The 55,363-nt window shown below is 72.2% G+C and carries 52 protein-coding genes, 2 tRNA genes and 1 riboswitch (2 of these 55 running past the window's edge); of the genes, 24 read left to right on the top strand and 30 right to left on the bottom strand.

Translation table 11 applies throughout. The annotated features are described in order from the left end of the window. Window positions 1-244, top strand: partial view of a WhiB family transcriptional regulator gene (locus AC067U_RS31165; protein ID WP_003953983.1) — the 3' portion only. It extends 14 nt beyond the left edge of the window; the window shows 244 of its 258 coding nt (coding positions 15-258); its start codon lies off the left edge, out of view; it ends in the stop codon at window positions 242-244. A 215-nt stretch (window positions 245-459) separates the two neighbouring features. Here the strand turns inward: AC067U_RS31165 and AC067U_RS31160 are convergent, their stop codons facing one another. Together AC067U_RS31160 and AC067U_RS31155 are read right to left on the bottom strand one after the other, a co-directional pair. Then, window positions 460-1,944: a sensor histidine kinase gene (locus tag AC067U_RS31160; RefSeq protein WP_478833186.1), complete on the bottom strand. Its 1,485-nt coding sequence runs from the start codon at window positions 1,942-1,944 to the stop codon at window positions 460-462. A gap of 352 nt (window positions 1,945-2,296) precedes the next feature. Beyond that, window positions 2,297-2,890, bottom strand: a complete 594-nt coding sequence (locus AC067U_RS31155) for a TetR/AcrR family transcriptional regulator (protein ID WP_478833160.1) — start codon at window positions 2,888-2,890, stop codon at window positions 2,297-2,299. A gap of 86 nt (window positions 2,891-2,976) precedes the next feature. On the opposite strand from AC067U_RS31155, the gene AC067U_RS31150 reads away from it, so the two are divergent. Both AC067U_RS31150 and nagB read left to right on the top strand, forming a co-directional pair. Continuing rightward, window positions 2,977-3,738 carry an SDR family oxidoreductase gene (locus tag AC067U_RS31150; RefSeq protein WP_478833159.1) on the top strand — a complete coding sequence of 254 codons (762 nt, stop codon included), beginning with the start codon at window positions 2,977-2,979 and terminating at the stop codon, window positions 3,736-3,738. Between the two features lie 232 nt (window positions 3,739-3,970). Continuing rightward, entirely contained in the window at window positions 3,971-4,756 is a 786-nt protein-coding gene (nagB, locus tag AC067U_RS31145; protein ID WP_478833158.1) for a glucosamine-6-phosphate deaminase, read from the top strand. A gap of 32 nt (window positions 4,757-4,788) precedes the next feature. On the opposite strand, the gene AC067U_RS31140 is transcribed toward nagB, so the two are convergent. Beyond that, window positions 4,789-5,931: an FHA domain-containing protein gene (locus tag AC067U_RS31140; RefSeq protein WP_478833157.1), complete on the bottom strand. Its 1,143-nt coding sequence runs from the start codon at window positions 5,929-5,931 to the stop codon at window positions 4,789-4,791. A 73-nt stretch (window positions 5,932-6,004) separates the two neighbouring features. Here AC067U_RS31140 and AC067U_RS31135 point away from each other — a divergent pair, with 73 nt between their 5' ends. After that, window positions 6,005-7,867, top strand: coding sequence for a serine/threonine-protein kinase (locus tag AC067U_RS31135; RefSeq protein ID WP_478833156.1), 1,863 nt, complete (start codon window positions 6,005-6,007; stop codon window positions 7,865-7,867). A 184-nt stretch (window positions 7,868-8,051) separates the two neighbouring features. On the opposite strand, the gene AC067U_RS31130 is transcribed toward AC067U_RS31135, so the two are convergent. The 4 genes from AC067U_RS31130 to AC067U_RS31115 all read right to left on the bottom strand — a co-directional run bounded on the left by AC067U_RS31130 (window position 8,052) and on the right by AC067U_RS31115 (window position 12,864). Continuing rightward, entirely contained in the window at window positions 8,052-9,554 is a 1,503-nt protein-coding gene (locus AC067U_RS31130) for a glycoside hydrolase family 3 protein (RefSeq protein WP_478833155.1), read from the bottom strand. A gap of 5 nt (window positions 9,555-9,559) precedes the next feature. Further along, complete coding sequence (locus AC067U_RS31125; protein ID WP_478833185.1) at window positions 9,560-10,336, bottom strand: carbohydrate ABC transporter permease; 777 nt, start codon at window positions 10,334-10,336, stop codon at window positions 9,560-9,562. A 92-nt stretch (window positions 10,337-10,428) separates the two neighbouring features. Next, window positions 10,429-11,454 (bottom strand): carbohydrate ABC transporter permease, encoded by a 1,026-nt coding sequence (locus AC067U_RS31120; RefSeq protein WP_478833154.1) that lies wholly within the window; start codon window positions 11,452-11,454, stop codon window positions 10,429-10,431. Between the two features lie 126 nt (window positions 11,455-11,580). Beyond that, entirely contained in the window at window positions 11,581-12,864 is a 1,284-nt protein-coding gene (locus tag AC067U_RS31115) for an extracellular solute-binding protein (RefSeq protein WP_478833153.1), read from the bottom strand. Between the two features lie 292 nt (window positions 12,865-13,156). On the opposite strand from AC067U_RS31115, the gene AC067U_RS31110 reads away from it, so the two are divergent. The 3 genes from AC067U_RS31110 to AC067U_RS31100 all read left to right on the top strand — a co-directional run bounded on the left by AC067U_RS31110 (window position 13,157) and on the right by AC067U_RS31100 (window position 16,464). Then, the gene (locus tag AC067U_RS31110; RefSeq protein ID WP_478833152.1) at window positions 13,157-13,921 is read left to right on the top strand and encodes a GntR family transcriptional regulator; all 765 of its coding nucleotides are present in this window, start codon (window positions 13,157-13,159) and stop codon (window positions 13,919-13,921) included. A gap of 183 nt (window positions 13,922-14,104) precedes the next feature. Further along, complete coding sequence (locus AC067U_RS31105; protein WP_478833151.1) at window positions 14,105-16,258, top strand: carbon starvation CstA family protein; 2,154 nt, start codon at window positions 14,105-14,107, stop codon at window positions 16,256-16,258. Continuing rightward, window positions 16,255-16,464 (top strand): YbdD/YjiX family protein, encoded by a 210-nt coding sequence (locus tag AC067U_RS31100; RefSeq protein WP_478833150.1) that lies wholly within the window; start codon window positions 16,255-16,257, stop codon window positions 16,462-16,464. The genes AC067U_RS31105 and AC067U_RS31100 overlap by 4 nt, the downstream gene beginning before the upstream one ends. 60 nt (window positions 16,465-16,524) lie before the next feature. On the opposite strand, the gene AC067U_RS31095 is transcribed toward AC067U_RS31100, so the two are convergent. Further along, on the bottom strand, window positions 16,525-17,109 hold the full coding sequence (locus AC067U_RS31095) for a Uma2 family endonuclease (RefSeq protein ID WP_478833184.1): 585 nt from the start codon (window positions 17,107-17,109) through the stop codon (window positions 16,525-16,527). A gap of 78 nt (window positions 17,110-17,187) precedes the next feature. Here AC067U_RS31095 and AC067U_RS31090 point away from each other — a divergent pair, with 78 nt between their 5' ends. The 3 genes from AC067U_RS31090 (at window position 17,188) to AC067U_RS31080 (ending at window position 21,444) form a co-directional block, all read left to right on the top strand. Then, a complete protein-coding gene (locus AC067U_RS31090) occupies window positions 17,188-17,703 on the top strand; it encodes a GNAT family N-acetyltransferase (protein WP_478833149.1) in 516 nt (171 codons plus the stop codon). 75 nt (window positions 17,704-17,778) lie between these two features. Continuing rightward, window positions 17,779-17,855: riboswitch (adenosylcobalamin-variant (AdoCbl-variant) riboswitch) on the top strand. Window positions 17,856-18,022: 167 nt separating this feature from the next. Continuing rightward, the gene (locus AC067U_RS31085) at window positions 18,023-20,431 is read left to right on the top strand and encodes a ribonucleoside-diphosphate reductase subunit alpha (RefSeq protein ID WP_478833148.1); all 2,409 of its coding nucleotides are present in this window, start codon (window positions 18,023-18,025) and stop codon (window positions 20,429-20,431) included. Next, a complete protein-coding gene (locus AC067U_RS31080) occupies window positions 20,431-21,444 on the top strand; it encodes a ribonucleotide-diphosphate reductase subunit beta (RefSeq protein ID WP_478833147.1) in 1,014 nt (337 codons plus the stop codon). The genes AC067U_RS31085 and AC067U_RS31080 overlap by 1 nt, the downstream gene beginning before the upstream one ends. Here AC067U_RS31080 and AC067U_RS31075 read toward each other — a convergent pair. Beyond that, entirely contained in the window at window positions 21,399-21,620 is a 222-nt protein-coding gene (locus tag AC067U_RS31075) for a hypothetical protein (RefSeq protein WP_478833146.1), read from the bottom strand. The genes AC067U_RS31080 and AC067U_RS31075 overlap by 46 nt on opposite strands. Before the next feature lie 81 nt (window positions 21,621-21,701). Here AC067U_RS31075 and AC067U_RS31070 point away from each other — a divergent pair, with 81 nt between their 5' ends. Further along, entirely contained in the window at window positions 21,702-22,667 is a 966-nt protein-coding gene (locus AC067U_RS31070; RefSeq protein WP_478833145.1) for a helix-turn-helix domain-containing protein, read from the top strand. A gap of 103 nt (window positions 22,668-22,770) precedes the next feature. Next, window positions 22,771-22,944 (top strand): hypothetical protein, encoded by a 174-nt coding sequence (locus AC067U_RS31065; RefSeq protein ID WP_478833144.1) that lies wholly within the window; start codon window positions 22,771-22,773, stop codon window positions 22,942-22,944. Between the two features lie 76 nt (window positions 22,945-23,020). Here AC067U_RS31065 and def read toward each other — a convergent pair whose 3' ends face one another. The 8 genes from def to AC067U_RS31025 all read right to left on the bottom strand — a co-directional run bounded on the left by def (window position 23,021) and on the right by AC067U_RS31025 (window position 30,685). Beyond that, a complete protein-coding gene (gene def / locus AC067U_RS31060; protein WP_478833143.1) occupies window positions 23,021-23,656 on the bottom strand; it encodes a peptide deformylase in 636 nt (211 codons plus the stop codon). A 58-nt stretch (window positions 23,657-23,714) separates the two neighbouring features. After that, window positions 23,715-24,710: a tetratricopeptide repeat protein gene (locus AC067U_RS31055; RefSeq protein ID WP_478833142.1), complete on the bottom strand. Its 996-nt coding sequence runs from the start codon at window positions 24,708-24,710 to the stop codon at window positions 23,715-23,717. Beyond that, window positions 24,707-26,149 (bottom strand): HD-GYP domain-containing protein, encoded by a 1,443-nt coding sequence (locus AC067U_RS31050; RefSeq protein ID WP_478833141.1) that lies wholly within the window; start codon window positions 26,147-26,149, stop codon window positions 24,707-24,709. Before AC067U_RS31050 ends, AC067U_RS31055 begins: the two co-directional genes overlap by 4 nt. Beyond that, a complete protein-coding gene (locus tag AC067U_RS31045; protein WP_478833140.1) occupies window positions 26,146-27,651 on the bottom strand; it encodes an HD-GYP domain-containing protein in 1,506 nt (501 codons plus the stop codon). The genes AC067U_RS31050 and AC067U_RS31045 overlap by 4 nt, the downstream gene beginning before the upstream one ends. 280 nt (window positions 27,652-27,931) lie before the next feature. Next, complete coding sequence (gene rsrA / locus AC067U_RS31040; RefSeq protein WP_393579957.1) at window positions 27,932-28,249, bottom strand: mycothiol system anti-sigma-R factor; 318 nt, start codon at window positions 28,247-28,249, stop codon at window positions 27,932-27,934. After that, on the bottom strand, window positions 28,246-28,890 hold the full coding sequence (locus AC067U_RS31035) for a sigma-70 family RNA polymerase sigma factor (protein ID WP_393580019.1): 645 nt from the start codon (window positions 28,888-28,890) through the stop codon (window positions 28,246-28,248). Before AC067U_RS31035 ends, rsrA begins: the two co-directional genes overlap by 4 nt. A 326-nt stretch (window positions 28,891-29,216) precedes the next feature. Beyond that, on the bottom strand, window positions 29,217-29,867 hold the full coding sequence (locus AC067U_RS31030) for an alpha/beta hydrolase family protein (protein ID WP_478833139.1): 651 nt from the start codon (window positions 29,865-29,867) through the stop codon (window positions 29,217-29,219). Then, the gene (locus AC067U_RS31025; RefSeq protein WP_478833138.1) at window positions 29,867-30,685 is read right to left on the bottom strand and encodes an SOS response-associated peptidase; all 819 of its coding nucleotides are present in this window, start codon (window positions 30,683-30,685) and stop codon (window positions 29,867-29,869) included. The genes AC067U_RS31030 and AC067U_RS31025 overlap by 1 nt, the downstream gene beginning before the upstream one ends. An 82-nt stretch (window positions 30,686-30,767) precedes the next feature. Between AC067U_RS31025 and AC067U_RS31020 the strand changes: the two genes are divergently transcribed. From AC067U_RS31020 to AC067U_RS31005, 4 genes are all read left to right on the top strand, one after another. Continuing rightward, entirely contained in the window at window positions 30,768-31,520 is a 753-nt protein-coding gene (locus AC067U_RS31020) for a M50 family metallopeptidase (RefSeq protein ID WP_478833137.1), read from the top strand. A 54-nt stretch (window positions 31,521-31,574) separates the two neighbouring features. Next, on the top strand, window positions 31,575-32,915 hold the full coding sequence (aroA, locus tag AC067U_RS31015) for a 3-phosphoshikimate 1-carboxyvinyltransferase (RefSeq protein ID WP_478833136.1): 1,341 nt from the start codon (window positions 31,575-31,577) through the stop codon (window positions 32,913-32,915). Between the two features lie 4 nt (window positions 32,916-32,919). Then, window positions 32,920-33,930 (top strand): ribosome small subunit-dependent GTPase A, encoded by a 1,011-nt coding sequence (rsgA, locus tag AC067U_RS31010; RefSeq protein WP_478833135.1) that lies wholly within the window; start codon window positions 32,920-32,922, stop codon window positions 33,928-33,930. Window positions 33,931-34,172: 242 nt separating this feature from the next. Then, window positions 34,173-34,496 carry a DMT family transporter gene (locus tag AC067U_RS31005; RefSeq protein ID WP_478833134.1) on the top strand — a complete coding sequence of 108 codons (324 nt, stop codon included), beginning with the start codon at window positions 34,173-34,175 and terminating at the stop codon, window positions 34,494-34,496. A gap of 147 nt (window positions 34,497-34,643) precedes the next feature. Here AC067U_RS31005 and AC067U_RS31000 read toward each other — a convergent pair whose 3' ends face one another. Next, entirely contained in the window at window positions 34,644-35,147 is a 504-nt protein-coding gene (locus AC067U_RS31000; RefSeq protein ID WP_478833133.1) for a TetR/AcrR family transcriptional regulator, read from the bottom strand. A 132-nt stretch (window positions 35,148-35,279) separates the two neighbouring features. On the opposite strand from AC067U_RS31000, the gene hisN reads away from it, so the two are divergent. The 3 genes from hisN (at window position 35,280) to AC067U_RS30985 (ending at window position 37,175) form a co-directional block, all read left to right on the top strand. Then, entirely contained in the window at window positions 35,280-36,083 is an 804-nt protein-coding gene (hisN, locus tag AC067U_RS30995) for a histidinol-phosphatase (protein WP_478833132.1), read from the top strand. Between the two features lie 181 nt (window positions 36,084-36,264). Further along, window positions 36,265-36,660 carry a CBS domain-containing protein gene (locus AC067U_RS30990; protein WP_478833131.1) on the top strand — a complete coding sequence of 132 codons (396 nt, stop codon included), beginning with the start codon at window positions 36,265-36,267 and terminating at the stop codon, window positions 36,658-36,660. A 98-nt stretch (window positions 36,661-36,758) separates the two neighbouring features. Continuing rightward, window positions 36,759-37,175 carry a Fur family transcriptional regulator gene (locus AC067U_RS30985; protein ID WP_478833130.1) on the top strand — a complete coding sequence of 139 codons (417 nt, stop codon included), beginning with the start codon at window positions 36,759-36,761 and terminating at the stop codon, window positions 37,173-37,175. A 114-nt stretch (window positions 37,176-37,289) separates the two neighbouring features. Here AC067U_RS30985 and AC067U_RS30980 read toward each other — a convergent pair. The 4 genes from AC067U_RS30980 to AC067U_RS30965 form a co-directional block, all read right to left on the bottom strand. Continuing rightward, window positions 37,290-37,363 (bottom strand) — tRNA-Met (locus tag AC067U_RS30980). 76 nt (window positions 37,364-37,439) lie between these two features. Continuing rightward, on the bottom strand, window positions 37,440-39,359 hold the full coding sequence (locus tag AC067U_RS30975; protein WP_478833129.1) for an SEL1-like repeat protein: 1,920 nt from the start codon (window positions 39,357-39,359) through the stop codon (window positions 37,440-37,442). Between the two features lie 212 nt (window positions 39,360-39,571). After that, window positions 39,572-39,645, bottom strand: a tRNA-Met gene (locus AC067U_RS30970). 75 nt (window positions 39,646-39,720) lie between these two features. Next, the gene (locus AC067U_RS30965; RefSeq protein WP_478833183.1) at window positions 39,721-42,621 is read right to left on the bottom strand and encodes a UPF0182 family membrane protein; all 2,901 of its coding nucleotides are present in this window, start codon (window positions 42,619-42,621) and stop codon (window positions 39,721-39,723) included. Between the two features lie 133 nt (window positions 42,622-42,754). Between AC067U_RS30965 and AC067U_RS30960 the strand changes: the two genes are divergently transcribed. Then, window positions 42,755-43,318 carry a PPA1309 family protein gene (locus tag AC067U_RS30960; protein ID WP_478833128.1) on the top strand — a complete coding sequence of 188 codons (564 nt, stop codon included), beginning with the start codon at window positions 42,755-42,757 and terminating at the stop codon, window positions 43,316-43,318. A 133-nt stretch (window positions 43,319-43,451) separates the two neighbouring features. On the opposite strand, the gene AC067U_RS30955 is transcribed toward AC067U_RS30960, so the two are convergent. From AC067U_RS30955 to AC067U_RS30940, 4 genes are all read right to left on the bottom strand, one after another. Then, entirely contained in the window at window positions 43,452-44,540 is a 1,089-nt protein-coding gene (locus tag AC067U_RS30955; RefSeq protein WP_478833127.1) for a YlbL family protein, read from the bottom strand. Between the two features lie 81 nt (window positions 44,541-44,621). Continuing rightward, window positions 44,622-44,837 (bottom strand): hypothetical protein, encoded by a 216-nt coding sequence (locus AC067U_RS30950; protein ID WP_478833126.1) that lies wholly within the window; start codon window positions 44,835-44,837, stop codon window positions 44,622-44,624. Between the two features lie 182 nt (window positions 44,838-45,019). Further along, complete coding sequence (locus tag AC067U_RS30945) at window positions 45,020-45,481, bottom strand: molybdenum cofactor biosynthesis protein MoaE (protein ID WP_478833125.1); 462 nt, start codon at window positions 45,479-45,481, stop codon at window positions 45,020-45,022. 451 nt (window positions 45,482-45,932) lie between these two features. After that, complete coding sequence (locus tag AC067U_RS30940) at window positions 45,933-47,117, bottom strand: SDR family oxidoreductase (RefSeq protein ID WP_478833124.1); 1,185 nt, start codon at window positions 47,115-47,117, stop codon at window positions 45,933-45,935. A gap of 193 nt (window positions 47,118-47,310) precedes the next feature. Between AC067U_RS30940 and AC067U_RS30935 the strand changes: the two genes are divergently transcribed. Together AC067U_RS30935 and AC067U_RS30930 are read left to right on the top strand one after the other, a co-directional pair. After that, the gene (locus AC067U_RS30935; RefSeq protein WP_478833123.1) at window positions 47,311-48,753 is read left to right on the top strand and encodes a zinc-dependent metalloprotease; all 1,443 of its coding nucleotides are present in this window, start codon (window positions 47,311-47,313) and stop codon (window positions 48,751-48,753) included. Continuing rightward, window positions 48,750-49,274 carry an NUDIX hydrolase gene (locus AC067U_RS30930; RefSeq protein WP_478833122.1) on the top strand — a complete coding sequence of 175 codons (525 nt, stop codon included), beginning with the start codon at window positions 48,750-48,752 and terminating at the stop codon, window positions 49,272-49,274. The genes AC067U_RS30935 and AC067U_RS30930 overlap by 4 nt, the downstream gene beginning before the upstream one ends. Window positions 49,275-49,403: 129 nt before the next feature. Here AC067U_RS30930 and AC067U_RS30925 read toward each other — a convergent pair whose 3' ends face one another. The 4 genes from AC067U_RS30925 to AC067U_RS30910 form a co-directional block, all read right to left on the bottom strand. After that, a complete protein-coding gene (locus AC067U_RS30925; RefSeq protein ID WP_478833121.1) occupies window positions 49,404-50,135 on the bottom strand; it encodes an AIM24 family protein in 732 nt (243 codons plus the stop codon). A gap of 18 nt (window positions 50,136-50,153) precedes the next feature. After that, complete coding sequence (locus AC067U_RS30920; protein WP_478833120.1) at window positions 50,154-50,831, bottom strand: AIM24 family protein; 678 nt, start codon at window positions 50,829-50,831, stop codon at window positions 50,154-50,156. 7 nt (window positions 50,832-50,838) lie between these two features. Next, window positions 50,839-52,386, bottom strand: a complete 1,548-nt coding sequence (locus AC067U_RS30915) for a TerD family protein (RefSeq protein WP_478833119.1) — start codon at window positions 52,384-52,386, stop codon at window positions 50,839-50,841. A gap of 94 nt (window positions 52,387-52,480) precedes the next feature. Continuing rightward, window positions 52,481-53,020 (bottom strand): M48 metallopeptidase family protein, encoded by a 540-nt coding sequence (locus tag AC067U_RS30910; protein ID WP_478833118.1) that lies wholly within the window; start codon window positions 53,018-53,020, stop codon window positions 52,481-52,483. Between the two features lie 171 nt (window positions 53,021-53,191). Here AC067U_RS30910 and AC067U_RS30905 point away from each other — a divergent pair, with 171 nt between their 5' ends. Beyond that, entirely contained in the window at window positions 53,192-54,316 is a 1,125-nt protein-coding gene (locus AC067U_RS30905) for a ThiF family adenylyltransferase (protein ID WP_478833117.1), read from the top strand. A 39-nt stretch (window positions 54,317-54,355) separates the two neighbouring features. After that, window positions 54,356-55,363, top strand: the 5' portion of a protein-coding gene (locus AC067U_RS30900) for an ABC1 kinase family protein (RefSeq protein ID WP_478833116.1). The gene runs 321 nt beyond the window's last position; only the first 1,008 of its 1,329 coding nucleotides appear in the window; it begins with the start codon at window positions 54,356-54,358; its stop codon lies beyond the right edge, outside the window.

Here is a 55,363-nt window from a genome sequence, read left to right as displayed (position 1 = left end):
CAACGCCGTTTGCCGCGAGGAAGACCCCGAGCTCTTCTTCCCCATCGGCAACACCGGTCCTGCGCTGCTGCAGATCGAGGAAGCCAAGGCCGTCTGCCGCCGTTGCCCCGTCATGGAGCAGTGCCTGCAGTGGGCGCTCGAGTCCGGCCAGGACTCCGGTGTCTGGGGCGGCCTGAGCGAGGACGAGCGCCGCGCCATGAAGCGCCGCGCCGCCCGCAACCGGGCGCGCAACGCCAGCGCCTGATCATCGACTTTCGAGCCTCGAGCCGCAGCGCGTAGAACCCCGTAGCGAACGGCAACGTGCTCTTGAGCCCCGGACCGGGAGCCCCCCGGTCCGGGGCTCAGTGCTTTGTCCACAGCGTTTCGCCCACGCGCCGGCCGCCCGGTTCGGCCCGTTCGGCTACGCGGAGTGATGCTCGTGCGGACACTCTCCGTGACGGAGGAGCCGTCTCCGGCGGGCTACTTCTGGGGGCTGGCCGGGACGTCGAGCACGACCTTGGTGCCACGGCCGTCACCCGGAACCATGTCGAAGCTGCCGCCGAGCTCCCCTTCGACCAGGGTCCGGACGATCTGCAGCCCGAGGTTGCCGGCCTTCTGGGGGTCGAAGCCCTCGGGCAGTCCGCGGCCGTCGTCGAGCACCGTGATCAGCAGGCGGGCGTCGTCGCGGCCGGTGCCGCTGCGGGTCGCCGACACCTCGACCGTGCCCCGCTCCCCCGGCGCGAAGGCGTGCTCCAGGGCGTTCTGCAGGATCTCGGTGAGGACCATCGACAGCGGCGTGGCCACCTCGGCGTCCAGGATCCCGAACCGGCCCAGGCGCCGGCAGTCGACCTTCCCGGGCGAGATCTCCGCGACCATCGCGATCACGCGGTCGGCGATGTCGTCGAACTCGACCCGCTCGTCCAGGTTCTGCGAGAGCGTCTCGTGCACGATCGCGATCGAACCGACGCGCCGCACCGCCTCGTTGAGGGCCTCCCGGGCACTGGTCCCGCCCGGGGCGGCCGTGTCCATGCGCCGGGCCTGCAGCCGCAGCAGCGCGGCCACCGTCTGCAGGTTGTTCTTCACCCGGTGGTGGATCTCCCGGATGGTGGCGTCCTTGGTGATCAGTTCACGTTCGCGACGGCGCAGTTCGGTGACGTCCCGGCAGAGCACCAGCGAGCCGATCCGGGTGCCCTTGGGCTTCAGCGGGATCGCGCGGAGCTGGATCACCCCGCCGTTGCCCTCGACCTCGGTCTCCCGCGGCGCCCAGCCGCTGGCCAGCTTGACCAGCGCTTCGTCCACCGGCCCACGGGACGGCGCGAGTTCGGCGGTGGCGGTGCCCAGGTGCTGGCCGACCAGGTCGGAGGCCAGGCCGAGCCGGTGGTAGGCGGAGAGCGCGTTCGGGGACGCGTACGTCACCACGCCGTCGGCGTCCAGCCGCATCAGGCCGTCGCCGACGCGCGGCGAGGCGTCCATGTCGACCTGCTGACCGGGGAACGGGAAGGCTCCCGCGGCGATCATCTGCGCGAGGTCGGAGGCGGACTGCAGATAGGTGAGCTCCAGCCGGCTCGGTGTACGCACAGTGAGCAGGTTGGTGTTCCGGGCGATGACTCCGAGTACCCGGCCCTCGCGGCGCACCGGGATGGACTCGACCCGGACCGGGACCTCCTCCCGCCACTCCGGGTCGCCCTCGCGCACGATCCGCCCCTCGTCGAGGGCGGCGTCCAGCAGTGGGCGGCGGCCGCGCGGCACCAGGTGGCCGACCATGTCGTCCTGGTAGGAGGTGGGACCGGTGTTGGGCCGCATCTGGGCGACCGAGACGTAACGGGTGCCGTCCAGGGTGGGAACCCACAGGACCAGGTCCGCGAACGACAGGTCGGAGAGCAGCTGCCACTCCGACACCAGCATGTGGAGCCACTCCAGGTCGGTGTCACTGAGAGCGGTGTGCTGGCGTACGAGGTCGTTCATGGAGGGCACGAGTGCGAGCGTACCCCGGGTTCCGGACAAGACTTTCCCCACAGGAATACCCATGAGTACGGTGAGCCGCGTAACCTTGGAGGAAGCGACGGTTCGGAATCCGTTTCCGTGGGTGGATGGACAGAAGATATTGGTCTAGTCCACAATCGCCGTACAGCTTCCGTCCTCCCCGCACAGGAGGACGGATCGAGGAAGCCACGCGATCTGCCCTGACCGCGCAGGCACCTCTTGCCGGCCGCAGGAACCGCACACCTGCCGGCCGAAGAACTCCGGGCTACGGTGCCGGACGGGTTGAGGGTCCCGTCCCGGCACCGTGGCCCAGAGGAGTCCTCCCCCGCGCCGGTCACTCCGGCCAGGCGCGGAGCGCCGTCTCGGCCACCGCCTCCAGCTCTTCCCGGCTCGCGCCGTCCCGCGACTGCACGGACATCCCCTGGAGCACCGCCCCGCAGTACCGGGCCAGCGCGTGCGCGTCGGTGTCCGCCGGCAGCTCACCGACGGCGACGTCCGCCCGGATCCTGCTCTCGAAGGCCGCCAGGTTGGCCTCCCGCCGGGACCGCAGCGCCTCCGCCACCTCCTCGGAGGTGGTGTTGACGGCCGCGCTGATCACCAGGCAGCCGGGCGGGTGGGCCGGGTCGGTGTAGACCTCGGCGGCCTCGCGCAGGATGCGCGTGATCGCGGCCCGCGCGGTGGGCTCCTCCTCCAGCGCGACGCTCGCGAAGTCGCCGTAGCGGCCGCCGTAGACCACCACGACCTCGTCGAAGAGCTTGCGCTTGTCGCCGAAGGCCGCGTAGAGGCTGGGCGCGCCGATGCCCATGGCCTTGGTGAGGTCCGAGATCGAGGTCGCCTCGTAGCCGCGCTCCCAGAAGGCGGTCATCGCCTTGTCGAGAGCCGCGTCGCGGTCGAAGGAGCGGGGCCTGCCGCGCTGTCCGGTCACCATGCGCCAATTCTATAGCGCACGCTAGAAAATCTGGTACGGTCCCCGTCGTCAGGTTCTGTATCGATCGCTATGGAAAGGGGTGCGCCATGGGCGTGCTCGACGGGAAGACGGCAGTGGTCACGGGCGGCAGCCGGGGCATCGGAGCGGCGATCGCGAAGCGGCTGGCCCGCGAGGGCGCCCTGGTCGCCGTCCACTACGGCAGCAACGAGGCGGCGGCGAAGGAGACCGTGACCGGTATCGAGGCGGCCGGCGGGCGCGCCTTCGCGATCCGGGCGGAGCTGGGGGTCCCGGGTGACGCGGAGGCGCTCTGGGCGGCCTACGCGGCCCACCCGCTGAGCACCGAGGGGGTGGACGTCCTGGTGAACAACGCGGGCGCCCCCGTGTTCGCGGACATCGAGGCGACCGACGAGGAGGCCTACGACCGGGCGCACGCGCTCAACGCCAAGGCGCCCTTCTTCGTCATCCGGCAGGGACTGCCGCGGCTGCGCGACGGCGGCCGGATCGTGAACGTGACCGGCACCCCGGACATCGCCCTGCCCGCGATCCTGGCGACCGTCGCCGCGAAGGGCGCGGTGAACGCCCTGACCGTGTCGCTGGCCGCACAGCTCGCGCCGCGCGGGATCACCGTGAACTCGGTGGGCCCCGGCGTGACCGAGACCGACCTCAACGCGGGCTGGCTGGCCGACCCGGCGGCCCGGGCGCACGTGGAGTCCCGCTCGGTGTTCCACCGGCTGGGGACCGCGGACGAGGTCGCCGGTGTGGTGGCCTTCCTGGCCTCGCCGGACGCGCAGTGGGTGACCGGCCAGCACCTGGCCGCGACCGGCGGCCTCCAGCTCGCCCTGCTCTGACCCGCACCGCGCCGGGCGCCCGCCCGTCACGTCCGGGACGGGTCGGGCGGGCGCCGGGAGGCCGGGTCGGCCGGCCGGGAACACCATGGAAGTCGGCCGTGGAACACCGCCGGGAAGCAGGGCCGGAAAGCGCAGCCGGAAAGGGGACGGCTCTGCTAGATTGGTCTATACCACACCGCCCAGACCCCCGAGGCCGCACCGGGGGACCCCTCTCCAGATCGGCAGGCCCAGCGTGGAAGTTGTCATCGTCCCGGACGCCAAGGCAGGCGGCGAGCTCATCGCGGAGGCCATGGCCGCCCTGGTCCGCCGCAAGCCCGACGCCCTCCTGGGCGTGGCGACCGGCTCGACGCCGCTGCCCATCTACGAGGCCCTGGCCGGCAAGGTCGCGCGCGGCGAGGTCGACGCTTCCCGCGCCCGGATATGCCAGCTCGACGAGTACGTCGGCCTGCCCGCCGGCCACCCCGAGTCCTACCGCGCGGTCGTGCTCCGCGAGGTCGTCGAGCCGCTCGGGCTGACCGAGGCCTCGTTCATGGGCCCCGACGGCTCCGCCGAGGACGTCCAGGCGGCCTGCGGCGCCTACGACCGGGCGCTGGCCGAGGCCGGCGGCGTGGACCTCCAGCTGCTCGGCATCGGCACCGACGGACACATCGGCTTCAACGAGCCGTGCTCCTCGCTGGCCTCCCGCACCCGCATCAAGACGCTCACCGAGCAGACCCGGGTGGACAACGCCCGCTTCTTCGACGACGACATCGACCAGGTGCCGCACCACGTCATCACCCAGGGCATCGGCACCATCCTGGACGCGCGCCACCTGGTGCTGCTCGCCACCGGCGAGGGGAAGGCCGAGGCCGTCGCGCAGACCGTCGAGGGCCCGCTCTCCGCCCTGGTCCCGGCCTCCGCGCTGCAGCTGCACCCGCACGCCACGGTGGTGGTGGACGAGGCCGCGGCCTCGAAGCTGAAGCTGGCCGACTACTTCCGCCACACGTACGCCAACAAGCCGGCCTGGCAGGGCCTGTAGCCCTCGCCCCCGGCCGCCCCTTCAGTACCGGGTCAGTACCGGGTCGTGGTCGCCCCGGCGCCCGGCGACCCGGGCCTTCCGGCCTCCGCCCGCCAGGCGTCGGCCAGTTCGGCGGGGAAGCGGCGTCCGCTGCGGGTCAGCAGCACTCCGGGCGCGAGCTCGGCCTCGTCGCCCGGCCGGAACGCCCGCCCGCCGTCCTTCGGCAGCGGCTCCCACGGCCCGAACCGGCCCCGCTTGCCGGCCCGGCGCAGCCGGGTGCCGTAGCTGCTGACGTCCCGGATCGTCACCGAGCCCCGCACGGCCGACAGGGTCACGTGCGTACGGCTCACACGCGCGGCCATCTCCGGCGCCAGCAGGCTGTGCAGTGCGATGCCCTCCGGCACCGGCAGCCTGCCCACCGCGACCTCGGCGCCCTCGGCCAGGGTGTAGCGGGCCACGCAGGCCCCGTCCACCACGGCCTTGAGCTGGGCGGTGCCGCGGCGCGGACCGGCGTCCGCCAAGGGCCCGCCGTGCAGCTCGCAGGTCGGCACGCCGCACCGCATCCGCGGCAGCAGGACCCGGCCGCCCTTCCCGGCGTCGTAGAGCGAACAGCGGGGCTCCGGGCAGGTCCACGAGCGCATCAGCACCTCGGTGAGCGGGGTGCTCGACGGCCCCAGGAGGCCCTGCTTCTTCAGCGCGTCGAGCTCCATCTTCCGGGAGATCTCGGACGCCGAGCAGACCCCCATGTCCACCGCCACCAGGGCGACCGTGCCGCCGGCGCGCGGCTCGGGGCGGAGGAACTGCCAGGTGTTCCCCTGGATCCAGGAGTGCGCGAGGCGGTGGTCCACGTACCGGTCGCCGGTGATCACCCGCATGCCGGTCATCCGGGCCAGCTCCAGGATCCGCTCGTCGGCGTCGCCGACCTCCTCGACCAGCCCGTCGGCCACCCAGCGGCGCAGCCGCCGGACCTCGCCCTGGTCGGCGAATTCGCGCCAACCGCCCAGCAGGCTGGCGTCGGCCACCAGATGGACGGAGACGTCCGGATCGCGGGTGAGTTCCATCAGGGCGCGGAGCACCAGGCCGAGCCGGCGCAGCGAGCGGAGACCGCGCGGCCCGATGTCCTTCTGCCGCACCACGTTGGAGAGTTCGACCAGATAGTCGGCCCGTTCGGCGGAGACCGCCAGGTGGTGTTCCACATGTCCCCCACGGCTGGGTGCTCTTGCGCCGTTTACCCTCTGCAGCGCTCCGTGCACATATAGCATCCCTCCCGTGACGGGGGGAGATGATCTCATCAACACCACTGGTTCATGGCACCCGTTGGGGCCGCTCGACCCGCAGGACCCGCGCGAGGTGGCCGGATACCGGCTGCTCGCCAGGATCGGCGAGGGCGGGATGGGTTCGGTCTACCTCTCGCGCACCCGGGGCGGCCAGCCGGTCGCGCTGAAGGTGATCCGCCGGGAGTACGCGCAGGACGAGGAGTTCCGGCGGCGCTTCGAGCAGGAGGCGCGGGCCGCCCGGCAGGTGCAGGGCTACCACATCGTGCCGGTCGTCGACCACGACACCGCGGGCCCGCAGCCGTGGCTCGCCACCACCTACGTCCCGGGGCTGCCGCTGGACGCGGTGCTGGCCGCGTACGGGCCGCTGCCGGAGGCCGCCGCGCTCCAGCTCGCCGGATGCGTGGCGGAGGCCCTGCAGGCGGTGCACAAGGCGGGGGTGATCCACCGCGATCTGAAGCCGAGCAACGTGATCATCGGCTCGGACGGGCCGTGGGTCATCGACTTCGGCATCGCGCGGGCCGCCGACGCCACCCAGCTCACCCGGAGCGGCGGCTTCATCGGCACCCCGCAGTACATGTCGCCGGAGCACGCGGGCGGCCTGCCGCTGACGCCCGCCAGCGACGTCTTCTCGCTGGGCCTGATCGCGGCGGTCAGCGCGACCGGGCGGCATCCGTACGGGGACGCCGGCGCGATCACCGTGGCCGCCCAGATCGCCAACACCGCGACCCGGCCCCCGGACCTGTCCGGATACCCCGAACCGCTGCGGACCGTGCTGACGCACTGTCTGGCCGCCGACCCGCGGGACCGGCCCGGACCGGCCGAACTGGCCGCACTGTGCGAGCAGTTCTCCGGCCGTTCGCTGCGGGACTTCGGCGGCTGGCTGCCCGCCCCGCCGGCCGCGGACATCGCCCGGCGGGAGCAGGCGGCGCGGCAGCTGCCCGAGCCGTCCGACGCGGGGCCGGCGGCGTACGGGGCGACCGTACCGCCGGGACACACGTACGGGGCGCCCACCGGGGCCGGGTACGGCACCGGGGTCGCGGGCGAGTACGCCACCGGTCCCGGACCGGACACCGGAGCGACGCACCTGCGGCAGCCCGCGGCTCCGGCCGGGCCGCCCGCGGGACCGCCGCCCGGCCCTCCCGGCGCCGGGGCGGTGCCGCCGCCCGCCCCCGCCCGCCGTACCGGCCGCTCTGTGGTGATCGGCGCCGTGGCGGTGGCCGTGGCGGCGGTGGCCGTGGCGGGCTGGGCGCTGACCCGGAAGGACGATCCGGACACGAACGCGGGCGGGGCCACCGGCGGGAAGCCGGGCGCCGCCGCGCAGCCGTCGGCCTCCTCCGGCCAGTCCTCCGCACCCTCGCAGCCGCCGGCCGCGTCCCCGTCGCAGGGCTCCGGATCCGGCGGGGCTGCCGACCCTTCGGCACCGTCCGCATCCTCCGGCGGCCCGTACAAGCTGCTGTTCGAGAAGCGGCCGTTCGCGATGCGCTTCCCGTCCACCGGGTACTCCCACGGCGACCTGGACACCCCGAAGATGGTGCCCTCCGGGTCCGACTTCAACGAGACGGAGCTGATCTACTCCGCCGCGGGCGACGAGAGGCGCTACCGGGCGCTGAAGTTCCTGACCCCGATGGGAGTGAGCGACGGATCCACTCCGGAGCAGTGCGAGAAGGCGGCGGGCGGCAACGCCCTGTCCCAGGAGCTCGACGCGGACGCGATCGAGCGGTACCTGACGCCGGGCGCGATCCTGTGCACCATCACCCAGGAGAAGAACCTGGCGATGATGAAGATCACGAAGGTGGAGGACAACGCCGGCAAGCCGGACTTCCTCACCGAGCTGACGCTCTGGGACATGCCCTGACCTGCGGTAGGCCCTGACGGTACGTGCTGACACAGCACCGGAGGCCGGGCTTCCCCCCTGGGAAGCCCGGCCTCCGGTGTACCCGTACCGGCGCGTGGTCGGGGGCCGGTACGGGGCCGGCGCGCGCGGCGCTGCACACGCCGGAGCCGGAGTCGCAGTCACCCGGTCGGTGACGCGGGCCCGCTCAGGCCCCCGCGATGACCTCGGCCGCGGCACGGCCGCAGACCCGGGCCGCGCCGTGCGTGGCGATGTACAGCGCACCGGCCGGCTCCGCGCGCGGCAGGCCCATCTCCACGACCACGGTGTCGGGTCGCGCCGCGACCAGCGCGGCGACGGCCGCTTCCATCCACGGGTGGCGGTGCGCGTCGCGGACCACCGCGACGATGGTGCGGTCGCCCGCGGCCGCCAGGACGTCCGCGGGATCGGCCCCCTCCGCGTAGGTGCCCGCCTCGGTGCCGGGGACCAGCGCGGCCAGTTCCGCGGCCACGCCCCAGGGGGTCTCGTCGCCCACCGCGATGTTCGCGACCGGGGTGAGCGTCGCGACGTAGGGCCGGCGTACCGGAGCCGTGGCGCCGGAGACGGTCAGCGCCCGGCGGGCCGCGGTGAGGCCGATGCCGGACGCGCCGCTCCCCTCCGGCCGCGCGTCCGGCGTGAGGGCCGGGGCCTGCGTACGGGCCCGCCGGGTCCAGTCCGCGAGCGCCCGTACCCTGGCGGCCGCGTCGGCGAGCCGCTCCTCGGGCAGGGAGCCCTCGCGCACCGCGTCGACCAGGGCGTCCCGCAGTCGCAGCACGGTGGCCTCGTCGGCGAGTCCGCCGCCCACGCAGATCGCGTCGGCGCCGGCCGCGATGGCCAGCACCGAGCCGCGCTCGATCCCGTAGGTCCCGGCGATGGCGTTCATCTCCATGCCGTCGGTGACGATCAGGCCCTCGTAGCCGAGCTCCTTGCGGAGCAGACCGGTGAGGATCTGCGGGCTGAGGGTGGCGGGCCGGGTCGGGTCCAGGGACGGGACCAGGATGTGGGCGCTCATCACCGCCTTGGTGCCGGCCGCGATGGCCGCCCGGAAGGGCACCAGCTCGCGGGCGTGCAGCGTGTCGAGGTCGGCGTCGATGCGCGGCAGGGCGTGGTGGGAGTCGACGTTGGTGTCGCCGTGACCGGGGAAGTGCTTGGTGCAGGCGGCCACGCCCGCGGCCTGGAGTCCCTCGACGTAGGCGGCGGTGTGCCGGGCCGCGAGGTGGGTGTCGGCGCCGAAGGACCGTACCCCGATGACCGGGTTGTCCGGGTTGGAGTTGACGTCGGCGGACGGTGCCCAGTTGAGGTTGACCCCGCACTCGGCGAGGCGGCGGCCCAGCTCGTGGGCCACGTCCCGGGTCAGGGCGGTGTCGTCCACCGCGCCGAGTGCGAGGTTGCCGGGGAAGGAGGAGCCGTCGCGCACCTCCAGGCGGGTCACGTCGCCGCCTTCCTCGTCGATGGCGACGAGGACGTCCTCGCGTTCGGCGCGCAGCTGCGCGGTGAGCGCGGCGAGCTGGCCGGGCGAGGCGATGTTGCGGCCGAACAGGCCGACCGCGGTGAGTCCTTCGGAGACCCGGCGGAGCAGCCAGGCGGGGGCGGTGGTGCCCTCGAATCCGGGCTGGAGGACGGCCAGGGCGTCCTGGGTCAGGGTGTCCACCCGGTGCGCGAGGACGGTCATGTGCCTCATCCCTTCACTGCGCCGGCGGTCATGCCGCCGACGGCCTTGCGCTGGAGGAAGACGAAGATCAGCAGCACCGGCAGGGCGAACAGGGTGGAGGCGGCCATGGTGGCGCCCCAGTCGTTGCCGAAGGCGGTCTGGAACTGGGTGAGCCAGAGCGGGAGGGTCTGCGCGCTCTTGTCCTTGTTCAGGATCAGGACCATCGCGAACTCGTTCCAGGCGGTGATGAAGCCGAAGAGCGAGGTGGACATCAGGCCCGGGGCGAGCAGCGGGAAGATCACCTTGCGGAAGGCCTGGCCGCGGGTGCAGCCGTCGATCTGGGCGGCCTCCTCCAGGGTGACCGGGACGGCGGCGATGAAGCCGCGCAGGGTCCAGATGGTGAAGGGCAGGACCATCACGAAGTAGATCGCGGTGAGCAGCGGGAGGCTGTTCAGCATCTCCGCGTCGCGGGCGATCATGTACATCGCGATGACCATGACCTCCCAGGGGGCCATCTGCGCCATCATCACGCCGAGCACCAGGCCCTTGCGGCCCTTGAACTTCATCCGGGCGATGGCGAAGCTCGCGGCGAGGGCGACGAGCAGGGCCAGCAGGACGGCGGCGACGGTGACGACCAGGCTGTTCCGCACGTAGGTCCAGAACAGCTCGACGCCGGTGGCGGTGCCGAAGTTCTCGAAGGTCGGGGTGAAGACGAAGACCGGGTCCTTGGTGAGGATCTCGCTGGACGGCTTGAGCGCCGAGGAGATCATCCAGTAGACCGGGAAGACGAAGACCACGGCCAGGAGGAGCGCGGCGAGGTTCTTGGCGACCGCGGCGGGCCGGACCGGCCTGCGCGTGCGGAGGGTCTGGCGCGTGGTCTGCTGCGGGTGCGTGCTCAACTCTCGTCCTCCTGCTTGAGGATCAGGCGGAAGTAGAAGGACATGACGACCACGAGCATGACGATCGTCAGCACGGAGATCGCGGCCGCGAGGCCGTAGTGGCCCTGGCTCTGGCCCTCGATGTAGGCGAAGACCGGGAGGGTCTCGGAGGCGCGGTCGGGGCCGCCGGCCCGCATCGCGTAGACCTGGGTGAACACCTTGAAGATCCAGATCACCTCCAGGAAGGTGGTGATCAGGAAGAAGGACTTCAGGTTGGGGAAGACGACCTTCCAGAAGGTCTGCCAGCCGTTCGCGCCGTCCATCTTGGCGGCCTCGTACAGCTCGGCTCCCACCGTGGTGAGGCCGGCGTACATGTTGAGGGCGACGAAGGGGATGGAGCCCCAGACCACCAGGACGGTGATGATCGCCAGGGTGGAGAAGCCGGTCTCGAACCAGTTGTGCTGCTCGTAGCCGGAGAAGCCGAGCGTGCGCATCATCCAGTTGACGACGCCGAACTGCTCGTCGAAGAGCCACTGGAAGACGGTGACCGAGGCGACGATGGGCATGGCCCAGGCCATCACCAGGGACACCGAGAGGACCAGGCGCATCCACTTGCCCAGGCGGTTGAGCAGGATGCCGATGAGGCTGCCGAGCACCATGACGAGCGCGACGTTGGCGGCCGTGAAGGCGAAGGTCCGGACGACCACGGTCCAGAACTGGGAGTCGCCGAGCAGTTCGGTGTAGTTGTCGAACCCGGTGAACGGGGTCTTGCGCTGGATCAGTTCGATCCGGTTGACCCGCTGGAAGGACAGCAGGATGTTCTTGGCGAACGGGTAGAGCAACAGCCCGGCGAGGCTGATGACGGCCGGCGCGATCAGCGCGTACGGCAGCCAGCCGGACGGCAGCGACTTCCTGCCCCCGCGAGGAGACGGCCGGTCCGGTCCGGGAGCGGTCTGCGTCGGCGGCGCGGGCGGGCTTCCGGCGGACTTCTGTGGTGCGTCCTCTGGAGCGCTGGTCGTCGCTCCCCGGGAGTGCACGGTCATGTCGTTGTTTCCTCGCGGTTGACTGTGGCGTCAATGCGCGACCGGGGGCACGGCGAGCGCTGGGGCGCGTCTGCCGCACCCCCGGTGCGTGGTGGTGCTCGGGTGGTGCTGTCCGGCAGCCGGGCGTTACTTGTTGATGCGGCTCGCGATTTCCTTGTCGGCCGCCTCGCCCGCCTTCGTGGCGTCCTCACCCTTGAGGACCTTGGTCATGAACTCCTTGATGGGGTTCGGCTCGGTCTCGACGTTCGCCCAGCCCGGGGTGATCGGGGTGATCTTGCCGGAGACGGCGCCCTGGGCCATGGCCTCGGCGAAGGAGCCGGCCGGGGCCTTGAAGTTCGCGGCCTCCTGGTTGGGCAGCAGCGCGCCCTTGAGCTCGGCGGCGTACTTGGTCATCTGGTCCTTGCCGGCGGCGAGGGCCAGCCACTCCTTGGCCAGGTCCTTGTTCTTGGAGCGCTCGGCGATGGCGAGGTTGGAGCCGCCGAGGAAGGTGGCGCCCGGCTTGTCCGCGGTCTTGCCGGGGATCGGGAAGTAACCGAAGTCGGCTTCCTTGCCCGCGTCCTTCAGGGCCTTCTCGGCGCCGGCGGCCTCCCAGCCGAGACCGATCCAGGAGGCGACGCCGCCCTTGGGAACGATGTCGGTGGACTGCTGCGGAGTGGCCTCGTCCTTGTCCTTGGGGGCGGTGGAATAACCCTGGAGCTTCTTGTAGAACTCCATGCCGTTCTTGGCGGCGGGGGTGCCGAGCTGGCCCTTCCACTTGTCGCCGTCCTTGACGGCGAGGTCGCCGCCCTCGTCCCAGACGAAGCCGGCGAGGACGTACCAGCTCTGGCCCGGGAGGTAGATGGGCTGGGTGGCCGGGTCGGCGGCCTTCAGCTTCTCCAGGCCGGCGATCCACTCGTCGCGGGTCTTGGGCGGGGTGACGCCAGCCTTGGCGTAGGCCTTCTTGTCGTAGACGACCACACGGTTGGCGGCGTACCAGGGGGCGGAGTACAGCTTGCCGTCCACCTCGGCGGAGGGGAGCATGCTCTTGGCCCAGGCGTCCGCGCCGAGCTTGGCCTTGTCGGCGGTGAGGTCGGCGAGGCCGCCGGTGACCGCGTAGCCGGAGGTCTGGGTGTTGCCGAGCTCGATGACGTCCGGCGGGGTGTTCTCGGAGAGGGCCGTGGTGACCTTCTCCTGGATGCCCTTCCACTGCTGGACCTCGACCTTGACCTTGGTGCCCGGGTGCGCGGCCTCGAACTCCTTGTTCACCGCGTCGAGCCACGGCTCGGGCGCGGAGCCGTCCATCACCCAGACGGTGAGCTCCTTGTTGCCGTTCGCGTCGGTCTTCCCCTTGTCATCGTCCCCGCCGCCACACGCCGCGAGGCCGATCACCATGCCCGCGACACCGACCGCCGCGATGAGCTTGCGCTTCACGCCACCCTCCTCAGGGATGCTGCATTGCACTTCCCTTGCCCGCCGCGATGACATACGCCAAGTACTGCCTGTGGGGCTGGGACCTGGTTCATGATTGGTTTAGACCAGTACCCGGAGCTTGGCCTAGACCTTTAGGGGTGTCAAGGGTCTAATGAGCGGGTGCTCGGTCCGTTACCGGACCGACACCTGAGGAGGGGCGAGGTCCACCCTCCGGCACGTGTCACGATGTGACAGCGACATATCGGAGGAGCCGGTGACGGCAGCAGAACTGGAGTCGGGAAGGCGGGCGGCAATGGCCACCGAAGGGGCGCTCACTGAGCCGGACGGCGGAGCAGCCACTCGCACCGCGCGTGTACCCAAGTACTACCGGCTCAAGCGGCACTTGCTGGAGATGACCGAGACCCTGCCGCCCGGCACCCCGGTGCCGCCGGAACGCACCCTCGCCGCGGAGTTCGACACCTCGCGGACCACCGTCCGGCAGGCGCTGCAGGAGCTCGTCGTCGAGGGCCGGCTCGAACGCATCCAGGGCAAGGGCACGTTCGTCGCGAAGCCCAAGGTCTCGCAGGCCCTGCAGCTCACCTCGTACACCGAGGACATGCGGGCCCAGGGACTGGAGCCGACCTCCCAGCTGCTCGACATCGGCTACGTCACCGCCGACGACACCCTGGCCGGCCTGCTGAAGATCCCCACCGGCGGGCGGGTGCTGCGGATCGAGCGGCTGCGGCTGGCCAGCGGCGAGCCGATGGCCATCGAGGCCACCCACCTCTCGGCCAAGCGCTTCCCCGCGCTGCGCCGCTCGCTGGTCAAGTACACCTCGCTGTACACCGCTCTCGCCGAGGTGTACGACGTCCACCTCGCGGAGGCCGAGGAGACCATCGAGACCTCGCTGGCCACCCCGCGCGAGGCCGGACTGCTCGGCACCGACGTGGGCCTGCCGATGCTGATGCTGTCCCGGCACTCCTTCGACGCGGACGGCGAACCCGTCGAGTGGGTGCGGTCGGTGTACCGCGGCGACCGGTACAAGTTCGTGGCCCGGCTCAAGCGTCCGGCCGTCTGACCCCACCGCTCCACCGGGCCCCCACGGTTCCTCCACGAACTCTCAACGGATTCTCGTGACCGGATTCCGGACGGGGTCTTACGCCGGGCGTGCCGCCCCCCATAGATTCCCTGCACTTGTGCAGTGATCAACGAGGGGACGAGGGTCATGGCAGAACCAGGAGCAACAACGGCAGAACGGCGCATGACGCCTCAGTCGATCGCCATCTGGGTGCTCGTGGCACTCGTCGGCGCCATCGGCTGGGGCGTGCTCGCGCTCTCCCGAGGCGAGGAGATCTCGGCCGCCTGGCTGCTCGCCGCCGCGCTCGGCTCGTACGCGATCGGCTACCGCTTCTACTCCAAGTTCATCGCGAACCGGGTGCTCAAGGTCGACCGCACCCGGGCCACCCCGGCCGAACGCCTTGACAACGGTGTCGACTTCCATCCGACCGACCGCCGGGTCCTCTTCGGCCACCACTTCGCCGCGGTGGCCGGCGCCGGCCCGCTGGTCGGCCCGGTGCTCGCCGCACAGATGGGCTACCTGCCCGGCACCATCTGGATCGCGGCCGGCGTGATCTTCGCCGGCGCCGTGCAGGACATGGTCACCCTGTTCTTCTCCACCCGGCGCGACGGCCGCTCGCTCGGCCAGATGGCCCGCGACGAGATCGGCCCGGTGGGCGGAGCCGCCGCCCTGGTCGCGGTGTTCGCCATCATGATCATCCTGCTCGCGGTGCTCGCGCTGGTCATCGTCAACGCCCTCGCACACTCACCGTGGGGCGTCTTCTCCATCGGCATGACCATCCCGATCGCCGTCTTCATGGGCTTCTACCTGCGCGTCCTGCGGCCGGGCCGGGTCACCGAGGTCTCCGTGATCGGCGTGGCGCTGCTGCTGCTCGCCATCGTCGCCGGCGGCTGGGTCGCGGAGTCCTCGCTGGCGGGCACCTTCACCCTGGAGAAGGAGACCCTGGTCATCTGGATGGTGGTGTACGGCTTCCTGGCCTCGGTGCTGCCGGTCTGGATGCTGCTCGCGCCCCGGGACTACCTCTCCACCTTCATGAAGATCGGCACCATCGCGCTGCTGGCGCTCGGCGTGGTGATCGCGATGCCCACGCTGAAGATGCCCTCGGTCACCGACTTCGCCGCGCGCGGCGACGGCCCGGTCTTCGCCGGGTCGATGTTCCCGTTCGTCTTCATCACCATCGCGTGCGGCGCGCTCTCGGGCTTCCACGCCCTGGTCTCCTCGGGCACCACCCCGAAGATGATCCAGAAGGAGACCCAGGTCCGGATGATCGGCTACGGCGCGATGCTGACCGAGTCCTTCGTCGCCGTCATGGCGATCATCGCGGCCTGCATCATCGAGCCCGGACTCTTCTTCGCCGTCAACTCCCCCGGCGGGGTCGTCGGCACCACGGTCGAGACCGCCTCCCAGGCGGTCACCAACTTCGGCTTCGCGATCTCGCCCGAGGCGCTCACCCAGGCCGCGAAGGACGTCGAAGAAGCCACCCTGCTGTCCCGCACCGGCGGCGCACCGACCTTCGCACTCGGAATGTCGGAGATCTTCTCCTCCGTGATCGGCGGCGCCGGGATGAAGGCGTTCTGGTACCACTTCGCCATCATGTTCGAGGCCCTCTTCATCCTGACCACACTGGACGCGGGCACCCGCGTAGGCCGGTTCATGCTCCAGGACACCCTCGGCAACGTCCACAAGTCCTTCAAGGACGTCAGCTGGAAGCCGGGCGTGTGGTTCGCGAGCGCGATCGTTGTCGGCGGCTGGGGCTACTTCCTGTGGGTGGGCATCAAGGACCCGCTGGGCGGCATCAATCAGCTGTTCCCGCTCTTCGGCATCGCCAACCAGCTGCTCGCCGCGGTCGCGCTGGCCGTCTGCACCACCCTGCTGGTCAAGTCCGGACGGCTCAAGTGGGCCTGGGTGACCGGCGTTCCGCTGGTGTGGGACGCGACCGTGACGCTGACCGCGAGCTACCAGAAGATCTTCTCGGACGATGTGAAGGTCGGCTTCTTCGCGCAGCGCGACAAGTACCAGGCGGGGATCGACGCGGACAAGGTGCTGCCGCCCGCGAAGTCGATGGACGACATGCACACGGTGGTCACCAACGCCACGGTCGACGGCGTCCTGTGCGCCCTCTTCGCGATCCTGATCATCATCGTCCTCGCGGACGCGGCCCGGACCTGCGTCAAGGCCGTCCGCCGGCCCGAAACGGCCGTCCTCTCCGAGGTCCCGTGGACCGAGTCGAAGATCGTCGCTCCGGCCGGGCTGCTCCCGACGGCCGAGGAGAAGGCCGAACTGGCGGCGGCCGGCCTGGACTCGGGCGGCGGCAAGGTCTCGGAGCCGGTGGCATGACCGCCCTGCGGGACCGGCTGGCGGACCGTATGGCCAAGGTCCGGTACTACGTACGGGAGTTCTCCGGTGAGGCGGCGTACGACCGCTACGTCGCCCACGCCCGCGGCCACGACCCGGACGCCGAGGTCATGACCCGCAGGGACTTCGAGCGGGCCCGGGTGGACGCCCGGGAGGCGGACCCGCGGGAAGGGTTCCGCTGCTGCTGAGCAATCCGCTCGCGCGAGGGGCCCCGCCGATCCGGCGGAGCCCCTCGCGCGTGTTGTGCGTCAGCGCACCCAGTCCTTGAGGATTTCGGTCTGCAGGGTGATGCCGACAGGGTCCGGCAGCGCGATGTCCGTGCCGTAGGGCACGATGTGGACACTCTCGTACCGGCGGCCGTTGGGCTGGCTGTAGACCGAGAGTTCGCACTTCGCCCGGTCGATCAGCAGGTAAACGGGAATGCCCGTCTCTGCGTACGCCCGGGGCTTCTCGACGTGGTCCCGCCGCTGCGTGTCGGAATCCCACGACGTCACTTCGACGGCCATGAGGATGGGGTCGGGCTCGACCCAGTCACCCTGCCCGACGAAGGCATCCGGATGCGCCAGCACCGCGTCGGGAATGGCCCGCCCGGTCCGGTAGTCCTGCGCCTTGATCCCCTGCCCCGGGTGCAGGAACAAGTCGGGCCGTGACTGCATGCAGATCTTGAGCAGCCACTGGATGATCCGCCCGTGATCGCCGTCCGGCATTGCCTTGCTCCTGATGACCCCGTCGATGAATTCCAGCCGCGTCCCCTCCCTCTCGCGGGCGGCTATGCGCGCTACGGCTTCGAAGTCGTCAGTCAGCATGTGGGGCCGGTCTGTCGTCACGGTCATGCCTCGCTCGCCCTTCTCGACGGTGCTGTCTTCGACGATAGCGGCGGGCACCGACAGCCGTCCTGCACACTCGACCGCATGGACATCGTGATCAGGGAGGCAAGGCCCGAGGAGTACGAGGCCCTCGGGGAGATCACCGCGCAGGCGTACGTGGGGGACGGGCTGCTCGACGCCAACCCCGACGGGTACTACCTCGGGGTGTTGCGGGACGTGGCGGCGCGGGCGGAGGACTCCGCCGTGCTGGTCGCCGTACGGGAGGACGGGACGCTGCTCGGCGGGGTCGCGTTCGCTCCGCCCGGGAGCCGCTACTGCGACATCGCCGGGCCGGACGAGGCCGAGTTCCGGATGCTGGCCGTGGCCGGGGAGGCCCGCGGACAAGGCGTCGGCGAGGCTCTCGTCCGTGCCTGTATCGACCGCGCCCGGGCCATCGACGGGGTGCGGGCCCTGGTGCTGTCCACACAGCCGGCCATGCGCGCCGCGCACCGGATCTACGCCCGCATGGGCTTCGTACGGACGCCCGAGCGGGACTGGTCACCGGTCCCGAGTGTGCCGCTGCTCACCTACTCGCTGGAGCTGTACGGAACCGATCAGTAGCCGGAGCGCCGACCAGGGGACACAACATGTGGGGGTGGCATCACAGGGCCGCCCCCACATGTATGCTCATCCTCGCTGTCGACGCAGGGGAATCCGGTGAGAATCCGGAACTGTCCCGCAACGGTATGAAAAGTCCGAGTACCTGCCGACGGTGCGCCCGGGTACGACCGTCCCGGGTGCCGATACGTCCGGGCCTCGCGGTTGGGCCGGTGGACGCCGTACGGTGCTGCGCTCGCTTCCCGCCCCGCCGCTCCCGTACGCGCGCTGCCTCGCGCCCGCCCGCAGGGATTCCGGAGCCGAGCGAGGGAGAGCTCCCCCCGTGACCATCGCGCCTGCCGCACCGCGCGCCGAGTCCGCCGACCCGTCCTCCGGGGACACCAAGGGCACCGAGGGACCGGGGGCCGCACTGCTGCGGACTCTCACCGAGCTGACCGCAGACCTTCCCGACACCGACCCCGGCCGGGTCGCCGCCGCCGCGCTGCGCGGCCGCAGCGCCGACGCGGACGAGGCCGAGCTGCGCGGGCTGGCCACCGAGGCCGCCGCGGGGCTGATCTCCGAGGACCCGGCGTACTCAAAGCTGGCGGCCCGGCTGCTGACCCTCACCATCGCCGAGGAGGCCGCCGGCCAGGGCGTGACCTCCTTCACCGAGTCGGTCGCCGTCGGCCACCGCGAGGGCCTCATCGCCGACCGGACCGCGGAGTTCGTCGCCGCCCACGCCGCCCGCCTCGACGCGATGGTCGGGCACGCCCTCGCCGACGGCGCCGACGACCGCTTCGGCTTCTTCGGCCTGCGCACCCTGCACAGCCGCTACCTGCTGCGCCACCCGATCACCCGCCAGGTCATCGAGACCCCGCAGCACTTCATGCTCCGCGTGGCCTGCGGCCTCGCCGAGGACGAGAGCGTCCGCGCGGTGGAGGAGGTCGCCTCCCTGTACGGGCTGATGAACCGGCTGGACTACCTGCCCTCCTCCCCCACCCTCTTCAACTCCGGCACCCGGCACCCGCAGATGTCCTCCTGCTACCTGCTGGACTCCCCGCTGGACGAGCTGGACTCCATCTACGACCGCTACCACCAGGTGGCCCGGCTGTCGAAGCACGCCGGCGGCATCGGCCTGTCGTACTCCCGGATCCGCGCCCGCGGTTCGCTGATCCGCGGCACCAACGGCCACTCCAACGGCATCGTGCCGTTCCTGAAGACCCTGGACGCCTCGGTCGCCGCGGTGAACCAGGGCGGCCGCCGCAAGGGCGCCGCCGCCGTCTACCTGGAGACCTGGCACGCCGACATCGAGGAGTTCCTGGAGCTCCGCGACAACACCGGCGAGGACGCCCGCCGCACCCACAACCTGAACCTGGCGCACTGGATCCCGGACGAGTTCATGCGCCGGGTCAACGCGGACGCCGACTGGTCGCTGTTCTCCCCCGCCGACGTGCCCGAGCTGGTCGACCTCCACGGCGCCGACTTCGACGCCGCCTACGTCAAGGCCGAGCAGGCGGGCCTGGCCAGGAAGACGATGCCCGCCCGCGAGCTGTACGGCCGCATGATGCGCACCCTCGCGCAGACCGGCCAGGGCTGGATGACCTTCAAGGACACCTCCAACCGGACCGCCAACCAGACCGCGCTGCCCGGCACCGTCGTCCACTCCTCGAACCTGTGCACCGAGATCATCGAGGTCACCAACGACGGCGAGACCGCCGTCTGCAACCTCGGCTCGGTCAACCTCGGCGCGTTCGTCGCCGACGGGGAGATGGACTGGGAGCGCCTGGACGAGACCGTCCGCACGGCCGTCACCTTCCTCGACCGCGTCGTGGACATCAACTTCTACCCGACCGAGCAGGCCGGCCGTTCCAACGCCCGGTGGCGTCCGGTGGGCTTGGGCGCGATGGGCCTCCAGGACGTCTTCTTCAAGCTGCGCCTGCCCTTCGACTCCGCGGAGGCCAAGGCGCTCTCCACGAAGATCGCCGAGCGGATCATGCTGGCCGCGTACGAGGCCTCCACCGACCTCGCCGAGCGCAACGGCCCGCTGCCCGCCTGGGCGGAGACCCGTACCGCCCGTGGCGTCCTGCACCCCGACCACTACGACGTCACGCTCGCCTGGCCGGAGCGCTGGGCCGCCCTGCGCGCCCGCATGGCCACCACCGGTCTGCGCAACTCCCTCCTCCTGGCGATCGCCCCGACCGCGACGATCGCCTCGATCGCCGGCGTCTACGAGTGCATCGAGCCGCAGGTCTCCAACCTGTTCAAGCGCGAGACGCTGTCGGGCGAGTTCCTCCAGGTCAACGCGTACCTGGTGGAGGACCTGAAGAAGCTCGGCGTGTGGGACGCGCAGACCCGCGAGGCGCTCCGCGACTCCTCCGGCTCCGTGCAGGGCTTCGGCTGGATCCCGGCCGAGGTGCGCGAGCTGTACCGGACGGCGTGGGAGATCCCGCAGCGCGGCCTGATCGACATGGCGGCGGCCCGTACCCCGTACCTGGACCAGAGCCAGTCGCTGAACCTGTTCCTGGAGACGCCGACCATCGGGAAGCTCAGCTCGATGTACGCGTACGCCTGGAAGCAGGGCCTGAAGACCACGTACTACCTGCGCTCGCGCCCGGCGACGAAGATCGCCCGCGCGGCCTCCGGCACGGCCGTCCCCGCTGCCGCCACCCCCGCCCAGCTGCCGCAGGCCCTCGACGCCGAGGCGCTGGCCTGCTCCCTTGAGAACCCCGAGTCCTGCGAGGCCTGCCAGTAATGAGCTCCAACGCCAAGAACCTGCTCGACCCCGGCTTCGAGCTCACGCTCCGCCCGATGCGCTACCCGGACTTCTACGAGCGCTACCGGGACGCGATCAAGAACACCTGGACGGTGGAGGAGGTCGACCTCCACTCGGACGTCGCGGACCTCGCGAAGCTGACGCCCTCCGAACAGCACATGATCGGCCGCCTGGTCGCGTTCTTCGCGACCGGTGACTCGATCGTCGCGAACAACCTGGTGCTGACGCTCTACAAGCACATCAACTCCCCGGAGGCGCGCCTGTACCTGTCGCGCCAGCTGTTCGAGGAGGCCGTGCACGTCCAGTTCTACCTGACGCTGCTCGACACCTACCTGCCCGACCCGGAGGACCGCGCCGCGGCCTTCGACGCGGTCGAGAACATCCCGTCCATCCGCGAGAAGGCCCAGTTCTGCTTCAAGTGGATGGACTCGGTCGAGACGATCGACCGCCTGGAGACGGCCGCCGACCGCCGCCGCTTCCTGCTGAACCTGATCTGCTTCGCGGCGTGCATCGAGGGCCTGTTCTTCTACGGCGCGTTCGCCTACGTGTACTGGTTCCGCTCGCGCGGTCTGCTGCACGGCCTGGCGACCGGCACCAACTGGGTGTTCCGCGACGAGACCATGCACATGAACTTCGCGTTCGAGGTCGTGGACACCGTCCGCAAGGAGGAGCCGGAGCTCTTCGACGACGCCCTCCGGCAGCAGGTCACCGACATGCTCAAGGAGGCCGTGGAGGCCGAGCTGCAGTTCGGCCGGGACCTGTGCGGCGACGGGCTGCCGGGCATGAACACCGAGTCCATGCGCGAGTACCTCCAGTGCGTCGCCGACCAGCGCCTGGTCCGCCTCGGCTTCGCCCCGGTGTACGGCTCGGAGAACCCGTTCTCCTTCATGGAGCTCCAGGGTGTCCAGGAACTGACCAACTTCTTCGAGCGGCGGCCGTCGGCCTATCAGGTCGCGGTCGAGGGAACGGTCGACCTCGACGAGGACTTCTGAGCCTTCCGGGACTCCCGGGTCTTCTTCTCCACGGATCGGCCGGCGGACCGCGCCTCGCGCAGCTGCCGGTCGATCCGGCGTTCCCGGGCCGCCCCGTACAGGGCGGGGCCCAGCACGAGGGCGGCGAGGGCGAGGACGGTGAGGTAGTTCAGGAGCGCAGTCACGAGCGTGTTCATGACTCCACTCTCGCCAGGATGATCACCACCGGACAGTGGCAGGACTGTCAGGATGAATCGAATTACTGCCACACTGGGCGCATGCTGAAGAACGTGGCCGTGGTGCTGATGAACGGCGTCGCCCCCTTCGAGTTCGGGATCTTCTGCGAGGTCTTCGGGATCGACCGGAGCGGTGACGGGCTGCCGGTGTACGACTTCGCGGTGTGCGCCGGCGAAGAGGCCCCGCTGACCCTCGCGGACACCGGGCTCACGGTCCGGCCCGAACACGGCCTGGAGCGGCTGGACGGGGCCGACCTGATCTGCCTGCCGGCCGACCGGCGGGCGCCGGTGCGGGAGTACCCCGAGCCGCTGCTGGAGGCGCTGCGCGCGGCCGTGGACCGGGGCGCACGGGTGCTGAGCGTGTGCAGCGGCGCCTTCGTGCTGGGCGCGGCCGGGCTGCTGGACGGACGCCGCTGCACCACCCACTGGATGCACTCGGCCACCCTGATGCGCCGATACCCGCGCGCCCTGGTCGACCCGGAGGTGCTGTACGTGGACGAGGGCCAGGTCGTCACGGCGGCCGGCACCGCCTCCGGGATCGACGCCTGCCTGCACGTGGTCCGGCAGGAGCACGGCGCCGAGGTCGCGAACACCATCGCCCGCCGGATGGTGGTCCCGCCGCACCGGGACGGCGGCCAGGCCCAGTACATCCGGCGCCCGCTGCCCCGCACCTCCTGCGACACCGTCGGCGAGGTGCTGGAGTGGATGTCCCGGCACCTGGCGGAGGAGATCACGGTGGAGCAGCTGGCGGAGCGGGCGCACATGTCCCCGCGAACCTTCGCCCGCCGCTTCCTCGCCGAGACCGGCACCACCCCCTACCAGTGGCTGCTCCGCCAACGCGTCCTGCTGGCGCAGGAGTTGCTGGAGTCTTCGGACGAGACGGTGGACACGATCGCCGGCCGCTGCGGCTTCGGCAACGCGGCCGCGCTGCGGCACCACTTCCTGCGCACCCTGGGCACCACCCCGAACACCTTCCGCCGCACCTTCCGCGGCCCCCGGGTGGCTTGAAGTCGCCTGTTCCCCGACTTGCTGTGATCTTGGCCGTATATCGGCGGCGCCCTGCCCGTCTACCGTGCAGTCCGTCAACTTCGCCGATGTTCCGGAGGTTCACATGTCGCGCGCCACAGCACGTCTCCTTGCCACCGCAGCCATCGCCGCTCTTGCGTTGGGCGGCGCGGTCACCACCGCTTCGGCCGACTCCGACTGGGGCACCGCCCCGGTGGGCAAGTACGACGACCGGTGGAACACCGCCCCGACCGGCACCAACGACGACCAGTGGGGTTAGCGGAAACAGCAGAGGGGTCCGCTCCGGATCCGGAGCGGGCCCCTCTCGCCGTACGCCGACGTCGTTCTGCCCGTCGCTACTCGTTCGGCACGGTCTCGTAGCGCGGGGTGTTCTCCGCCATCTGCCGCAGCGCGTCCTTGCGGTCGCGCTTGGAGAGGCGGTCGATGTACAGGTAGCCGTACAGGTGGTCGGTCTCGTGCTGCAGGCAGCGCGCGAAGTAGCCGGTGCCCCGCACCTTGATCGGGTTGCCCTGGGCGTCCTGGCCGGTCACCTCGGCGTAGTCGGGGCGGGCCAGCGAGGCGTACGCGGTCGGCACCGAGAGGCAGCCCTCGTTGGAGTCGTCCAGCACGCGGCGGTCGGCCGGGAGCTCCACCAGCTTCGGGTTGACCACCACACCGGTGTGGTAGACGCCCTCGTCGTCCGGGCAGTGGTACACGAAGACCTTCTGGTCCACGCCGATCTGATTGGCGGCCAGGCCCACGCCCTCCGCCGCCTTCTGGCTGGCGAACATGTCGTCGATCAGCCGGGCGAGCTCCTCGCCGAACTCGGTGACGTCCTTGCACTCGCGGTGCAGCACCGGGTTGCCGACCACGGTGATCGGCCGGGCCGTGCCGCGCTCCCGGTAGGCGAGCTCACGCGCCTCACAGTCCTCGGTGTCCACGACGTAGCCGTCGTCATCGACCCTGAGGACCTCGTTCTCCTGCTGCGCCATGTCCCGCGTACGCCTTCCCTGAAGTCTCTGGTGTGCCCGTACAGCCTACGTGCCGGGCTCAGCAGACTTCCTCGAGATCCCGCCAGGACCGGGTGTCGGGGCTGTCCGCCACCCAGCCCTCCAGCAGCCCGCGCACCAGCCCCGCCGGGGCGGCGATCCCGCACTCCCGCTCGGGCACCCAGAGCGAGCCGGAGCCGGCCGTACGGTGGCCCAGCGGGCCGGGGTGGCCGGGCTCGCTGTGGTCGTGCGGGTCCAGGTGCTCCCCTTCGCCCTCGTCGCTCGGCATCGAGCTCTCCGAGCAGGTCCGGCAGAGCAGCCGGACCGACGAGGACCAGTCCTCGGCGGCGAACCCGGCGTCCGAGGCCAGCCGCTCCAGGGCGTCCCGGTCCTCCTCGGCGGCGGCCTCCAGCAGCACCACCCAGGTCGGCACGGGCGAGGGCGCCCACAACTCGATCTCGTCGAAGACGGGGTAGGCGGGCCCGGCCGCGGTCACCCGCTCGCCGTGCGGGACTCCGTCGTGCAGCACGACCTCGCCCCAGCGCCGCCCGGAGGACGGCAGCGGGATCGACAGGACCTCCATGCGGGCCGGGTCCAGCCGGCGGCCCCAGACCACCTCGGCCTCGCCCTCGGGCGAGAGCCGTACCGCTGCGCTGCCCAGTTCCATGCCCACCGGCTCGGCCGAGCCGCCCGTGCCGTGCGGATGGCCCGGGACCTTCAGCCCGTACGCCTGCCAGGCCCGCCGCGCCAGCGGCCAGTCCTGCAGGGCGGTGGCGGCGATGCCCACGTTCCACCAGTCGGGTGCGCCGGCCGCCCGGTCCAGCAGGGCGACGGCGCGCAGACCGGCGGCCCGGGCCTGCTCCCAGTCGTGCCGGAACTTGTGCAGCAGGGCCAGGTTGAACCAGGACTCCGACAGCCAGGGCTCCAGGTCCGCGGCTCTGGTCAGCAGAGCGCCCGCGTCCTCGTACCGACCGTCGCCGATCAGCGTGAACGCGCGGTCGGTGGCCTGCCGCCAAGAGGCGGAGGGCCTGTGCCGTACCTTCCCGAAGATCCTCACTGTTCCCGCCTGCCGGTCCAACGGTGCTGCCTGTGGGTGCAGCCTTGCGGACACTCTCCACTTCGCATCCAACCATGCCCACTCGGACGGCCGCTCATTACCCATGGGTTACCCCGCCCGAACAGCGGTGATTCCATCACGTCGGGGCCCGTCTCACCCGGGCCGCGCCGCTCTGCGGCCGTGTCCCTCCGGGGCCGGTCCCCTCGCAGAACGTGCGCCAGGCACTCGACCACCTCGGGCTGGTAGTCCCGCCCCGTGCCGAGCCGCAGCCGCTCCAGGGCCTCCAGTGAGCCGCCGGGGTTCCGGGCCCCGCCGGCCAGCTCGTCGTAGGCGTCGGCCACCCGGACGATCCGGGCGGCCACGGGCTGTTGCCGGTACGGGTCGGCCTGCCGCTCGACCACGACGGCGACCTCCGCGGGCACTCCGGTCTGCCGGGCCACCTGCCCGCCGAGCCCGGCGATCCGGCGGGCCTCGGCGGCGGACAGGGGGACGCCGGTCCCGGCCGGGACCGGGTCGGCCAGGGACAGCCTGCCGATGTCGTGGATGAGCGCGGCGTACTCCAGGACGGTCAGTTCCCGTGCCGACAGCCCGAGTTCCCGGCCGACGGCACAGCTGAGCGCGGCGACCCGGCGGGCATGGCCCGGCGGGGTGCAGCCGGCGATCTCGGTGGCCCGGGCCAGCGAGGTGACGGTCTGCCGGTACGTCGTGCGGATCGCCGAGATCCGCCGGAAGGACATCCGGGTGAGCAGCAGCGGCACGCTGAACACGGGCAGGGCCCACAGCCCGGCCACGGCCACGCCCAGGGCCATCACCACCCCGGTGGCGCAGATCGCCGAGCCGATCCCGGCGAGGGCGCGCAGCTCGTCCCGGAGCAGCGGCCCGTACGGACGGCCGGTGCGGGCCCGGACGAGGGCGGCGGCCGTCGCGGCGTCGCACAGGGCGGTCAGGCCGAGCAGACAGAACAGGAACGGCACCAGGTACGGGCCGTGCCCGACCATCTCGTCCAGCCTTCCGGAGGTGTGGAGCGGCCGGAAGCAGGCGGCGGCGAAGGCCACGGTAAGCACCCGGTGGGCGAGGTGGTCGAGGGCTGGGCCGTGGCCGCGGGCGATGTGCGGGACGGTCCCGGCCAGGGCTGCGGCGGCGACCACGGCCACGGTCTGGAGCACCCCGTGGTGGGCGGGGGTGCCGGCGTTCTGGCTGAGCAGGGCGTACGCGAGGGCGCCGGCGGAGGCGAGCGGCGCCGCCCGGCCGGCTCCGGGCGGCAGCCGGCCGGAGCGGTCCCGGATGTCCCCGCGGCCCAGCTCGCCCACGGTGATCAGCAGGCCGAAGACCAACGCGGTGCCGGGCCCGGTGATGCCGTGCCAGAGGGTGTGGCCGAGGGCGGCCGCGGTCAGCGCGCCGGCCGTGCCGCGGACGGCCCACACGATGCCCGGGCTCATCGGATGCCGGTCCGGCCGGTCCGGCCGGTTTCCCCGGCGCGGCCGCCGGCCCGGACGGATTCGGAGTGCGCGCGTCCGCCGGTGTCCCCGCCCCGGTCGGAGAGGGCGTTCGGCGGGGACGGTTCCGGGCCGGCGGGGAGGGTCTGGAGGTCGGCGTCCGAGGTGACCACCGGGTGCCAGCCGTGCCGGCGGATCGCGGCGGCCAGGGCGCGCACCATCTCCGGGTCGAACTGGGATCCGGCACAGCGTTCGAGCTCGGCGAGGGCGACCGGGACGGGCCGGGCGCGGCTGTAGGAGCGGGTGGAGGTCATGGCGTCGAAGGCGTCGGCGACGGCCACCACCCGGGCCGGTACCGGGATCTGGTCGCCGGTCAGGCCGTAGGGGTAGCCGGAGCCGTCGACGCGTTCGTGGTGGTGCAGGATCGCCGCCCGGGCCTCCCCGAGGAAGCCGATGCCGCGGACCATCTCATGGCCGTACTCGGGGTGCAGTTCGATGGTGCGGCGTTCCTCGGGGGTGAGCGGTCCGTCCTTGCGCAGCAGCCGGGTGGGGACGCCGAGCTTGCCGACGTCGTGCAGGATGCCGGCGATCCGGACCGCCTCCTGGCGCTCCTCGGACATGCCGAGCTCGCGGGCGATCATCGCGGAGGCCTGGCCGACGCGCTCGCTGTGCCCGCGGGTGTAGCGGTCCTTGATGTCGACCGCCTGGACGAGGGCGCGGATGGTGGCCCGGTGGGCGGCGCGTTCGCGGCGGTACTGGGCGGAGACCCAGCAGGTGACGCAGACGGGCAGCAGCACGGCGAGGGCGGCCGGGGGCCCGTACGGGCTGCGCCACAGCACGGCCATCATCAGGCCGGCCAGGCCGTGGACCAGGTGCGGGGCGATGGTCGGGGTTCCGGTGGACCCGGACGCCGTCAGCGGGAGGGGCAGCAGTCCGCGCCAGGCGGTGGCGGCGGGCCGCCGCTCGGCGGCGGCCAGGACGCTCCCGTCGAGGGCGGTGAGCACCAGGCAGAAGGCGAGGGCCGCGGCGGCGGCCGGCAGCATCACCCGGGGGAAGTCCGGCGGTCCCGCCGCCCCGTGGTCCAGGCCGCCGAGCGCTGCGGGCCCGCCCAGCAGGCCGAAGGTCTGCCCGGCCGTCCATGCGGCCATGGACTGCTGGACCGCGTGCCAGGTCCTGCGCACCCAGGCCCCGCGCACCCCGGGCGCGGGCTGTGCGGCTTCCCCGGCGAGCGCCCCGGGCACCGCGGCCAGCGCGGCGGCCGACGGCGGCAGCAGGAAGACGGCGGCCTGCACGACCGGGAAGAAGGAACCGATGCCCTCGGGCACCCGACTGCCCGGGAACGGGGCGGACTTCACCAGTTCACAGCAGAGGTAGAGCGCGCACAGCAGGGCCGTGGCCGGCCAGGGCACGGCGGCGGCGCCGGTGAGGGCGGGCGCCAGGCAGGCGACGGAACCGGCGGCGGCGCAGCAGAGGAAAAGACGCGCGCCCGGCGGAAGTCCGCGCATGGGTGTTCTCCTCCCCTGTGGCCTGGCGGGCGAGTACCGAATCGGACCGGTACCGATTGGGGAGAATAGGTGGGGTCTCTGCGCGGCCGTGCCGCATTTTCGTATCAGGGCACGCCGGTAACCCCGGATTAGCACCTTCGGGTGAACGAAGTCCTCTTCCGGTGGGAGTCCCCCCGGCCGAGCCAGGGGGGAGGGGTTCCCGCGCTGATCACGGTGATCACGGTGATCGCGGCGAACCAGCCGGCGGTCAGCCGATAACCAGTCTGCGATCAGCCGGTGATCAGCCGGTGGCGGGTCCGGCGGCGGCCGGTCCGGCAGTGATGTCCTCGTCCGGAACGGCCTGTCCGGAACGGATCAGCTCGATCCTGCCCATCACCTTCGACCGCAGGTCGGACGGTACGTCGTCCGATCCGCAGCAGCGCTTCACCAGCTTCTTCACGGCCTGTTCCAGGCCGTACTTCTCCAGACAGGGATTGCACTCGCCGAAGTGTGTTTCGAACTTCGTGCAATCACTGTCGGGCATCTCGTGGTCGAGGAACTCGTACAAGTGGTCCAGGACCTCGGAGCACTCCGTCTCGTGCGGCTCTCCGCAGCTCATGAGCCCGAGCCTTTCCGGTCGTTCGACTCTCCCGCGCCGGCCGGGACCAGCCCGCGCTCACGGGCGTAGTCCTCCAGCATTCCGCGGAGTTGACGGCGGCCACGGTGCAGTCGCGACATGACCGTACCGATGGGTGTACCCATGATGTCCGCGATCTCCTTGTACGCAAAGCCCTCTACGTCGGCCAGATAGACGGCGATCCGGAACTCCTCGGGGATCGCCTGGAGCGCTTCCTTCACGTCCGAATCGGGCAGGTGGTCGAGCGCCTGCGATTCGGCGGAGCGCAATCCGGTGGACATGTGCGACTCGGCACGGGCCAGCTGCCAGTCCTCGATCTCCTCCGCCGCGCTGCGCTGGGGCTCGCGCTGCTTCTTGCGGTAGGAGTTGATGAACGTGTTGGTCAGGATGCGGTAGAGCCACGCCTTGAGGTTGGTGCCTTCGCGGAACTGGTGGAAGGAGGCGTACGCCTTGGCGAACGTCTCCTGAACCAGGTCCTCGGCGTCGGCCGGGTTGCGCGTCATGCGCAGCGCGGCCGAGTACATCTGGTCGAGGTAACCGAGGGCGTCGCGTTCGAAGCGCGCGTTGCGCTCCGCGGTCGTCTCCTCCGCCTGGCCTTCGTCGGTCCCGGAAACAGGACCCACCTCCTCCGACAGCGTGGCGGACCCGAATGCGGACCCACTCGAATCGGAGAATAGTCGACCATCCCGGCCATCCGCCGCCCGGCCGGGGGCGTACCTGGCCGCGGGCAGCACCGACCAATCCAGGTCAGAAGCCTGTGTCCGGTTCGGGCTGATGACCCGGGTCATGCGGCACTCCCTCTCCCTCATGGTTCCTCTTCGCATTGCCGTGCGTAGCGGCATCCGGAACAACCAAGGGGCCGGTCGGCGCATTCCCGGGGGCGGAAGTCCCGTTTCCGGGACGGCTTTGTCAGCTCCGGGCGAAACCGATCACGGGTTCGTTTGTCATGTCAGGAGTCAAGTCGGCCGAGCCAGTCCGCGACGGCCCCGGTGATCCGTTCCAGCGCCTGCTCCTGGGTGAGCGCGGCCCTCTTCGGTACGGCCATGCCGTGGTCGGCCGCCTCCACCTCCACCAGCTCGAACGCCCCCTCGGGAAACTCCTCCGGGCGCCCGAAGGCGTCCCGGCCGCCCTGGACCACCAGCGTGGGCACGCCCGCCCCGGTCAGCTCCGCGGCGCGGGACTTCTCGGGCTTCCCCGGCGGGTGCAGCGGGAAGGCGAGGGCCAGCACCGCAACCGCCCCGAGCTCCGCCGCGGTCCGGCAGGCCACCCGGGCCCCGGCGCTGCGCCCGCCGGCCACCACCGGCAGGCCGGGGGCCGCCAGGGCGGGCCAGAGGCCGTGCCAGCCCTGGTCGAGCACCTTGGGGGCGGCGGCGACCTTCTTCCCGGCCACCCGCCAGGGCTGCTCGACCAGGGCCACGGTGACTCCCCGGGCGGGCAGGGCGGCGGCCAGGGCCTGTAGGTCCCGGGCCTCGATGCCGCCGCCGGCGCCGTGGCCGAGGGCGAGCACCAGGCGGGCCGAAGGGGCGCCGTGCCAGGTGATCCGGGCCTCCCCGGCGGGCGTTTCCACGCTCTCGGTACGGGTCTGGGTGCGCGTGCTCATCAGAACAGGGTGCCTTCCTCGGGGGCCTCCAGCTCGGTAAGCAGCTCCGGTCCGTTGTTGCGGACGCTGCTCACCGCGGTGGACACCGGGTACGCGCGCATCAGCCCGCCGGGCGGCGGGGCCAGCAGGTCCCGCAGGGAGCCTTCGGCGTCGGTGTGCGCCGGGTCCAGCCAGGCGTCCCAGCGGTCGGGGGTGAGCATCAGCGGCATCCGCGGGTGGATGTCGGCGAGCGAGCGCGGCCCCTCGGCGGGTCCGGCGGCCAGCGGGCCGGTCTCGGCCTCGGTGGTGATCACCGAGCAGGTCACCCACCAGGCGAGCGGGTGCTCGTCGGGCAGCGTCCGGTCGCGCCAGAACTCGTATATGCCGGCCATGGCGAAGACCGAGCCGTCGGCGGGCAGCACGAAGTACGGCTGCTTGCGCGGCCGCTTCCGCCTGCCCTCGACCTCCAGCTGCCGCTCGTCGGTCCCGGTGACCCACTCGTAGTAGCCGTCGGCCGGGATGATGCAGCGGCGCTGCGCGAACGGCCGGCGGAAGGACGGCTTCTCGTGCAGGGTCTCCGACCGGGCGTTGATCATCCGGGCGGCGCCTTCGGGGTTCTTCGCCCAGGACGGGACCAGGCCCCACTTCAGGACCTTCAGCTGGCGAACCGGACGCGGGTCCGGTGCGTCCTTCAGAGGGCGGTCGAGTACGACGAAGACCTCCTTCGTCGGGGCCACGTTGTAGTCGGGGGCCAGGGTCTCCTCGGGCTCCCACTTCTCGACCCCGAAGGCCTCCGCCAGCTCCTCGGGCCGGCGACTGGATGCATAGCGTCCGCACATGGCTGCCACACTGCCATGTCACTACCACCGGCCACCGCTGGAGGTAACACCGGAACACCACGGCAAGGAGCCGTCCGACCCCATGAACACGGACATCCACATATCGGCCACGCACCCCTCGGCCGCGGGCAGTCTCACGGACGGCCTGTGGGAGCGGCTCACCGGTCTCCAGGCGGCGCCCCCGCAGTGGCTGGTCCTGCTGACCGCGGCGGCCGCACTGGCCTTCGTCCTGCCGCACCCGCTGTGGCGGCTGTCCCGGAACGCGATCACCATCGCCCACGAGGGCGGCCACGGCCTGGTGGCGGTCCTGACCGGACGGCGACTTGACGGGATCAGGCTGCACTCCGACACCAGCGGGCTGACCGTGAGCCGGGGCCGGCCCACCGGGATCGGGATGATCCTGACGGCGGCCGCCGGGTACACCGCGCCCTCGCTGCTGGGCCTGGGCGGTGCCTGGCTGCTGTCCGCGCACCGGATCACCCTGCTGTTGTGGGTGGCCACCGCGCTGCTTCTGGTGATGCTGGTGATGATCCGGAACGCGTACGGGGCGCTGACCGTGATCCTGTCCGGCGGGGCCTTCGTGCTGGTGTCCTGGCTGGCCCCGGCCGGGGTGCAGGCGGCGTTCGCGTACGCGGCGGTGTGGTTCCTGCTGCTGGGCGGGGTCCGGCCGGTGTTCGAGCTGCAGGGCAAGCGGAGGCACGGCGGCGCCCCTGATTCCGACGCCGACCAGCTGTCCCGGCTGACGAACGTGCCGGCCGCGCTGTGGCTGTTCCTGTTCCACGCGGTGTCGCTGAGCTCGCTGATCGGCGGCGGGCGCTGGCTGCTCGGCCTCTGAGACGGCCCGGCCGCGGGGCGAGGCGGCGGGCGTGCAACAACTAAAGTAAGGGCCATGACCCAGACCCCCGCGCTTCCCGCCCTCTGGCCCGCCCCGCTCGCGGACGGTGCCGTCCGCGCCACCGTCACCGTGCCGGGGTCGAAGTCCGTGACCAACCGCGCGCTGGTGCTGGCCGCACTGGCCGCCGAGCCCGGCTGGGTGCGCCGGCCGCTGCGCTCCCGCGACTCCCAGCTGATGTCGGACGCGCTGCGCGCGATGGGTGTGGGCATCGAGGAGACCGTCTCCTCCAGCTCCGGGGCGGGCGCCGGGTCCGGCGAGGCCTGGCGGGTCATCCCGGCCGCGCTGCACGGCCCGGCCACCGTGGACGTCGGCAACGCCGGAACGGTCATGCGCTTCCTCCCGCCGGTGGCCACGCTGGCCGCCGGTGACATCCGGTTCGACGGCGACCCCCGTTCGTACGAGCGCCCGCTGGGCCAGGTCATCACGGCGCTGCGGGCCCTCGGCGCCCGGATCGACGACGAAGGCCGCGGCGCCCTGCCGATGACGGTGCACGGCGGCGGGGCGCTGGAGGGCGGCACGGTCGAGATCGACGCCTCCAACTCCTCCCAGTTCGTCTCCGCGCTGCTGCTCTCCGCCCCCCGGTTCAACCAGGGCGTCGAGGTGCGGCACGTGGGCGGCAACCTGCCGTCGCTGCCGCACATCCGGATGACGGTGGAGATGCTGCGGGCCGCGGGCGCCCAGGTGGACACCCCGGAGGCCGGCGGCGAGAAGGACGTGTGGCGGGTGGCGCCGGGCGCGCTGCTGGGCCGCGACATGGTGGTCGAGCCCGACCTGTCCAACGCGCAGCCGTTCCTGGCCGCCGCGATGATCACCGGCGGTACGGTCACCGTCCCGGACTGGCCGCGCCGCACCACACAGCCGGGTGACGAGCTGCGCCGGATCTTCACCGAGATGGGCGGTTCCTGCGAGCTGACCGACGCGGGCCTGGTCTTCACCGGCACCGGTGCGATCCACGGCATCGACGTGGACCTCAGCGAGGTCGGCGAGCTGACCCCGGGCATCGCGGCGGTGGCGGCGCTGGCCGACTCCCCGTCCACCCTGCGCGGGGTGGCCCACCTGCGGCTGCACGAGACGGACCGGCTGGCGGCCCTCACCAAGGAGATCAACGAGCTCGGCGGCGACGTCACCGAGACGGCGGACGGCCTGCACATCCGGCCGCGGAAGCTGCACGGCGGGATCTTCCACACCTACGACGACCACCGGATGGCCACCGCGGGCGCGGTGATCGGCCTGGCGGTGCCGGGTGTGGAGATCGAGAACGTGGCCACCACGGCGAAGACCCTGCCGGACTTCCCGAAGATGTGGGCGAACATGCTGTCGGGAGCCGGGGAGTAACACCATGCGCCGGTACGGGAAGCACACCGACGAGGACGACATCCGGGCCCGCCCCAACCCCAAGGGGAACCGGCCCCGGACGAACATCCGGCCCAAGCACGAGGACGCGGCCGAGGGGTTCGTCCTCACGGTCGACCGCGGCCGGCTGACCTGCCTGGTCGACGACCGCCCGATCACCGCGATGAAGGCCCGCGAGCTGGGCCGGAAGGCGGCGGTGGTGGGCGACCGGGTGTCGCTGGTCGGCGACCTGTCCGGCAAGAAGGACACCCTGGCGCGGATCGTCCGGATCCAGGAGCGCTCCTCGGTGCTCCGGCGCACCGCGGACGACGACGACCCGTACGAGCGGGTGGTCGTCGCCAACGCCGACCAGCTGGCCATCGTGACGGCGCTGGCCGATCCGGAGCCGCGGCCACGGATGATCGACCGCTGTCTGGTGGCGGCGTACGACGCCGGGCTGGAGCCGCTGCTGGTGCTGACCAAGTCGGACCTGGCGCCGGCCGACAAGCTGCTGGAGACCTACTCCACGCTGGGCCTGAACTACGTGGTCACCAACCGCGATGAGCTGGAGAACGGGGACGCGGCGGACCGGGTGCGGGAGCGCCTGGCGGGCCGGATCACCGCCTTCGTCGGCCACTCCGGCGTGGGCAAGACCACCCTGGTGAACTCGCTGGTGGCGGCGGACCGGCGGCGGGCCACCGGCCGCGTCAACGCGGTCACCGGCCGCGGCCGGCACACCACCACCTCGGCGCTGGCGCTGCCGCTGCCGGGCGAGGACGGCTGGGTGATCGACACCCCGGGCGTGCGCTCCTTCGGCCTGCACCACGTGGACCCGTCCCGGGTGATCCTGGCCTTCCCCGACCTGGTGGACGGTACGGAGGGCTGCCCGCGGGCGTGCAGCCACGACGAGCAGGACTGCGCCCTGGACGCCTGGGTGGCCGAGGGGCACGCGGAGCCGGCGCGGCTGGACTCGCTGCGGCGGCTGCTGGCGACGCGGGAGCGGCGCGAAGGGGACTGACCGTCCCCGGACATCGACCACGCCCGGGGCCGTCCACGTCCGGGGCATCGGCCACGCCCGGGGCCGCCCACGTCCGGGGCATCGGCCACGCCCGGGCGCCGATCGTCCAGCGGAATCGATCGCCCGGGGACACGGACCGCCGGAGCACGTTTGCCGGGCGGCATGTCTGGTAAATGCATAATCGCACCAAGTGGCGCGCGGCCGGACCGTCCGTGTCACATGACGCGGGGAGGCATTTCGACATGGCCTGGCTGCTCGTGGTGGTCGCGGGGCTCCTGGAGACGGGCTTCGCGGTCTGTCTGAAGCTGTCCCACGGTTTCACCCGGCTGTGGCCGACGATCGCCTTCGCCTGCTTCGCGCTCGGCAGCTTCGGCCTGCTCACCCTGGCGCTCCGGAAGCTGGACGTGGGCCCCGCGTACGCGGTGTGGACGGGTATCGGTGCGGCCGGCACGGCGATCTACGGCATGGTCTTCCTGGGCGACCTGGTCTCCACCCTCAAGATCGTCTCGATCACCCTGGTCATCGTGGGCGTCATCGGTCTCCAGCTCTCGGGTTCCTCCCACTGACTCGACCCCCGCGGACGCCCGCGCCATCCCGACGGCCCTGCCGCAGCCCCGAGGGGAGCCGGGCCGGAGCCCCGGTTCCGGAGAGCGGAGGGGAGGGGCGAGGCGGGACGGGACGGGACGGGACGGGGGAAACGGCCCGCGCGGCGGCTACGCCCCCGGCAGCTCGCGCAGCCCGTCCGCCGGCGCGACCACGTAGGAGAGCGCGAGCCGTACGGCGAGCTCGCAGTGCTCGGCCGTGATCCCGGCCGGCCCCAGCACGGCCACGGCCCGGTCCCGTACCGCCCGCACCAGCTCGGACGGCGCCACCGTCGCGCGGCCGGCCGGCAGGCCCGGCGGCCAGGCGCCGGTGAGCAGTGCCCGGACCAGCGGATGCGCACCGGCCGCCCGCACGGTCCAGTCCGCCACCGCGGCCAGCCGCGCCGCGCCCGGGGCGGGCCCGGCCAGCGCCCGGTCCACGCCCGCCAGGTACCGGTCGGACTCCCGCCGGACCAGGGCCCGCCCGAGCCCGGCCTTGCCGCCGAACTCGTTGTAGAGGGTCTGCCGGGACACCCCGGCCGCGAGCGCCACGTCCACCATCCGCACGGCCGGCCAGGGCCGTGCGGCCAGCGCCGCTCCGGCCGCCTCCAGCAAGGACTCCCGCGCTGCCGGCATCGCGCCTCCCGCACGCCTCCGCTCGCCGGCCGCCCGGGGGCCGCCGGCCTTCGGGACAGGGTTGACGGAGCCTGACGAGGTGTCAAGACGGCCCGTGTGGTCCGGCCGGAACGGTGCCGATAATGTTCGGCCATGCCCGAGTATGACGATGACCTCCGCCTTGCCCACGCCCTTGCCGACGCCGCCGACGCGGTCACCATGGCCCGCTTCAAGGCCCTGGACCTCAAGGTGGAGACCAAGCCGGACATGACCCCGGTCAGCGAGGCCGACACCGCCACGGAGGCGGCCGTCCGCCGGCTGATCGAGGAGGCGCGGCCGCAGGACGCGATCCTCGGCGAGGAGTACGGGCTGGTGGGCGAGGGCCCCCGGCGCTGGGTGATCGACCCGATCGACGGCACCAAGAACTACGTCCGCGGGGTGCCGGTCTGGGCCACGTTGATCTCACTGATGGAGGCGGACGAGAACGGCGTGTTCCGGCCGGTCGTCGGCGTGGTGTCCGCGCCGGCCCTGGGCCGCCGGTGGTGGGCCAGCGAGGGCGGGGGCGCGTACGCGGGCGGCAGCCTCGCCGACGAGACCCGGATCGGCGTCTCCAAGGTGGCCTCGCTCGCCGACGCCTCGTTCGCCTACTCATCGCTGAGCGGCTGGGAGGAGCAGGGCCGGCTGCCCGGCTTCCTGGACCTCACCCGAGCCTGCTGGCGGACCCGCGCCTACGGCGATTTCTGGCCGTACATGATGGTCGCCGAGGGCGCACTGGACCTGTGCGCCGAGCCCGAGCTGAACCTGTGGGACATGGCCGCCATCGCGGTGGTGGTACAGGAGGCCGGCGGCCGGTTCACCAGCCTGGACGGGGTGGACGGGGTGCACGGCGGGAACGCGGCGGGCTCCAACGGGCTGCTCCACGAGGCCATGCTGACCCACCTGCGGCCGAGCGCCTGAGACACGCCCGGGCGCGCCGCCCGTCACTCCGACGGATGCGCTGCGCGCCCTCTTGATGACCCTGGGTGCCCGTGGGAATCTGAGAATCCTCCGCTTGTGCGCTTGTGAATCCGTTCTCTAGGCGGAACGGGCTCCGGGCGCTCCGCCCGAGCGGGGATTCTCGCCCCTGGAGGTGGCTCTCTTGCTCGTCCGTGACGCCATGAGCACCGTGATCCTCACCCTCGGACCCGCCCACACCATCCGCCAGGCCGCCGGCCTGATGTCCGGCCGGCGCGTCGGCGCAGCCGTCGTCCTCGACCCCGACCACAGCGGCATCGGCATCCTGACCGAGCGCGACATCCTCAACTCGATCGGCGCGGGGCACGACCCCGACCTGGAGACCGTCAGCGCGCACACCACCAACAACGTGGTGTTCTGCACCCCGGACGCCACCCTTCAGGAAGCCGCCGAGGCCATGGCCGTCGGCGGCTTCCGGCATCTGATCGTGCTGGAGCACGGCGGCGCGGTCGGCATCGTCTCGGTCCGCGACATCATCCGCTGCTGGGTCCGGACCGGGCGCGGCGCGATGGCCGCGTAGGCGGCGGGAGCCGTGGGGCCGGACCTGCGCACGGGGCCCGGTCCCACCGCTCTCGGCGGGAAGCCAGGCGGTTTCCGGCCACTGTTACCCTGGGGCCCATGAGTGACCTGCTGGAACGGCTTCGCGGACGCGGCTGGCGCATGACGGCGCAGCGGCGCGTCGTGGCCGAGGTGCTCGACGGTGACCACGTACACCTGACGGCCGACGAGGTGCATGCACGCGCGGTGGACAGGCTGCCCGAGATCTCTCGAGCCACCGTCTACAACACCTTGGGCGAGCTCGTGTCCCTCGGCGAGGTCCTGGAGGTCTCCACGGACCGCCGCGCCAAGCGGTACGACCCCAACGCCCACCGGCCGCACCAGCACCTGGTCTGCGCGCGGTGCGGCGCCATCCGCGACGTCCACCCGACCGGCAACCCCCTGGCGGACCTGCCCGCCTCGGAGCGCTTCGGCTTCACGCTCGAAGGCGTGGAGGTCACCTACCGCGGCATCTGCCCCACCTGCGCCGGAGCCTAGGGCGGTGGACGGTGGGCCTTCGGGCCCACACCGGCCCGGCCACGCGCCTCCGCACACGCATCCCGGATACACCGAAGGGCCCGGATCCATTGGATCCGGGCCCTTCGGCATCAGTAGCGGGGACAGGATTTGAACCTGCGACCTCTGGGTTATGAGCCCAGCGAGCTACCGAGCTGCTCCACCCCGCGTCGGTGAACCCCACGTTACGTCAAAGCCCCCGAGCAGCGCAAATCGCTTAACGGTGCGGTGCCGCGCGACCGCCGGCTACGCGGACAGCTCCTCCGCGAGGGCCTCGCGGAGCTTCGCCGCGCGCTGCGAGACCTCCGCCGGGCCCAGCTCCATGGCACGGGCGCACCACTTCTGGCCTTCCGCGAGGTCGCCGTGGCGTGCGGCCAGCAGGCCCAGGCGCAGCGCGGCCCGGCCGTGGCCGGCCACGGCCGCCCGGGTCCACCACAGCGCCGCCTCCGGCTCGCTGCCCTCCCTGGCCAGCAGCAGCCCGAGGTTGAACGCGCCGTTGCGGGAGCCGGCCTCCGCCGCCTCCCGGTACCAGCGCGCGGCCACGCCCAGCTCGCCCCGGCCCGCGGCCAGCATGCCGACCCGGACCTGGGCGCGCCGGTGGCCGTGCTCGGCGGCCCGCTCGTACCATTCCTCGCTCTCCGTCTTCGCCGCCGCGGCCGGAGCGCCCAGCGCGGGCGGCTCCGGTGGCGGTGCCAGCGACTCCAGCAGCGAGGCCAGCCGGAACGCGGCCTCGGCGCTGCCGCCCCCGGCGGCGCAGCGCAGGTGCCGTTCGGCGGCCCGCTCCTCCCCGTCCCGGACCAGGGCGATGCCGACCTGGAGGGCGGCGTCGGTGTGGCCGGCCGCGGCGGCCCGCTCGTACCACTTCAGCGCCGTCCGGTCGTCGTCCCGGCTGGCGAACAGGATGCCCAGGTTGAAGGCGGCGTCCACGCTCCCCGCCTCGGCGGCCTTGGAGAACCACGGCTCGGCGCCGGCCGCGTCGCCGCCCTGGAGCAGCAGGATGGCCAGCGCGTTGGCCGCCTCGCGGTGGCCCGCGTAGGCCGCCCGCCGGTAGAACTGCTCCGCCTGGGCGGTGCGGTCCTGCGCGGCGCACAGCAGGGCCAGGTTGTACGCCCCGTTGTGGTCCCCGGCGTCCATCGCGGCCCGGTACCACTTCTCCGCGGTCTGGGTCTCGCCGCGCGCCGCGTGCAGCGCGCCCAGCGCGTTGGCCGCGTTGCCGTCGCCGTCCTGGGCGGCCCGCAGCCACCAGGTGGCCGCGCTCTCCTCGTCCCCGGCGTCCCGCAGCAGGAAGCCCAGGGCGCAGGCGGCCCGGGCCTCGCCCTGCTTGGCGGAGGTCAGGTACCAGCGCCCGGCCTCCTTGAGCTCGCCGCGCGCCTCCAGCAGGATGCCCAGGTGCAGGGCGGCCCGGCGGTGGCCCCGGGCGGCGGCCTGCCGGTACCACTGCTCGGCCTCGGCGCGCTCGCGGCGGCGCAGGATCCGGGCCAGCCGGTAGGCGGCCTCGCGATGCCCCTGCTCGGCGGCCTGCCGGTACCAGCGCTCGGCGCCGTCGTGGCCCCGGTGCTCCAGTACGTCGGCCAGGCCGTACGCGCCGAGCGCGTGGCCGGATTCCGCCGCCTGCCGCAGCCAGTACTCGGCGGCCGGCTCGTCTCCGCGCTCGCGGTAGTGCCGGCCGAGGGCGTGGGCGGCGGGGGCCGACCCGGCGACGGCGGCGACCCGCCACCAGCCGGCGGCCTCCTCGGGGTAGCCGCGCTGGAGGAGCAGGACGCCGAGGTTGTTGGCGGCGGCGCGGTCGCCGGCGGCGGTGGCCCCGCGCAGGTACGGCTCGGCGCCGTCCAGGTCCCCGCGGCGCAGCAGGAGTGCGCCGAGCACGCTCATGGCGCCCGGGTCCCCCTGGTCGGCGGGGCCGCGGTGCCGGGCCTCCAGCTCGACGTCGTCGCTCGGGACTTCGGTCTCGGTCTCGGCGAACGCGTCGGCCGACGTCCCGGCCGCGGTCGGCGCAGCGGTCGGTGCAGCGGTCGGTGCAGCCGTCCCCGCCGTGGTCTCCGCAGTGGTCAGTGCGGTCCCCGTGCCCTGCTCTGCCGGGTGTGCCGTCCCGGTCGCTTCCGTGCCCTCTTCGGTCTCCGCCCGCACAAACCGCCCTGTCTCCAGCAGAGTTGACCTGTCCCCCATAAATCCCATCGTCGCATCACCTGCTACCCGCGTACACCTGGTATGTCGCAGCCAGTAAGGTCACTTCAGCGTTTTGTCGACATGCCCACAGTTGGACAAGTCAAACACGCGCAACCCCCAACTCACCCCCGTGGACACGAGGATGTCCACGGATGTACATGGATGTACACGACGAAGGCCCGGATCCCATGGATCCGGGCCTTCATCTTCAGTAGCGGGGACAGGATTTGAACCTGCGACCTCTGGGTTATGAGCCCAGCGAGCTACCGAGCTGCTCCACCCCGCGTCGGTGAAACAACAGTACCACGACGCGGAACGGAAGCCGGACGGCGGGCCCCGGCGACGGGGCCCGCCGCCCCGGTCAGCCTCCCGACGGGGGTGCCGGTGCCGGTGTCGGCGGCAGCTTGGCCTCCGCGTCGATCGCCCGCTGCAGCGCCGCCTTCAGTTCGTCCTGCGCCTTGCCGTAGGCCGCCCAGTCGCCGTCCTGCCGCGCCTTGTCGGCCGCCTCGATGGCCTTCTGCGCGTCGGCCAGGGCCGCCTTGACCGTCGGGTCCTGCGGGGTGGTGACCGGCGGCTTCTGCGTGCCGTCGCCCGGCTGGGTCTCCGGCGGGATCGGCGTGGTCGGCGCCGACGCCCCGAAGACCACGTCCAGCGCCTTCTCCAGCGTGTTCTCGAAGGCCGTCTGCTTCCCGTAGGTGACCAGGACCTTCTTCAGCAGCGGGTACTTCAGGCCGCCGCCGCGGACGTACACCGGCTCGACGTAGAGCATGCCCTTGTCCAGCGGCACCGCGAGCAGGTTGCCGTACTCCACCTGCGAGTCGCCCCGGCTCAGGATGTTGATCTCCTGGGCGATCTCCGGCTTGGAGTTGAACTGCGCCTGCACCAGCTTGGGCCCGTCCACCGGGTTGGCGGTGGGCAGCTTCAGCAGTCTGATCTTGCCGTAGTCGGGGGTTCCCGGGTCGGCGTTGACCGCCATGAAGGCGCTCAGGTTGTCACGGCCGTTCGGCGTGAACGTCGTGGTGAGCGAGAAGACCTGGTTCGGCTCCTTCTGGTTCGGCATCTTCAGGGAGAGGTAGTACGGCGGGACCGCGTTCCCCTCCTTGTTGGTCGGGTCGTCCGGGACGGCCCAGACCTCGCTGCCGCTGAGGAAGGTCTGCGGGTCGGTGACGTGGTAGCGGGTGAGGAGCTCGCGCTGCACCTTGAAGAGGTCCTGCGGGTAACGCAGGTGATCCATCAGGGCCGGCGGGATGTCCTTCTTGTCCTTGACCGTCTTGGGGAACGCCTTCATCCAGGTCTTGAGGACCGGGTCCTGGGTGTCCCACTGGTAGAGCTTCACCGTGCCGTCGTAGGCGTCGACGGTGGCCTTCACCGAGTTGCGGATGTAGTTGACCTGGTTCTCCTGCGCGACCACCGCGCGCTGGGAGTCGGTCAGCGAGTCCGCCGTGGTGTCGCCGAGGGTGGTGCGCGAGGCGTAGGGGTAGCCGTTGCTCGTGGTGTAGGCGTCCACGATCCACTGGACCCGGCCGTCGATCACGGCCGGGTAGGCCGCTCCGTCGATGGTCAGCCAGGGGGCGACGGCCTCGACCCGCTCCTTGGGCGTGCGGTTGTAGAGGATCTTCGAACCCTCGCCGATCGCGCCCGAGTAGAGGATCTGCGGCTCGCTGAAGGCCAGGGCGTAGGCGGCCCGGTTGAGCGGGTTGCCCAGGCTCACACCGCTGTCGCCCTGGTAGGTGGTCTCCTTCTCGCCCTTGTCGTCGGCGTAGTCGAGCTCCTTCTGCGGGCCTCCGACGATGGAGTACTGCTTGGTCTGCTCGCCGTAGTAGATCCGCTGCTCGTAGGTGCCCAGGTCGCCCTTGGCGGGGAGGCCGGACTCGGTGAACAGGGGCGTGCCGTCCGTGTTCACCTGGGTGCCCTTGGCGGCGACCACGCCGAAGCCGTGCGTGTAACGGAAGTGGTCGTTGATCCAGTTGTTCTTGGGGATGCCCGCGAGGTTCAGCTCGCGCAGGCCGACCACCGTGTCCTGGCCCTTGTACCGGTCCACCGCCAGGGTGGACGGGAAGCCGTAGTAGCCCTTGTTCTGCTGGAGCTGCTGGAAGGCCGGGGAGACGATGTTCGGGTCGAGCAGCCGGACGCTCGCCGTGGTGTTGGCGTCCTGGCGGGCCTTGGCCTTGTCCGCCTTCGCGTCCGGGACGCCCGGGTAGTCCTGGACGTCCGTCCGGTCGATGCCGTACGCGTCACGCGTCGCCGCGATGTTCTTCTGGACGTACGGCGACTCCTTGGCCTGCTCGTTCGGCTGGACCTGGAACTTCTGCACGATCGCCGGGTACAGCCCACCGATCAGGATCGCGGAGAGGACCATCAGGCCGAAGCCGATCACCGGCAGCTGCCAGGTACGGCGCCACAGCGTCGCGAAGAACAGCGCGGCGCAGATCGCGGCGATGCAGAAGAGGATCGTCTTGGCCGGGAGGTAGGCGTTGGCGTCCACGTACCGCAGGCCGGTCCAGTTGTCCGAGGCCTTGAAGTCGCTGGACTTCACGGCGAGGCCGTACCGGTCCAGCCAGTACGCGACCGCCTTGAGCGAGACGAAGAGGCCGAGCAGCACCGACAGGTGGCCGGTGGCCGCGGCGGTGGCCCGGGCGCCCGGGCTGGTCACCCGCAGGCCGCCGTACAGGTAGTGCACCACGGCGGCGGCGATCAGCGACAGCACCACGGCGGCGAAGCCGAAGCCCAGCAGGAAGCGGTACCAGGGCAGGTCGAAGGCGTAGAAGGACACGTCCAGGTTGAACTGGGGGTCCTTCTTCCCGAACGGCACGCCGTTGACGTACATCAGCCAGGTCTTCCACTGGCCGGCCGCGGAAGCGCCCGCGATCAGGCCGACCAGCACCGAGATGCCCAGGAGCAGCCACCGCTTGTACGGGGCGATGCTCATCCGGTACCGGTCGAGGCTCTGCTGCTCCATGGACATCGCGGCCAGCGGCGGCCGGAGCCGGTGGGCCAGCCAGATGTTCAGCCCGACCGCGCCCGCCATCAGGAGGCCGAAGACGGCGAACAGGCCGATCTTGGTCCACAGCGTGGTCGTGAACACCGTCGAGTAGTTCACCGAGCGGAACCAGAGCCAGTCGGTCCAGAAGCCCGCGAACATGATGAAGAGCATGGCCAGGACGGCCAGAACGCCCAGGGTCATGAGGAGAGTGCGGGCACGCCGGGACGGGCGGCCGACTCTGATCCGTGGCCCGGAGGGGCCTCCGCCGCGGTCCGGCATCTGGAAAGCCAAGGTGCGCACCTCGAAAGTCGCTGTGTCTCGTGTCGGCCCCTGATGGTAGGGCCCACTCTTGCAACTCACTGAGGGTTTGGTCAGTTCCCGGTATGGGGGTGGAAGGAGGCAGGATGTTGCCATGTCCAACGTTTCACCCTCCTCCGGGGGCGCACCGATGGCGGCCAGCCCGCTGACCCGCGCCTGCCTGGAAATCGACGAATACGCCGCCGGTCTCGGCTGGGACCAGCCGGCCCGCCTGTTCGCCCTGGTCGACACCGCCAGGCTGCGCTCCTCGGAGCCGCGGCTGGCCTCTCAGCTGGGGCTCGACACCGATGACGCCGGCAAGGCCCAGCTCACTCCGATCGAGCAGCACGAGCTGCCGGCCGGGACGCCCCTGGACAAGTTCCTGGGGACGGTCGCCTGGCCCGACGCGGTGGCCGGCTGCGCGCTGACCGTGGAGCGGCTGATGCTGCCGCCGTCCGCGGAGGCCACCGTGCCCAGCGGCATGAACGAGAAGCAGCTGGCCAAGTGGGTGGCCGGTCACCCGGAGCGGCAGGAGGTCCGGCTGACCGTGGCCGTGCTGCGGGACGGCTCGCGCGAGTCGGCCGTACGGCTGCGGGAGAAGGACGCGGCGAGCGAGGTGCTGACCGGGGCCGGGCTGGTGCCGGGCCTGGCGGAGGCGCTGGCGGCGACCTTCTCCTGAGCCGGCCGGCCCGCCCCCGGCGGGCCCGGGGGCTCGGGGGCTCCGGGGCCGCCGGGGGCGCGGCCGTCCGCTGCTCCGCGGTGCGGCCCGGCTGCTCCGCGGTGCAGCTCGGCTACTTCGCGGTGCAGCTCGGCTACTTCGCGGTGCAGCTCGGCAGGGGGGACGTGTCCCCCTTGCTGATCTTCTCCAGTGCCTTGTAGGCGTCGTCGATGGTGTTGACCTTGACCAGGGTCAGGCCCTCGGGCACCTGCTTCACGGCGGAGGCGCAGTTGTCGGCCGGGGTCAGGAAGTACCGGGCGCCGGCCGCCCGGGCGCCGATGGTCTTCATCTGGATGCCGCCGATCGGGCCGACCTTGCCCTCGTCGTCGATGGTGCCGGTGCCGGCGATGAACTTCCCGCCCGTGAGGTCCTGCGGGGTCAGCTTGTCGATGATGCCCAGGGCGAACATCAGACCGGCGCTCGGGCCGCCGACGTCGGCGAGCTTGATGTCGATGCTGAACGGGAAGGTGTGGTCGGTCTCGGCGCGGATGCCGACGATGGCGTGGCCGTCGCCCTCGGCGGCCGCGGTGGTCAGGGCCACCTTCTCGCCGCCCTGGGGCTCCTTGCCGGCCTTCTCCGCGGCGGCGGCCTCCTTGGCCGGGATGATCGTGAACTCGACCTTCTCCCCGGCCTTGTGCTTGGTGACCAGCTTGGCCACGTCGCCAGGGGCCTTCACCGCGACGCCGTCCACGGCCTTGACCACGTCTCCGGCGTGCAGCTTGCCCTCGGCCGGGCTGTCCTTGACCACGGTGAAGACGGCCACGCGGGCGGTGACCGGAATGCCCAGCTGCTTGAGTGCCGCGACCTTGGCGCTTTCCTGCGACTGGCTGAATTCCTCGGCGTTCTCCTGCGTGGACTGCTCTTCCGTCTTGCCGTTCGGGTAGAGGTTCTCGTGGGGGACGACGATGTTGTCGCCCGCCAGCCAGCCGTACACCGCCTCCAGCAGGCTCATGTCGTAGTCCGCGCCGGTGACGCGGACCGTGGTCATGTTGAGGTGGCCGGCGGTCGGGTAGGTCTTGCGCCCGGAGATCTGGAGGACCGCCTCGCCACCGTGCTCGCCCAGCGTGTTCACCGTCGGGCCCGGGCTCATCTCGGAGTACGGGACCTTGATGAAGACCCACGCGCAGAGCAGCGCGAACAGCATGAGCGTGGAGGCGAGCATCGTCGCAGTGCGGCGTGGCATGGAACGACAGTACGGGAAGGGCCGCGGGCGCGACCCCCGGGGCCGGTCCGTACGGGGCTGCACGAGCCGGTACGCGGCCCGTCAGACGGACGCGGAGTCGGAGACGGGCGCCGTGGCGGCCGGGGATCCGGCCCCCGTCCGCTCCCGCTCGGCCCGGTCCATGGCCTCGCGGAACCGCGCGTAGCCCGCGAGCTCGGATATGTCACCGGCCGTACGGTCACGGGCCGCCCAGCGGCCCCAGACGGCCGCGCCTATTGCGGCGACGAACGGAATCAGCAACCACGCCAGTGACGCCATTCCGAGCCTCCCTACCCCGAGATCGAGCTGTTGGTGATTGCAACGCTCGGGCCCGGGGCCGGGTTACGCAAATCGAGGGCGTGTTGCGCGTCCGAACGGGCGACCGGCGAGCCCGTTCGGACGACCGGGTTGGCGCCCTCGGGCGACCCGGTGGGCGCGCTCGGGCGACCCGGCGGGCCCGCTCAGCAGGCGCCGACCCACTCCTCGGTGCCGTCGGAGAAGGTCTGGTGCTTCCAGATCGGAACCTCGTGCTTGAGGTCGTCGATCAGCATCCGGCAGGCCTCGAACGCCTCCCCGCGGTGCGGGCAGGAAACCGCCACGATGACGGCGAGGTCGCCGACGTTGAGATCGCCGATGCGGTGCACGGCCGCCAGGGCTCGGACCGGGTACTTGGCTACGACCCGCTCCGCGACGCGGCGGATCTCCGCCTCCGCGGTCGGGTGGCAGGAGTAGCCGAGCGCCTCGACGTCGGCCCCTCCGTCGTGGTTGCGCACCGTGCCCACGAACAGGGTGGTCCCGCCCGTGGAGTCGTCGCCGACGGCCCGGAAGACCTCGTCGAGCGAGAGCGGGGTCTCACGGATCTCGATGAGCCGGATGGGGTCCGCGGCGGCTTGCTCGCCGGGGTGATCGAAATGCGCTGCCATAGCTTCCATCGTGCCCTACGCCGCAGACGCGGCGGAATACCCCGATCACCCGTCCGGCGTCCCCCGGCTTGGGAGCCTCCTACAGCGAAAACCAGCCCGACCAGGCCGTCCGGTGCGGGCAGGCGTCCGATTCCCCACCCCGCTGCGGGCGGGCCTTCCCTCCCCCGGGTGTGGGCAGGCGTCCCGCAGGGCGATGTGGGTCCCCCTGCTCGAGCGAAGCCGAGAGCTCGGGGGTGGGGGTCCCCCCGGACGGAGTCTGGGGGAGGTGGGCACACCGGCGCAGCCCCGCTGAGGGCACCGGTCGGCCTGTGCCGCAGCGCGGCTCCGGGCCCGGGACCCGCGAGGGCACCGGATCGCCCGCGCCCCGGCGGGGCCCCGCCTCGGGCGCAGCCGTCCCCGCGGACCGGGCGGGCCGCACTGGCCGACGTACGAGACCGGACCGGACCGGAGGTCAAATACCCCGGCGCCGCCGCGCTCGCCGGACCACCGCCGCGGCGCCCAGCAGCGCGACCGTCGCTCCCGCCGCCCCCGCCGCCGTCGCGTCCTTGCGGCCGAGCCGGCGGCCCGCCACCGTGTGCCGCCCCGCCACCTCCTGCAGCAGCTCGGCGAGCACCTCCTCGTTCGTCCAGCGCGGCCGCCACCCCGCCGCGTGCAGCCGGCTGACGCTGACCACCCACGGGTGCATGGTGTACGCGAGGTCCCCGGCCGGGGAGGGCGTCAGGCCGATCCGGTGCAGCCGCGCCGCGGCCCCCAGGGCCACCGCGGAGGGGAGCTCCATGCGGCGGATGCCGCTCAGCTCCTCCACCTCCTCCTGTTCCAGCCAGCCCTCGCAGCCGACCGCCAGCTCGCCCTCGACCTTCTCCAGCGCCGCGTACTCCAGCGCCGACACCAGGTCCTCGACGTGGCAGAACTGCCACATCGGCCGGGATCCGGCGACGACCAGCAGCCGCGGCGACTCGAAGTAGCGGGTCAGGGCCGTGTCCGTGCCGCCGACCAGGACCGCGGGGCGTACCACGGTCACGTTCAGTCCGGGGTGCGCGCGGGGGGCGCGGCGGCCGAGGCGTTCGATCTCCAGCAGGTCGCCGACGCCCGTCGCCTCCGCGGTGGCCCGGAGCTCGGAGTCCTCCGACAGCGGCACGTCATTGTCCGGCAGCGCCCCGTAGACCATCGCCGAGGTGCACAGCACCACCCGCCGCACGCCGGCCGCGGCCGCGGCGGTCAGCACGGTCTGGGTGCCGCGCACGTTGTACGCCGTACGGGCCGCGGAGTCGGTCTCCAGGTCCAGGTCCAGAGCGAGGTGGACCACCACGTCCGCGCCGCGGAGCTTGTCGGCGATCGCCGGGTCCCGGACGTCCAGCACGTGCCACTGGGCGGCGGCGCAGTCGCCGCGTCGCTCGTCGATCGCCACGACCTGCTTGACCTCGTCCGAGGCGGCGAGCCGGGCGACCAGCGCGGCGCCGACGCCTCCGGCGGCGCCGGTCACGGCGACGACGGGACCGCGCACGGCCTGGTTTCGCGGGCGGCGAACACCGTCGGCGGCCTCGGCCAGGGCGTCGGCCCGGGCGGCCGGGGCGGCCTGTCCGGGCCGGTCTTCGCCGTCCTGCGGCGCTCGAACCTGCGGATCTGGGGAACTCACCGGGCGTCTCCAGCGGTTGTCTTCAGTAGGTAGGCGTCCTGACGCGTACCTACCAGGTGACGTCCATCCTGCCGCAGCCCAGCAGTGGGCGGAGCACCGAGCCCGGAAGCGGGTGTGGTGTCTACGCTGGGTGGTGTTGTCGGGACCATTGCCCGCCGGCGCGTGCCGGCGGCCCTACGAGCCGAGGAAACCCGTGAGTGACACCCCATTCGGATTCGGCCTTCCGCCGGAGGAGCCGGAGGACGGCGACGAGGGCAAGCAGAAGGGCCGGCCCAATCCGTTCGGGTTCGGCGGGGCCGGCATGCCGGGCGGCACGGACAATCCGTTCGCCGCGATGTTCGGCGCCATGAACCCGAACGACCTGGGGGCCGCGTTCCAGCAGCTGGGGCAGATGCTCAGCTACGAGGGCGGCCCGGTGAACTGGGACATGGCCAAGGACGTGGCCCGGCGGACGGTGTCCGCGGGCACGGCCGACGGCGTCAAGGACCGCAGCGTCGGCATTGCCGAGAAGGCGGCCGTCGAGGAGGCCCTGCGGCTGGCGGACCTGTGGCTGGACGGCGTGACCTCGCTGCCGTCGGGTGCCGGCACGGCCGTGGCGTGGAGCCGCGCCGAGTGGGTCGAGGCGACCCTGCCGGTGTGGAAGGAGCTCGTCGACCCGGTCGCCGAGCGGGTCGGCGCGGCCATGGGGCAGGTGCTGCCCGAGGAGATGCAGGCGATGGCGGGCCCGCTGCTCGGCATGATGCGCTCCATGGGCGGGGCGATGTTCGGCCAGCAGATCGGACAGGCCGTGGGCGTGCTCGCGGGCGAGGTGGTCGGTTCGACCGATGTCGGCCTGCCGCTGGGTCCGGCCGGGAAGGCCGCGCTGCTCCCGCTGAACATCGAGTCCTTCGGCAAGGACCTGGGCATCGGGTCCGACGAGGTCCGGTTGTACCTGGCGCTGCGCGAGGCGGCGCACGCCCGCCTGTTCGCGCACGTGCCGTGGCTGCGGTCGCACCTGTTCGGTGCGGTCGAGGGCTACGCGCGTGGGATCAAGGTGGACACCTCCAAGCTGGAGGACGTGGTCGGCCAGCTCGACCCGTCGAACCCGGAGCAGCTGCAGGAGGCGCTGCAGGGCGGCATGTTCCAGCCGCAGGACACCCCCGAGCAGAAGGCCGCCCTGGCCCGGCTGGAGACGGCGCTCGCGCTGGTCGAGGGCTGGGTGGACGCGGTCGTGCACGAGGCTGCGAAGCCCCGTCTGACCTCGGCGGACGCGCTGCGCGAGATGCTGCGCCGGCGGCGTGCCACCGGCGGTCCGGCGGAGCAGACCTTCGCCACGCTGATCGGCCTGGAGCTGCGTCCGCGCCGGCTGCGGGACGCCTCGCGGCTGTGGGCCTCGCTCTCCGACGCGCGCGGGATGGACGGCCGGGACGCACTGTGGGAGCACCCGGACATGCTGCCGACCGCCTCCGACCTGGACGACCCGGACGGCTTCGTGCACCGCGAGCAGCTCGACTTCTCCGAGATCGACAAGATGCTCGGTGAGGCCGCGCAGAAGCGGGATGCCCAGCACGAGGGCGGCGCGGACGAGGGCGGCGCGGGCGAGGCCGGCACGGAAGGCACGGACGGCGACAAGGGCAAGGGCGACGGCGCGAAGTGAGTCTGCACGAGGACGCGGTGCTGGTGCTGAAGGGGTACGAGCACCAGCCCGAGCTGAGGGACGTGTACCTGGAGCACCTGTCGGAGCACCCGGACGGCGTCTACAAGCCCTGCGGGGCGGGGCACGTCACCGGCAGTGCGCTGGTGATCGACCCTTCGGGCGGGCGGGTGCTGCTGACATTGCACAAGAAGCTGGGCATGTGGCTGCAGATGGGCGGGCACTGCGAGCCCGGTGACGCGACGCTGGCGGACGTGGCGCTGCGCGAGGCGCGCGAGGAGTCCGGCATCGGGTCCGGGCTGACGCTGCTGCCGGGCGGTCCGGTGCGGCTGGACCGGCATCCGATCCCGGCGCCCTGCAACTGGCACCTGGACGTGCAGTACGCGGTGCTGGCCCCGACCGGGGCGGTCGCGGAGATCAGCGAGGAGTCGCTGGACCTGCGCTGGTTCGCCTACGACGAGGTGGCGGACGTGGCGGACGCGTCGGTGGTCCGTCTGCTGGAGGCGACCCGCGCCCGGTTGTGACGCGGGCTGCCCGCGGCGGAGCGGGAGAAGCGGACGGGCGGTCCGGCAGCGTGCTGCCGGACCGCCCTTCGCTTGCCCCGGATCCGCCGTGTGGGGAATCCGCTGTGTGGGTTCTCCCCCGCGGAGCCGTCAGGCTCGGCTGCCGCCGAGGGAGTTGCCGCGCATGCCGAAGCCGAGCACGCCGCCGCGCAGGTGGGTCGGCGGCAGCAGCTCGCTGGGCTGGATCAGGACGTGGCCCTCCCCCTGGAACTGCATCTCCCAGCCTTCGCCGGTGGCGCCGCGGCGGCGCCAGACCCCGGAGGTGGAGGTGGGGGCCTGCAGCTGGGTGCGCAGGGAGGTGGACCAGGCGATGACGGCGTCGGCGTCCGCGCAGATGTTCTTGCCCGGGCCGACCTCCAGGACCAGCGGCTCGCCGGAGGTGAGCAGGGCGACCTGTCCGGCTCCGCTGAGTTCGAGGTTGTAGGCGCCGGCCGAGGCGATCTCGACGGCGCTGTCGATGGCGACGATGCCGACGCCGAGGGTGGAGTCGAAGGCGAGCACGTACTTGCTGTCGACGGTCAGGCCGCGGCCGACCTCCATGACGTGGATGTGCTGGGCGAAGTTGGCCAGGTAGACCTGGCCGTCGCCCTTGCACTTCATCAGTTCGAGGCCTTCGCCGGTCATCTGCCGGACGTTGCGCCAGCTGTTGTTGCGGTACTGGCTCTGGAAGTCGATCTGGCCCTCGAAGGCGACCATGGCGCCCTGGCGGGCGAGGACGGCCCCGCTGCCCTGGTTGACGTCGACCTTGAGCAGCTGCGGGTTCTGCAGGGTGTAGCGGCCGGTGGACTGCACCGGAACGTGGGCGAAGAGTGTGCTGTGCATGGTGACTCGGTGCTCCTCTCAGCCCCGGATCTTGAATCGGTCGCCGGTGTCCTCGCTGGGCTGGACGATCACGAAGCCCTGTCCCTTGAAGCCGATCTGCAGGGCTTCGCCGCTGCCCCGGCCGATCAGCGCGCTCGCCTTGACGGTGCGGCGGGCCTTGAGGTCGAGGCCGGTGGTCCAGCCGATCAGCGCGTCGGGGTCGACGTAGGTCTCGCGCTCGGCGCAGTTCAGGACGGTGGGGACGCCGCGGCTGACCAGGGCGACCCAGCCGGTGCCCCGGATGACCAGGTTGGTGAGGCCGGAGCCGGACAGCTTGGCCAGGCCCTTGACCGGCTCGATGGCCAGCTGGAGGGTGGCGTCGCAGGCCAGCAGGGTGGCCCCGTTGACGGAGAGCGCCTCGTCGGCGAGGTGGACGACGAGGACGTCCGCGCCGTAGTCGGCGAGGAAGAGGTCTCCGTCGCCCTGGCAGAGCATCAGTCTGCCGCCCTCGCCGGTGACCATTTCCTCGGCCGAGCGGCGCAGGCTCGCGGGTGCCCCGTGGAACCCCACGTAGCCGTCGTAGGCGATCATCGAGCCGGCCTTGGCGATCAGGTCCTGGCCGGTCACCATGGTGACCTTGAGGGTCTTGGCGTTGTGGACGGCCATCCGGACGCCGGTGGCGGCGGGGCGGTACGTGCCCAGGGTCTGCGTGTCCATCACTGCCTCACACCTCGAAGGGCTGTACGACGACGAAGTTGCCGGGGGCTCCCCGGAACTGGAGGTTGACGGCCTCCCCGCCGCGGCTGGCGGCCCCGGAGCGGCGCAGCCGCAGAGCGGTGGTGGTGACCGCCTGGGCGCCGGCCGACCAGGCGATGACGGCGTTGCCGTCGACGTAGGTGGCGGGGCCGACGGGGAGGACCACCGGGGTGCCGCGGGTCTTGACGACCACGGCTCCGGTGCCGGAGAAGAGCATCGAGAACAGGCCGCCGCCGGGCAGGCCGGCGCCTTCGATGCGGCGGACCTCGGTGCTCAGGGACTCGTCGAAGGCGAGGACGCCTTGGGCGCTGGTGTAGAGCTGGTCGCTGCCTTCGAGGCGGATGACGAAGAGGCGACTGGCCTCGTCGGCGAGGAAGACCTCGCCGTCCCCGGAGCAGCGCATCAGGGACATGCCCTGGCCGGTCAGCTGCCCGGTGAGCTTGCCGAGGAGGCCGGATCCCTTGTGGGCGAAGTCGATGTCGCCCTGGTAGGCGACCATGCTGCCCTGCCTGGCGAGGATGGACTGGTTCTTGGTGAGGGTGACGCGGACCTGCTGCGGGTTCTGCTCGGTCCAGCGGTCGCCGACGGCCGCCTCGGCGTACTTGGTGAGGACCACGCGCAGACCCGCTTCCGGCGGGACCGGGGCGACGGCCTGGACCCCGCCGAACGGCGGGGGCACGGCCGCGCCGGGCGGGGGCACGGCCCCGAAGGGCGGGGCCGTCGCGGCGGGGGCGGGCGCGCCGGGGGCGGGCGGCGCGGCCGGCGCCGGCACGGCGCCGAAGGGCGGCGGGGAGCCGAAGGCGGCGGTGTGCGGGGCCGGGGTGCCGAAGTCCGGTGCGGGCGCGGGCGCCGGGGCCGGAGCGGGTACGGGTGCGGCCGGGGCGGGCACCGGGGCCGCCGGGGCCGCGGGCGGGGGCGCGAAGGCCGGGGGCGCGAAGGCGGGGGCCGCGGCGGCCGGCTGCGCGGGGGCGGGCTCCGCGGGCTGCTCCTCGGCGACCTCGCCGCCGAAGTTCTGCAGCAGGGCCGACAGGCCGCCGTCGAAGCCCTGGCCGACGGCCGCGAAGCGCCAGACGTCCTTGAGGTAGAAGTCGCCGAGCATGACCGCGCGCTCGGTGCTGAACTCGGCTCCGCTGAAGGAGTAGCGGACGACCTCCTCGCCGCCCGCGACGACCCGGATGTATCCGGGACCGACCTGGGACATCGTCCCGGCGCCGTCGATGGTGGCGGTGAAGGACAGTTTGTGGATGCCCGCCGGGATCCGGTCCAGGGTGACCCGGAAAGACTCGGTATCCCCGGCCTGGGCGCCGAGCTGCTGGATGGACTCCTCGGGCGACTTCGGCTGGTTGTAGAAGACGAAGTACCGGTCGTCGGAGAGCCGCTCGTCCGCGTCGAGCCCGAAGCAGCTGATGTCGAAGGTCAGCCCGGGGGCCGAGATCTGGACGCCCACGTACAGATCCGTGCCCGCTGTCAGGTCACTGACCTTGGCCTTGTGGCCGCGTTGGAATTCCCTGGCCATGCGCTGTGACCGTCCCCCATCCGATGGTGTTTGCGTTGCGCCAGGCTAGCCGCACCGGATCGGATTCGGCCAAGCCCTGTGGATTGACCGGCTGTCACTCCTCGCGCGGTGCGGGCAGCTTGGGCAGCCGTTCCGCCGCCGCCACGCCCTCCAGGTAGCCGCGGGCCCGCTCGGTCCGCGGGTAGGCCTCCAGCAGCTGCCAGAACCGCGGCCCGTGGCCCGGCACCAGCAGGTGGGCGAGCTCGTGCAGCAGCACGTAGTCGACCACGTACTCCGGCATGCCCCGGAGCCGGTGGGACAGCCGGATGCTGCCCTCGGCCGGGGTGCAGGAGCCCCAGCGGGTGTTCTGGTTGGTGACCCAGCGCACCGAGCCCGGTCGGGCACGGCCCTGGAAGTACTGCTCGGAGAGACGTCCGGCGCGTTCGAGCAGTTCCGAGTCGCCCAGGGTGCGGCGGCTCTCCTGCCTGGCCAGCTTGTCGAGCATCACGCCCACCCAGCGCCGCTCCTCCGCCTCGGACATCCGGGCAGGGATGAGCACGACCGTGCGGTCGCCCTCGCGGTAGGCGGACACGGTCCTGCGGCGGCGCGTGCTCCGGCGGACTTCGACGGGGCAGGAGGGGGGCTCGGCGGACACGCCCCCGACGGTACCCGGTGCCTACGGCAGACGTCCCGTCATCTCGTATGACGAATGGGCGGGCCTGTGGACAACTTCTCACGGGCGTCGGCCGAGGTGGGCATTCTTCGGTCATCGGGCAGGGCGAGGTGCCTGCCGGAACGGTGTGGCGACGAGGTGAGGGGGACGGCGATGCATCCGAAGGTGAAGCCCGAGCTGGCGAGGGCCTGGCGGGACCTGCAGACCGTGCAGTTCGGGGTGACGCCCGCGCACGCGGTGGTGTTCGGCCCGGTGGACACGGCCACGGGGGCGCTGATCGACCGGATCGACGGCACCCGGGGCATGGAGCTGCTGCGGGCCGAGGCCAGGGCACTGGGGCTGCCCGACGGCGGGGCGGACGAGCTGGTCCGCGGGCTGGCGGCGGCCGGGCTGGTCGATGACGCCACGGCCGGCGACCCGGCGGCCCAGGCCCTGCGGCGCGAGGCCCCGGAGGGCCTGGGCCCGGATCTGGGGTCGCTCTCGCTGCTGTGCCGGGAGCCGGCGGGGGTTCAGGAGAGGTTCGCGGCCCGGCGGGCGCTACGGGTCCGGGTGCGCGGGGCCGGGCGGGTGGGCGCGGCGGTCGCGGCGGTGCTGGCCTCGGCCGGGGTGGGCCGGGTCGAGGTGATGGACGGGGGACGGGTGGAGCCCGGGGACCTCGCGCCGGGCGGGCTGGGCCCGAACGCCCTGGGCCGGCCGCGGGCGGAGGCCGGAGCCGCCCTGGTGCGGGCGCTCGCACCGGGACGGCCTCCGGCGGCCACGGGCCCGCCCGGAGCGGAGCCCGGGCTGGCCCTGGTAGTGGTCGTGCCCCGGGACGGCATGCAGGCCTGGGCGCCCGACCCGGACACGGCCGCCGACTGGATCACGACGGGGACCCCGCATCTGTACGCGGGGGTGCTGGAGGGGACCGGGCTGGTGGGGCCGCTGGTGCTACCGGGCGCGACGGCGTGCGCGGGCTGCATGGAGCGGGACCGGGTGGCACGGGACCCGGCGTGGCCCCGGCTGCTGGTGCAGTGGCGCTCGACACACCGGCGGCGGGCCGTGCCGGCCTGCGACGTGGGGCTGGCCACGGCGGTCGCTGGGCTGGCGGCGGCACACGCGCTGGCCTTCCTCGACGGCCGGCTGCCGGCGTCCACGGGGGCCCGCTGGGAAGCGGCCCTCCCCGGACTGCATTGGCAGCAGACCCTGCTGACCGCCCATCCGGAGTGCGGCTGCGGAGCCGCGGGAGGGCCGGGGCACCCGTCCGGCATGCGAGAAGCACAAGACACAATGGCCGGGTAACCGCCGCTCGCGGCACGGTTTCTGGCACTGGAGGGGCACATGTCTGATCTTCCCCGGAAGGCGGTCGCCCGGACCGTCAAGCTGGCCACGCTGCCGCTGGGCATCGCCGGCCGGGCCACCTGGGGGCTGGGCAAGCGGATCGGCGGGAAATCGGCCGAGTTCGTGGCACAGGAGCTGCAACAGCGCACGGCGGAGCAGCTGTTCCGGGTCCTCGGGGAACTGAAGGGCGGTGCGATGAAGTTCGGACAGGCCCTGTCGGTGTTCGAGTCGGCGCTGCCCGAGGAGGTGGCCGGACCGTACCGCGCCGCGCTGACCAAGCTTCAGGAGGCGGCTCCGCCGCTGCCCGCGGGGACCGTGCACCAGGTGCTGGCGGAGCGGCTGGGCGATGACTGGCGCGAGCTGTTCGTCTCCTTCGAGGACAAGCCGGCCGCGGCCGCGTCGATCGGGCAGGTGCACCGGGCGGTGTGGCACGACGGTCGGGAGGTCGCGGTCAAGGTGCAGTACCCCGGGGCCGGGGAAGCCCTGCTGTCGGACCTGAAGCAGCTGGGCCGCTTCGCCGGCCTGCTGGGGCCGCTCATACCCGGGATGGACGTCAAGCCGCTGATCCGGGAGCTGCGGGACCGGGTCGCGGAGGAGCTGGACTACGAGCTGGAGGCGGAGGCCCAGCGGATCCACGCGGAGGCGTTCGAGGGCGACCCGGACGTACTGGTGCCGGACGTGGTGCACCAGGGCGACCAGGTGCTGGTCACCGAATGGATCGAGGGCGTCCCCCTGTCGGAGGTGATATCCGGCGGCACGCAGGAGGAACGCGACCGTGCGGGGCAGCTGCTGGCCCGGTTCCTCTTCTCGGGGCCGGCCCGGACCGGACTGCTGCACGCGGACCCGCACCCGGGGAACTTCCGCCTGGTGCCCGGACCGGACGGCCGTGCCCGGCTGGGCGTGCTGGACTTCGGCACGGTCGACCGGCTGCCCGGCGGGCTGCCCCGGTCGATCGGGGTGTCGCTGCGGATGACCCTGCAGGGTGATGCCGAGGCGGTCTACGGGCAG

It is taken from the genome of Streptomyces sp. NPDC043853 (assembly GCF_056436025.1).
Note: the sequence above shows the minus strand (reverse complement) of the source record. Positions and strands in the feature narration are given on the sequence as shown.

Bases quoted from the DNA above. Each gene is read 5' to 3' on its own strand.
- AC067U_RS31160 (WP_478833186.1), bottom strand. From the start codon at position 1,944: ATGAACGACCTCGTACGCCAGCACACCGCTCTCAGTGACACCGACCTG.
- AC067U_RS31155 (WP_478833160.1), bottom strand. From the start codon at position 2,890: ATGGTGACCGGACAGCGCGGCAGGCCCCGCTCCTTCGACCGCGACGCG.
- AC067U_RS31150 (WP_478833159.1), top strand. From the start codon at position 2,977: ATGGGCGTGCTCGACGGGAAGACGGCAGTGGTCACGGGCGGCAGCCGG.
- AC067U_RS31130 (WP_478833155.1), bottom strand. From the start codon at position 9,554: ATGACCGTCCTCGCGCACCGGGTGGACACCCTGACCCAGGACGCCCTG.
- AC067U_RS31120 (WP_478833154.1), bottom strand. From the start codon at position 11,454: ATGACCGTGCACTCCCGGGGAGCGACGACCAGCGCTCCAGAGGACGCA.
- AC067U_RS31110 (WP_478833152.1), top strand. From the start codon at position 13,157: ATGGCCACCGAAGGGGCGCTCACTGAGCCGGACGGCGGAGCAGCCACT.
- AC067U_RS31105 (WP_478833151.1), top strand. From the start codon at position 14,105: ATGACGCCTCAGTCGATCGCCATCTGGGTGCTCGTGGCACTCGTCGGC.
- AC067U_RS31100 (WP_478833150.1), top strand. From the start codon at position 16,255: ATGACCGCCCTGCGGGACCGGCTGGCGGACCGTATGGCCAAGGTCCGG.
- AC067U_RS31095 (WP_478833184.1), bottom strand. From the start codon at position 17,109: ATGACCGTGACGACAGACCGGCCCCACATGCTGACTGACGACTTCGAA.
- AC067U_RS31090 (WP_478833149.1), top strand. From the start codon at position 17,188: ATGGACATCGTGATCAGGGAGGCAAGGCCCGAGGAGTACGAGGCCCTC.
- AC067U_RS31080 (WP_478833147.1), top strand. From the start codon at position 20,431: ATGAGCTCCAACGCCAAGAACCTGCTCGACCCCGGCTTCGAGCTCACG.
- AC067U_RS31075 (WP_478833146.1), bottom strand. From the start codon at position 21,620: ATGAACACGCTCGTGACTGCGCTCCTGAACTACCTCACCGTCCTCGCC.
- AC067U_RS31070 (WP_478833145.1), top strand. From the start codon at position 21,702: ATGCTGAAGAACGTGGCCGTGGTGCTGATGAACGGCGTCGCCCCCTTC.
- AC067U_RS31065 (WP_478833144.1), top strand. From the start codon at position 22,771: ATGTCGCGCGCCACAGCACGTCTCCTTGCCACCGCAGCCATCGCCGCT.
- def (WP_478833143.1), bottom strand. From the start codon at position 23,656: ATGGCGCAGCAGGAGAACGAGGTCCTCAGGGTCGATGACGACGGCTAC.
- AC067U_RS31050 (WP_478833141.1), bottom strand. From the start codon at position 26,149: ATGAGCCCGGGCATCGTGTGGGCCGTCCGCGGCACGGCCGGCGCGCTG.
- AC067U_RS31045 (WP_478833140.1), bottom strand. From the start codon at position 27,651: ATGCGCGGACTTCCGCCGGGCGCGCGTCTTTTCCTCTGCTGCGCCGCC.
- rsrA (WP_393579957.1), bottom strand. From the start codon at position 28,249: ATGAGCTGCGGAGAGCCGCACGAGACGGAGTGCTCCGAGGTCCTGGAC.
- AC067U_RS31030 (WP_478833139.1), bottom strand. From the start codon at position 29,867: ATGAGCACGCGCACCCAGACCCGTACCGAGAGCGTGGAAACGCCCGCC.
- AC067U_RS31025 (WP_478833138.1), bottom strand. From the start codon at position 30,685: ATGTGCGGACGCTATGCATCCAGTCGCCGGCCCGAGGAGCTGGCGGAG.
- AC067U_RS31020 (WP_478833137.1), top strand. From the start codon at position 30,768: ATGAACACGGACATCCACATATCGGCCACGCACCCCTCGGCCGCGGGC.
- aroA (WP_478833136.1), top strand. From the start codon at position 31,575: ATGACCCAGACCCCCGCGCTTCCCGCCCTCTGGCCCGCCCCGCTCGCG.
- rsgA (WP_478833135.1), top strand. From the start codon at position 32,920: ATGCGCCGGTACGGGAAGCACACCGACGAGGACGACATCCGGGCCCGC.
- AC067U_RS31005 (WP_478833134.1), top strand. From the start codon at position 34,173: ATGGCCTGGCTGCTCGTGGTGGTCGCGGGGCTCCTGGAGACGGGCTTC.
- AC067U_RS31000 (WP_478833133.1), bottom strand. From the start codon at position 35,147: ATGCCGGCAGCGCGGGAGTCCTTGCTGGAGGCGGCCGGAGCGGCGCTG.
- hisN (WP_478833132.1), top strand. From the start codon at position 35,280: ATGCCCGAGTATGACGATGACCTCCGCCTTGCCCACGCCCTTGCCGAC.
- AC067U_RS30985 (WP_478833130.1), top strand. From the start codon at position 36,759: ATGAGTGACCTGCTGGAACGGCTTCGCGGACGCGGCTGGCGCATGACG.
- AC067U_RS30975 (WP_478833129.1), bottom strand. From the start codon at position 39,359: ATGGGGGACAGGTCAACTCTGCTGGAGACAGGGCGGTTTGTGCGGGCG.
- AC067U_RS30965 (WP_478833183.1), bottom strand. From the start codon at position 42,621: ATGCCGGACCGCGGCGGAGGCCCCTCCGGGCCACGGATCAGAGTCGGC.
- AC067U_RS30960 (WP_478833128.1), top strand. From the start codon at position 42,755: ATGTCCAACGTTTCACCCTCCTCCGGGGGCGCACCGATGGCGGCCAGC.
- AC067U_RS30955 (WP_478833127.1), bottom strand. From the start codon at position 44,540: ATGCCACGCCGCACTGCGACGATGCTCGCCTCCACGCTCATGCTGTTC.
- AC067U_RS30950 (WP_478833126.1), bottom strand. From the start codon at position 44,837: ATGGCGTCACTGGCGTGGTTGCTGATTCCGTTCGTCGCCGCAATAGGC.
- AC067U_RS30945 (WP_478833125.1), bottom strand. From the start codon at position 45,481: ATGGCAGCGCATTTCGATCACCCCGGCGAGCAAGCCGCCGCGGACCCC.
- AC067U_RS30925 (WP_478833121.1), bottom strand. From the start codon at position 50,135: ATGCACAGCACACTCTTCGCCCACGTTCCGGTGCAGTCCACCGGCCGC.
- AC067U_RS30920 (WP_478833120.1), bottom strand. From the start codon at position 50,831: ATGGACACGCAGACCCTGGGCACGTACCGCCCCGCCGCCACCGGCGTC.
- AC067U_RS30915 (WP_478833119.1), bottom strand. From the start codon at position 52,386: ATGGCCAGGGAATTCCAACGCGGCCACAAGGCCAAGGTCAGTGACCTG.
- AC067U_RS30905 (WP_478833117.1), top strand. From the start codon at position 53,192: ATGCATCCGAAGGTGAAGCCCGAGCTGGCGAGGGCCTGGCGGGACCTG.